This window comes from Amycolatopsis sp. WAC 04197 (assembly GCF_003947475.1).
Classification (GTDB): Bacteria; Actinomycetota; Actinomycetes; order Mycobacteriales; family Pseudonocardiaceae; genus Amycolatopsis; species Amycolatopsis japonica.
This window is the reverse complement of sequence record NZ_QHJK01000007.1, coordinates 55,863-111,871: the sequence shown is the minus strand read 5'-3', so window position 1 is coordinate 111,871 and position 56,009 is coordinate 55,863. Positions and strand designations below refer to the sequence as shown.

At 67.6% G+C, this 56,009-nt stretch carries 53 protein-coding genes and 2 pseudogenes (2 of these 55 cut by a window edge); 33 read left to right on the top strand and 22 right to left on the bottom strand.

Annotated features, from left to right (window positions below; all coding sequences use genetic code 11):
• On the bottom strand, positions 1 to 730 hold the 5' portion of the coding sequence (araD, locus tag DMC64_RS24650; RefSeq protein ID WP_125735459.1) for an L-arabinonate dehydratase. It extends 989 nt beyond the left edge of the window; only the first 730 of its 1,719 coding nucleotides appear in the window; the start codon lies at positions 728 to 730; its stop codon lies off the left edge, out of view.
• A 35-nt stretch (positions 731 to 765) separates the two neighbouring features.
• Here araD and DMC64_RS24645 point away from each other — a divergent pair, with 35 nt between their 5' ends.
• The 3 genes from DMC64_RS24645 to DMC64_RS24635 are packed head-to-tail and all read left to right on the top strand — an operon-like array spanning position 766 to position 2,939.
• Positions 766 to 1,425, top strand: coding sequence for a GntR family transcriptional regulator (locus DMC64_RS24645; protein WP_125735458.1), 660 nt, complete (start codon positions 766 to 768; stop codon positions 1,423 to 1,425).
• Positions 1,425 to 1,928, top strand: coding sequence for a metallophosphoesterase (locus DMC64_RS24640; protein ID WP_125735457.1), 504 nt, complete (start codon positions 1,425 to 1,427; stop codon positions 1,926 to 1,928). The genes DMC64_RS24645 and DMC64_RS24640 overlap by 1 nt, the downstream gene beginning before the upstream one ends.
• An 18-nt stretch (positions 1,929 to 1,946) precedes the next feature.
• Positions 1,947 to 2,939: a PHP domain-containing protein gene (locus DMC64_RS24635; protein WP_037346756.1), complete on the top strand. Its 993-nt coding sequence runs from the start codon at positions 1,947 to 1,949 to the stop codon at positions 2,937 to 2,939.
• An 85-nt stretch (positions 2,940 to 3,024) separates the two neighbouring features.
• On the opposite strand, the gene DMC64_RS24630 is transcribed toward DMC64_RS24635, so the two are convergent.
• Together DMC64_RS24630 and DMC64_RS24625 are read right to left on the bottom strand one after the other, a co-directional pair.
• Entirely contained in the window at positions 3,025 to 3,876 is an 852-nt protein-coding gene (locus DMC64_RS24630) for a chitosanase (RefSeq protein WP_125735456.1), read from the bottom strand.
• Positions 3,877 to 3,996: 120 nt separating this feature from the next.
• On the bottom strand, positions 3,997 to 4,638 hold the full coding sequence (locus DMC64_RS24625; RefSeq protein WP_125735455.1) for a GPP34 family phosphoprotein: 642 nt from the start codon (positions 4,636 to 4,638) through the stop codon (positions 3,997 to 3,999).
• 190 nt (positions 4,639 to 4,828) lie between these two features.
• Here DMC64_RS24625 and DMC64_RS24620 point away from each other — a divergent pair, with 190 nt between their 5' ends.
• The 5 genes from DMC64_RS24620 to hrpA all read left to right on the top strand — a co-directional run bounded on the left by DMC64_RS24620 (position 4,829) and on the right by hrpA (position 13,109).
• Entirely contained in the window at positions 4,829 to 6,295 is a 1,467-nt protein-coding gene (locus tag DMC64_RS24620; RefSeq protein WP_037346764.1) for an APC family permease, read from the top strand.
• 63 nt (positions 6,296 to 6,358) lie between these two features.
• Positions 6,359 to 6,670, top strand: coding sequence for a hypothetical protein (locus DMC64_RS24615; RefSeq protein ID WP_037346766.1), 312 nt, complete (start codon positions 6,359 to 6,361; stop codon positions 6,668 to 6,670).
• 42 nt (positions 6,671 to 6,712) lie between these two features.
• Positions 6,713 to 7,921: a cation:proton antiporter gene (locus tag DMC64_RS24610; protein ID WP_038517693.1), complete on the top strand. Its 1,209-nt coding sequence runs from the start codon at positions 6,713 to 6,715 to the stop codon at positions 7,919 to 7,921.
• Positions 7,922 to 7,934: 13 nt separating this feature from the next.
• On the top strand, positions 7,935 to 9,098 hold the full coding sequence (locus tag DMC64_RS24605; RefSeq protein WP_125735454.1) for a lactate 2-monooxygenase: 1,164 nt from the start codon (positions 7,935 to 7,937) through the stop codon (positions 9,096 to 9,098).
• 126 nt (positions 9,099 to 9,224) lie between these two features.
• Positions 9,225 to 13,109 (top strand): ATP-dependent RNA helicase HrpA, encoded by a 3,885-nt coding sequence (gene hrpA / locus DMC64_RS24600; RefSeq protein WP_125735453.1) that lies wholly within the window; start codon positions 9,225 to 9,227, stop codon positions 13,107 to 13,109.
• A gap of 70 nt (positions 13,110 to 13,179) precedes the next feature.
• On the opposite strand, the gene DMC64_RS24595 is transcribed toward hrpA, so the two are convergent.
• Positions 13,180 to 14,886 carry a bifunctional 3'-5' exonuclease/DNA polymerase gene (locus DMC64_RS24595; protein WP_199755082.1) on the bottom strand — a complete coding sequence of 569 codons (1,707 nt, stop codon included), beginning with the start codon at positions 14,884 to 14,886 and terminating at the stop codon, positions 13,180 to 13,182.
• Between the two features lie 150 nt (positions 14,887 to 15,036).
• Here DMC64_RS24595 and DMC64_RS24590 point away from each other — a divergent pair, with 150 nt between their 5' ends.
• Positions 15,037 to 16,671 (top strand): acyl-CoA synthetase, encoded by a 1,635-nt coding sequence (locus tag DMC64_RS24590; protein WP_125735451.1) that lies wholly within the window; start codon positions 15,037 to 15,039, stop codon positions 16,669 to 16,671.
• Here DMC64_RS24590 and DMC64_RS24585 read toward each other — a convergent pair.
• Complete coding sequence (locus tag DMC64_RS24585; RefSeq protein ID WP_125735450.1) at positions 16,668 to 17,618, bottom strand: hypothetical protein; 951 nt, start codon at positions 17,616 to 17,618, stop codon at positions 16,668 to 16,670. The genes DMC64_RS24590 and DMC64_RS24585 overlap by 4 nt on opposite strands.
• Positions 17,619 to 17,879: 261 nt before the next feature.
• Here DMC64_RS24585 and DMC64_RS24580 point away from each other — a divergent pair, with 261 nt between their 5' ends.
• The 5 genes from DMC64_RS24580 (at position 17,880) to DMC64_RS24560 (ending at position 22,638) form a co-directional block, all read left to right on the top strand.
• Positions 17,880 to 19,130 carry a S8 family peptidase gene (locus DMC64_RS24580; RefSeq protein WP_125735449.1) on the top strand — a complete coding sequence of 417 codons (1,251 nt, stop codon included), beginning with the start codon at positions 17,880 to 17,882 and terminating at the stop codon, positions 19,128 to 19,130.
• A 101-nt stretch (positions 19,131 to 19,231) separates the two neighbouring features.
• Positions 19,232 to 19,984 carry an SDR family oxidoreductase gene (locus tag DMC64_RS24575; RefSeq protein ID WP_037346776.1) on the top strand — a complete coding sequence of 251 codons (753 nt, stop codon included), beginning with the start codon at positions 19,232 to 19,234 and terminating at the stop codon, positions 19,982 to 19,984.
• 7 nt (positions 19,985 to 19,991) lie between these two features.
• Entirely contained in the window at positions 19,992 to 21,053 is a 1,062-nt protein-coding gene (locus tag DMC64_RS24570; protein ID WP_125735448.1) for a phosphotransferase family protein, read from the top strand.
• A complete protein-coding gene (locus DMC64_RS24565; protein WP_125735447.1) occupies positions 21,054 to 21,710 on the top strand; it encodes a histidine phosphatase family protein in 657 nt (218 codons plus the stop codon).
• A 10-nt stretch (positions 21,711 to 21,720) separates the two neighbouring features.
• Positions 21,721 to 22,638 (top strand): SMP-30/gluconolactonase/LRE family protein, encoded by a 918-nt coding sequence (locus DMC64_RS24560; RefSeq protein ID WP_038517668.1) that lies wholly within the window; start codon positions 21,721 to 21,723, stop codon positions 22,636 to 22,638.
• On the opposite strand, the pseudogene DMC64_RS24555 reads toward DMC64_RS24560, so the two are convergent.
• From DMC64_RS24555 to DMC64_RS24545, 3 genes and pseudogenes are all read right to left on the bottom strand, one after another.
• Positions 22,630 to 22,851: pseudogene (locus tag DMC64_RS24555) on the bottom strand (VOC family protein); the annotation flags it as partial. The gene DMC64_RS24560 and the pseudogene DMC64_RS24555 overlap by 9 nt on opposite strands.
• A gap of 30 nt (positions 22,852 to 22,881) precedes the next feature.
• A complete protein-coding gene (locus DMC64_RS24550) occupies positions 22,882 to 23,913 on the bottom strand; it encodes a transcriptional regulator (protein ID WP_125735446.1) in 1,032 nt (343 codons plus the stop codon).
• A 796-nt stretch (positions 23,914 to 24,709) separates the two neighbouring features.
• Complete coding sequence (locus DMC64_RS24545) at positions 24,710 to 25,078, bottom strand: recombinase family protein (protein ID WP_199755081.1); 369 nt, start codon at positions 25,076 to 25,078, stop codon at positions 24,710 to 24,712.
• Between the two features lie 148 nt (positions 25,079 to 25,226).
• On the opposite strand from DMC64_RS24545, the gene DMC64_RS24540 reads away from it, so the two are divergent.
• Together DMC64_RS24540 and DMC64_RS24535 are read left to right on the top strand one after the other, a co-directional pair.
• Positions 25,227 to 26,396: a hypothetical protein gene (locus DMC64_RS24540; RefSeq protein WP_233629795.1), complete on the top strand. Its 1,170-nt coding sequence runs from the start codon at positions 25,227 to 25,229 to the stop codon at positions 26,394 to 26,396.
• Positions 26,397 to 26,405: 9 nt separating this feature from the next.
• A complete protein-coding gene (locus DMC64_RS24535; protein WP_125735445.1) occupies positions 26,406 to 26,996 on the top strand; it encodes an NUDIX hydrolase in 591 nt (196 codons plus the stop codon).
• On the opposite strand, the gene DMC64_RS24530 is transcribed toward DMC64_RS24535, so the two are convergent.
• Both DMC64_RS24530 and DMC64_RS24525 read right to left on the bottom strand, forming a co-directional pair.
• Positions 26,940 to 28,076: a tetratricopeptide repeat protein gene (locus DMC64_RS24530; RefSeq protein ID WP_125735444.1), complete on the bottom strand. Its 1,137-nt coding sequence runs from the start codon at positions 28,074 to 28,076 to the stop codon at positions 26,940 to 26,942. The genes DMC64_RS24535 and DMC64_RS24530 overlap by 57 nt on opposite strands.
• 182 nt (positions 28,077 to 28,258) lie before the next feature.
• Positions 28,259 to 28,639 carry an XRE family transcriptional regulator gene (locus DMC64_RS24525; RefSeq protein WP_125735443.1) on the bottom strand — a complete coding sequence of 127 codons (381 nt, stop codon included), beginning with the start codon at positions 28,637 to 28,639 and terminating at the stop codon, positions 28,259 to 28,261.
• A 166-nt stretch (positions 28,640 to 28,805) separates the two neighbouring features.
• Here DMC64_RS24525 and DMC64_RS24520 point away from each other — a divergent pair, with 166 nt between their 5' ends.
• From DMC64_RS24520 to DMC64_RS24490, 7 genes are all read left to right on the top strand, one after another.
• Positions 28,806 to 28,997 (top strand): helix-turn-helix domain-containing protein, encoded by a 192-nt coding sequence (locus DMC64_RS24520; RefSeq protein WP_125735442.1) that lies wholly within the window; start codon positions 28,806 to 28,808, stop codon positions 28,995 to 28,997.
• Positions 28,994 to 29,314, top strand: coding sequence for a WhiB family transcriptional regulator (locus DMC64_RS24515; RefSeq protein WP_125735441.1), 321 nt, complete (start codon positions 28,994 to 28,996; stop codon positions 29,312 to 29,314). The genes DMC64_RS24520 and DMC64_RS24515 overlap by 4 nt, the downstream gene beginning before the upstream one ends.
• Positions 29,311 to 29,646 (top strand): hypothetical protein, encoded by a 336-nt coding sequence (locus tag DMC64_RS24510; RefSeq protein ID WP_125735440.1) that lies wholly within the window; start codon positions 29,311 to 29,313, stop codon positions 29,644 to 29,646. Before DMC64_RS24515 ends, DMC64_RS24510 begins: the two co-directional genes overlap by 4 nt.
• Positions 29,643 to 30,431 (top strand): hypothetical protein, encoded by a 789-nt coding sequence (locus DMC64_RS24505; RefSeq protein ID WP_125735439.1) that lies wholly within the window; start codon positions 29,643 to 29,645, stop codon positions 30,429 to 30,431. Before DMC64_RS24510 ends, DMC64_RS24505 begins: the two co-directional genes overlap by 4 nt.
• Complete coding sequence (locus DMC64_RS24500; RefSeq protein ID WP_125735438.1) at positions 30,421 to 32,739, top strand: FtsK/SpoIIIE domain-containing protein; 2,319 nt, start codon at positions 30,421 to 30,423, stop codon at positions 32,737 to 32,739. Before DMC64_RS24505 ends, DMC64_RS24500 begins: the two co-directional genes overlap by 11 nt.
• Positions 32,740 to 33,342: 603 nt before the next feature.
• The gene (locus DMC64_RS24495) at positions 33,343 to 34,179 is read left to right on the top strand and encodes a hypothetical protein (protein WP_125735437.1); all 837 of its coding nucleotides are present in this window, start codon (positions 33,343 to 33,345) and stop codon (positions 34,177 to 34,179) included.
• A gap of 255 nt (positions 34,180 to 34,434) precedes the next feature.
• A complete protein-coding gene (locus tag DMC64_RS24490; protein WP_125735436.1) occupies positions 34,435 to 34,902 on the top strand; it encodes a hypothetical protein in 468 nt (155 codons plus the stop codon).
• On the opposite strand, the gene DMC64_RS24485 is transcribed toward DMC64_RS24490, so the two are convergent.
• Together DMC64_RS24485 and DMC64_RS24480 are read right to left on the bottom strand one after the other, a co-directional pair.
• A complete protein-coding gene (locus DMC64_RS24485; protein WP_125735435.1) occupies positions 34,896 to 36,383 on the bottom strand; it encodes a recombinase family protein in 1,488 nt (495 codons plus the stop codon). The two genes, DMC64_RS24490 and DMC64_RS24485, sit on opposite strands and share 7 nt — an antisense overlap.
• Positions 36,384 to 36,411: 28 nt before the next feature.
• Positions 36,412 to 36,684: pseudogene (locus tag DMC64_RS24480) on the bottom strand (VOC family protein); the annotation flags it as partial.
• 62 nt (positions 36,685 to 36,746) lie between these two features.
• Here DMC64_RS24480 and DMC64_RS24475 point away from each other — a divergent pair.
• Positions 36,747 to 37,706: a YafY family protein gene (locus DMC64_RS24475; protein WP_125735434.1), complete on the top strand. Its 960-nt coding sequence runs from the start codon at positions 36,747 to 36,749 to the stop codon at positions 37,704 to 37,706.
• Between the two features lie 309 nt (positions 37,707 to 38,015).
• On the top strand, positions 38,016 to 39,269 hold the full coding sequence (locus tag DMC64_RS24470) for an HNH endonuclease signature motif containing protein (protein ID WP_125735433.1): 1,254 nt from the start codon (positions 38,016 to 38,018) through the stop codon (positions 39,267 to 39,269).
• Between the two features lie 520 nt (positions 39,270 to 39,789).
• Here DMC64_RS24470 and DMC64_RS24465 read toward each other — a convergent pair.
• From DMC64_RS24465 to DMC64_RS24450, 4 genes are read right to left on the bottom strand one after another with little or no spacing between them, the layout of a single operon-like run.
• Positions 39,790 to 40,617: an enoyl-CoA hydratase family protein gene (locus tag DMC64_RS24465; protein WP_037346791.1), complete on the bottom strand. Its 828-nt coding sequence runs from the start codon at positions 40,615 to 40,617 to the stop codon at positions 39,790 to 39,792.
• Positions 40,614 to 41,306 carry an SDR family NAD(P)-dependent oxidoreductase gene (locus DMC64_RS24460; protein WP_125735432.1) on the bottom strand — a complete coding sequence of 231 codons (693 nt, stop codon included), beginning with the start codon at positions 41,304 to 41,306 and terminating at the stop codon, positions 40,614 to 40,616. Before DMC64_RS24460 ends, DMC64_RS24465 begins: the two co-directional genes overlap by 4 nt.
• Complete coding sequence (locus DMC64_RS24455) at positions 41,303 to 42,805, bottom strand: benzoate-CoA ligase family protein (RefSeq protein ID WP_125735431.1); 1,503 nt, start codon at positions 42,803 to 42,805, stop codon at positions 41,303 to 41,305. The genes DMC64_RS24460 and DMC64_RS24455 overlap by 4 nt, the downstream gene beginning before the upstream one ends.
• A complete protein-coding gene (locus tag DMC64_RS24450) occupies positions 42,802 to 43,527 on the bottom strand; it encodes a creatininase family protein (protein WP_037346798.1) in 726 nt (241 codons plus the stop codon). Before DMC64_RS24450 ends, DMC64_RS24455 begins: the two co-directional genes overlap by 4 nt.
• Positions 43,528 to 43,575: 48 nt before the next feature.
• Between DMC64_RS24450 and DMC64_RS24445 the strand changes: the two genes are divergently transcribed.
• The 4 genes from DMC64_RS24445 (at position 43,576) to DMC64_RS24430 (ending at position 47,596) form a co-directional block, all read left to right on the top strand.
• A complete protein-coding gene (locus DMC64_RS24445) occupies positions 43,576 to 44,397 on the top strand; it encodes a PaaX family transcriptional regulator C-terminal domain-containing protein (RefSeq protein WP_125735430.1) in 822 nt (273 codons plus the stop codon).
• Positions 44,394 to 45,176, top strand: coding sequence for a tryptophan 2,3-dioxygenase (locus DMC64_RS24440; protein WP_007033945.1), 783 nt, complete (start codon positions 44,394 to 44,396; stop codon positions 45,174 to 45,176). The genes DMC64_RS24445 and DMC64_RS24440 overlap by 4 nt, the downstream gene beginning before the upstream one ends.
• The gene (locus DMC64_RS24435; protein ID WP_125735429.1) at positions 45,173 to 46,366 is read left to right on the top strand and encodes a kynureninase; all 1,194 of its coding nucleotides are present in this window, start codon (positions 45,173 to 45,175) and stop codon (positions 46,364 to 46,366) included. The genes DMC64_RS24440 and DMC64_RS24435 overlap by 4 nt, the downstream gene beginning before the upstream one ends.
• Before the next feature lie 159 nt (positions 46,367 to 46,525).
• Positions 46,526 to 47,596: a Glu/Leu/Phe/Val dehydrogenase gene (locus DMC64_RS24430; protein WP_037346807.1), complete on the top strand. Its 1,071-nt coding sequence runs from the start codon at positions 46,526 to 46,528 to the stop codon at positions 47,594 to 47,596.
• A gap of 97 nt (positions 47,597 to 47,693) precedes the next feature.
• Here the strand turns inward: DMC64_RS24430 and DMC64_RS24425 are convergent, their stop codons facing one another.
• Positions 47,694 to 47,882 carry a DUF5302 domain-containing protein gene (locus DMC64_RS24425; RefSeq protein ID WP_005162443.1) on the bottom strand — a complete coding sequence of 63 codons (189 nt, stop codon included), beginning with the start codon at positions 47,880 to 47,882 and terminating at the stop codon, positions 47,694 to 47,696.
• A gap of 74 nt (positions 47,883 to 47,956) precedes the next feature.
• Positions 47,957 to 48,922 carry a helix-turn-helix domain-containing protein gene (locus tag DMC64_RS24420; RefSeq protein ID WP_037346810.1) on the bottom strand — a complete coding sequence of 322 codons (966 nt, stop codon included), beginning with the start codon at positions 48,920 to 48,922 and terminating at the stop codon, positions 47,957 to 47,959.
• Positions 48,923 to 49,052: 130 nt separating this feature from the next.
• Here DMC64_RS24420 and DMC64_RS24415 point away from each other — a divergent pair, with 130 nt between their 5' ends.
• Positions 49,053 to 50,528, top strand: coding sequence for a carotenoid oxygenase family protein (locus DMC64_RS24415; protein WP_125735428.1), 1,476 nt, complete (start codon positions 49,053 to 49,055; stop codon positions 50,526 to 50,528).
• Here the strand turns inward: DMC64_RS24415 and DMC64_RS24410 are convergent.
• Positions 50,477 to 50,950, bottom strand: a complete 474-nt coding sequence (locus DMC64_RS24410) for a hypothetical protein (RefSeq protein WP_125735427.1) — start codon at positions 50,948 to 50,950, stop codon at positions 50,477 to 50,479. The genes DMC64_RS24415 and DMC64_RS24410 overlap by 52 nt on opposite strands.
• 93 nt (positions 50,951 to 51,043) lie before the next feature.
• Positions 51,044 to 51,913 (bottom strand): alpha/beta fold hydrolase, encoded by an 870-nt coding sequence (locus DMC64_RS24405; RefSeq protein ID WP_037347031.1) that lies wholly within the window; start codon positions 51,911 to 51,913, stop codon positions 51,044 to 51,046.
• A 61-nt stretch (positions 51,914 to 51,974) separates the two neighbouring features.
• On the opposite strand from DMC64_RS24405, the gene DMC64_RS24400 reads away from it, so the two are divergent.
• Positions 51,975 to 52,712 (top strand): TetR/AcrR family transcriptional regulator, encoded by a 738-nt coding sequence (locus DMC64_RS24400; RefSeq protein ID WP_125735426.1) that lies wholly within the window; start codon positions 51,975 to 51,977, stop codon positions 52,710 to 52,712.
• Positions 52,713 to 52,813: 101 nt separating this feature from the next.
• Here DMC64_RS24400 and DMC64_RS24395 read toward each other — a convergent pair whose 3' ends face one another.
• Entirely contained in the window at positions 52,814 to 53,434 is a 621-nt protein-coding gene (locus DMC64_RS24395; RefSeq protein ID WP_037346818.1) for a TetR/AcrR family transcriptional regulator, read from the bottom strand.
• Between the two features lie 201 nt (positions 53,435 to 53,635).
• Entirely contained in the window at positions 53,636 to 55,000 is a 1,365-nt protein-coding gene (locus DMC64_RS24390) for an ATP-binding protein (protein ID WP_125735425.1), read from the bottom strand.
• Between the two features lie 77 nt (positions 55,001 to 55,077).
• On the opposite strand from DMC64_RS24390, the gene DMC64_RS24385 reads away from it, so the two are divergent.
• Both DMC64_RS24385 and DMC64_RS24380 read left to right on the top strand, forming a co-directional pair.
• Positions 55,078 to 55,584: a lipoprotein ABC transporter ATP-binding protein gene (locus DMC64_RS24385; RefSeq protein WP_233629794.1), complete on the top strand. Its 507-nt coding sequence runs from the start codon at positions 55,078 to 55,080 to the stop codon at positions 55,582 to 55,584.
• Positions 55,581 to 56,009 carry the 5' portion of an ATP-binding cassette domain-containing protein gene (locus DMC64_RS24380; protein WP_038517618.1) on the top strand. Its footprint extends 231 nt past the window's final position, so 429 of the gene's 660 nt are visible here — the first part of the coding sequence; its start codon is at positions 55,581 to 55,583; the stop codon falls past the right edge of the window. The genes DMC64_RS24385 and DMC64_RS24380 overlap by 4 nt, the downstream gene beginning before the upstream one ends.

Genomic DNA, 56,009 nt, shown 5'->3' with positions numbered 1-56,009 from the left:
CCATCTCGACGGCCCGCGCGCCACTCGCCGCGGCCATCCGGTGGTGCGCCGAATCGACGGCGGGGATCGACGCCGCGCCGGGCAAGGTCAGGCCGAGCACTTCGGCGACCGACATCATCGTGGACGCGGTCCCCATCGTCATACAGGTTCCGGGAGAACGGGCCAGTCCACGCTCCAATTCGGACAGTTCCGCGTCGCCGATCAGCCCGGCCCGCTTGTCGTCCCAGTACTTCCACATGTCGGTGCCGCTGCCGAGCACCTCGTTCCGCCAGTGCCCGCGCAGCATCGGCCCGGCCGGCACGAAGATCGCGGGCAGTCCCGCGCTCGTCGCGCCCATCAGCAACGCGGGTGTCGTCTTGTCGCAGCCGCCCATGAGCACCGCGCCGTCGATCGGGTAGGACCGCAGGATCTCTTCGGTCTCCAGGGAAAGCAGGTTGCGGTAGAGCATCGGTGTCGGCTTCTGGAACGTCTCGGACAGCGTCGCGACCGGGAACTCCAGCGGGAATCCGCCCGCCTGCCACACCCCGCGTTTGACCTGTTCGGCCCGCTCGCGCAGATGCATGTGGCAGGGGTTGATGTCGCTCCAGGTGTTGAGGATCGCGATGACGGGCTTCCCGAGGTGCTCCTCCGGGTTGTAGCCGAGTTGCCTGCTCCGGGCCCGATGGCTGAAGCCGCGCAGTCCGTCGCCGCCGAACCAGCGGTGGCTGCGGAGTTCCTCAGGGTTCCTCATGACCGCGAGTATGGCATCTCATATATGATCGGCCCATGTCTTCGACCTTCAGCCTGCCCGCCTCACGGACCGAAGTGGTGCTCGACGAGATCCGCCGCGGCATCCTCACCCGGGAGTTGAAGCCCGGCCAGCCGCTGGTCGAAGCCGAACTCGCGGCCCGGCTCGGCGTCTCGAAGACGCCCGTCCGCGAGGCGCTCAAGGTGCTGTCGAACACGGGACTCGTGACGTTCAGCCCGTACAAGGGCGCTTCGGTATGCGTAGTGGACGCGGAGCTGGCGAAATCCGTGTACGACGTCCGCATGGTGCTGGAGCCCGAGGCCGTGCGCCGGTCGGTCGAACGTCGTTCGCCGGACCTGCTCGAAGACGCCGCGGAAGCGTTGAAAGAGGCGTCGGCGGCGCTCTCGGACAAGGACCACGCCGCGCTCAGCCTGCTCAACCGCCGGTTCCACCGCGCGCTGTACAGCGGCTGCGGCAACCCGCTGATGGTGTCGATACTGGACGACCTCAGGGACCGCGCCGCGTTGATCAGCGTGGTCGGCTGGGAGGCGAATCCCAGCTGGCGCAAGGAATGGAACGAACACAAGGCGGTGCTGGCGGCGGCGAAGAAGGGCGACGCCGAGGGCGCGGCCGGGTTGCTGCGTGCCCACATCGGCGATTTCCTGGAGCGGACCCTCGAAACCATCGGAGACGCTTGATGCGGCTGCTGCTCATCGCCGACACCCATCTGCCGCTGCGCGCGAAGGCGCTGCCGGATCAGGTCTGGCGCGAGGTCGACGCGGCGGACGTCGTCGTCCACGCCGGCGATTGGGTCGAGGTCGCCCTGCTGGACGAACTCGAGGCCCGGAGCGAGCGGCTCATCGGCGTCTACGGCAACAACGACGGCGCGGACCTGCGGGCGCGGCTCCCCGAGATCGCGCGGGCGGACCTCGGCGGCGTCCGGCTGGCGGTCGTCCACGAAACCGGCGCCAAACAGGGCCGTGAACGGCGCTGCGACGAACTCTTCCCGGACACCGACGTCCTCGTGTTCGGGCACAGCCACATTCCTTGGGACACCGTCACCCCGAACGGGATGCGGCTGCTGAACCCCGGCTCGCCGACCGACCGGCGGCGGCAGCCGTTCTGCACCTATCAGACCGCCGAGGTCCTCGACGGCGAATTGCGCGATGTCACGCTGCATGAGCTGCCTCTTCGCCGCTGACGGGGTAGACAGGTAGGCATGGAACCGGCGCAGGCGTTGAGGGAGATCGCGTTCCGGCTGGAACGCGCGGGCGAGCCGACCTACCGGGTGCGGGCGTTCCGGCAGGCGGCCTCGGTGATCGCCAAGGTCGAGCCGGACGACCTGCGCAAACGCGCCGCGGCGGGCACGTTGACCGCGTTGCCGAATATCGGCAAGGCGACCGCGGCCGTCGTCGAGGACGTCCTCGCCGGGCGCCGTCCCGCGTACTTCGAGAAGATCGGCGAGCCGAAGCTGCCCGACGGTGGTGCGATGCGGGCGGCGCTGCGCGGCGACTGCCACACCCATTCGGACTGGTCCGACGGCGGGAGCCCGATCGAGGAGATGGCCGAGGCCGCCCGCGCGCTCGGCCACGAATGGATGGTGCTGACCGACCATTCGCCTCGGCTGACCGTCGCGAACGGGCTCTCGCCCGAGCGGCTGCGCCGCCAGATGGACGTCGTCGCGGAACTGAACGAGACGATGGCGCCGTTCCGGATCCTGCACGGCATCGAGGTCGACATCCACCTGGACGGCACGCTCGACCAGGAGGAAGAACTGCTGGAGCGGCTGGACTTCGTCGTCGCGAGTGTCCACTCGAAACTGCGGATGCCCGCGAAGGAGATGACGCCGCGGATGATCGCCGCGGTACAGCATCCGCGGGTCCGGGTGCTGGGGCACTGCACCGGACGGCTGGTGATGGGTGGCCGCGGGAAGCGCCCCGAGTCGGAGTTCGACGCGGAAGCGGTGTTCACCGCGTGCCGGGACAACGGAGTCGCCGTCGAGATCAACTCGCGCCCCGAGCGCCGGGATCCGCCGACGCGGCTGCTGAACCTGGCCGTCGACCTGGGCTGCGACTTCGCGATCGACAGCGACGCGCACGCCCCCGGCCAGCTGGACTGGCTGGTCTTCGGCTGCGAACGGGCCAACGAACTGGGGATCGAGCCGGACCGGGTGATCAACACGCGGACCGCCGAGGACCTGCTGGCGGGCTAGCTCACCCCCTCGCGTGTGTCATGAAAGGGCCGTTCAGGACGAAAGATGTCCTGAACGGCCCTTTCATGACATGCGTCGCGGCGCGCTAGCCGATCTCGTACGGATCCCCGTAGACCGCCCACTTCAGCGGGGTGTGCAGATCGAGGTTGCCGTCGTTGAGCCACACCAGCTGGGCGGTGTCGATCCGCGAGGTGTCCGCGTGCGCCTCTTCCTGCTTCATGACCACGCGCCGCGCGTCGAGGAACGCCTTGAGGTACGCCGTCTCGTCACCACCCTGCGCGGGCGGCTTGGCCTGCTGGAGCGCGGCCGAGCGGATACCGCCGAAGCTGTCCTGGCTGGTGCCCGGGCCGTGCATAACGATGGCGTCGTAGTAGATGAATTGTCCCAGTGCGCCCAGACCGTCCGATTTCGCCTGATTCACCGCCGGGTCGAAATAGACGCGGTCCCGTTCGCTGTTCTGCGCCGCCTTGAAGTCCTCGCGACCGGCGGCCTCCCGCCACGCGTTTTCGAAACCGCTGCCGAGCCCTTCATGCGAATCGGTGCCGTCGACCTCGCGCAGCGCCGGGAGGTATTCCGCGAGCGGGTTGTCCGGCACCGAGTTCGTGTAGCGCTCGACGAGTTCCAGCATGTCCCCGGTGCCGGAGCAGAACCCGATGATGCCAGCGGTGTACCCGCGCCCGTCGTTGATGTCCTCGATGTAGGAGTACTGCGCTTTCCAGTCCAGGGAGGAGTTTTCCGCGCTGGAGACGATCTGCATCGCGATCTCCTTCTTCTCCGGCGAGGCGAGGTCGCCACCGGAGGCGAAGATCGACGCCGACGCCGGGACGGGCGCGGCGGACGCGAGCGAGGAGATCGCGACGGGGCCGGAAACGGCGAGGGCGAGAACGGAGACCGCGCCGAGAGCACGACGCATCGCGGGCCGCAGGGTGTCACTCATGAAAGGTGTCCCTTTCCACAGAGAATTGTCATTTCTGTCAGGGTGTTGCTGCGGCGTGGGCACACGATAACCACGGGTGACAGTTTCCGGCAAGGGGGAGAGCCGGTCGAAGATTTTCGGTTACCGGCGGTCGCCGGTGTAGACGACGGCGGCGCATACCGCGTCGACCCCCGAGATCAGTTCGGCGAGCGCCTTCGGAAGTTCCCGATGAGTGGACTCTGCCCAGGCGCGCAGGCCCGCGCGGTCGAGTTCCGGTTCGCAGAAGTCGTCGAGCCCGATGGTCCAGGCCAGCAGGGCCAGGCAGACCGAATGCGGATCCGGCTGTTCGGTGCCGAGGACGGCCGCCCGCACCTTGCTGCGCGCCGCCGTCGACATCAGCAGATCCCGTGGCGGGTACCGGTGATTCTTCCGGATGAGCATCCGGTCGGTCTCGCGGTCGATCACCCCGGCGGCGAGCAGATTGTCCGCGACCGTTTCCCCGAGGTCGTGCCGGAGATGGGTGACCCATTCCCGGACGGTGTGCCGTTCGCGCTCGCGGAGGATTTCCGAGAACACCCCGTCGAGCGGGGGATGGGCGAGGCCGCGTCGTGACAGCGGGCGGATTCGCTTGCGTTCCACGGTGATCCGCTCGGCGAGGAGGAGATCGCAGAGCGCGGAACCGGCCATTCCGATGCCGAGTCCCGTGCGGCGCAGCGCGGGTTTTCCGGTGAACTCGTCGTGGGCGAGAAAGAACAGGGAATCGACCAAGGTCAGCCGACGCATGAATGGCACGCCCTCCGGCGTTGTGGTGCGGGACGGCCAAAGTAGCGGTAGTGCGGGTACCACTGCGACCCGAGGTCCGTTTTTAGCCTGAACGGACGTACCTCGCCGTGGTGCCCGGCCCTAGGGTGGGATGGCTTCGCAAGATCAAGAACCTCCACACCGCCAAACCGACGTCCGGGGGGACGGGTCCATGGGTACGCAAAGACCGCGGCGCGGTCTCGGTCATCGGCGGCTCGGAGCCGCCCAGATCGTGTTCTTCGTGGTGGCCGCGGCGGGTCCGCTCTTCGCCATCGCGGGCGGGGTCCCGACGAACTACGCGGTCACCGGCAGTGTCGGGGTGCCGTTGTCGTTCCTTCTGCTCGCCCCGATCCTGGGCCTGTTCGCGGTCGGGTACGCGGCGATGAGCCGCTACATCACCAACGCGGGCGCCTTCTACCCGTACGTCGCCAACGGGGTCGGCAAATCCACCGGCGCCGGGATCGCGTTCGTCACGCTGATCTCCTACAACGCCATCCAGATCAGCATCTACGGCCTGTTCGGCTGGTCGGTGTCGACCTGGCTGGGCACGCTCACCGGATCCCCGCCGCCGTGGTGGTTGTGCGCGCTGGTGATGGTGCTCCTCGTCGGCGCGCTCGGCGTCCTGCGGGTCGATCTCAACGCCAAGGTGCTCGGGGTGGCGCTGTGCCTCGAGGTGGCCGTCGTCGCGATCGTCGACATCGCGTTGTTCGCGAATCCGGCCGGTGGCAGCGTTTCCCTGGTTCCGCTGGAACCGTCGAGCCTGTTCACCACCGGGGTGGGCGCGGTGTTCGCGTTCTCCGCGGCCGCGTTCATCGGCTTCGAGGGCGCGGCGACCTACGGCGAGGAGACCCGGGAACCCAGCCGCACGGTCGGCCGGGCGACGTTCGCCGCGATCGCGCTCACCGCGGTGCTCTACGTCGTCTCGTCGCTCGCGCTGGCCGTGGGCGCCGGGCCGGACGTCATCGTGACGACCGCGGCCGCCCAGGGCCCGGATCTGCTGTTCAACCTGGCGGGCGAACATCTCGGCGGCACGTTCTCCGACGTCGCGTACACGCTGTTCGTCACCGGCCAGTGCGCGGCGCTGCTGAGCTTCCACAACGCCGTCGCGCGGTACTTCTTCGCGCTGGGCAGGGAAGGGCTGTTGCCGCGATCGCTGGCCAAGACCAGCAAACGCACCGGCGCGCCGGTGGCCGGTTCGCTCACGCAGACCGCGCTCGCGCTGGTGGTCGTGTCGCTCTTCGCGATCGCGGGCCGCGACCCGGTGACCGAACTGTTCACCTGGCTCGGTACGACGGCGTCGACCGGGGTCGTGGTGATCATGATCGCCGTCTCGCTTTCGGTGATCGGCTTTTTCAAACGGCGCCGTCACGCCGAAAACGCCTGGCGCCGCTGGATCGCGCCGTCGCTGGCGATCCTCGCGCTGTCGGCCGTCCTGGCGCTGATCCTGCTCAACTTCGATCTGCTGCTCGGCCCGGCCGGGACGTTCGTGTTGCGCTGGGGGCTGCCCGGTCTCGTGCTCGTCGCCGCGCTGGCGGGCTTCCTGCGCGCGGAAGTGTTGCGGACGAGGGATCCCGAGACCTACGCCGCCATCGGCGGTCCGCTCGAAGACGAGGAGCTCGCCGCCGTCAAACTATCCTAAATGGACACATGTGACGGACCCCCCGTCGATATGTCTATAAAGGAATGGTAAAGTGGTGGGCAGATGACGACGACCCGTGCCCCCGCCGCACGGCACCGTTCCGTCTTCTTCCTGCTGATCTTGCTCGTCTTCGCCTTCGTCACGCCGACCGTTCCCCATGGGCACGGCCGGGCCGCGAAGGAAGATCCCGTCGCCGTTTTCGCGACCCATCCGCTGCCCGCGTTCCACGGCGGGCAGGCCGTTCCCCTCGCCGACGCTCCCGCCGAAGCGGAGACCGTCGACCTCCCCGACGCCGGCCACGTCCCTGAGCAGGACGAACCCGTCGTCATCACCCGTGCGGTGCCCCAGGCGCCCGCACGGGCACCTCCGCGCTGACCGGCGTCTTCTGCCCGTATCAGCCATCCATCGGAGGTCTCCATGAGTTCCGGTCATGCCCTGCTGGCCGTCGGCGGGGCGTTCCTCGCCGCCGGCGTCATCGCCAGAGCCGGCGCCCGTATCGGGCTGCCCACGATCCCCCTGTTCATGCTGGCCGGTTTCGTCTTCGGCCCCAACACCCCCGGTCTGTCCCTTGTGGACGATCCGAAAGAGCTCGGTGTGCTCGCCGGGCTCGGCCTCGTCTTCCTCCTGTTCTACCTCGGCCTCGAGTTCTCCCTCGACGATCTGGCCAAGGGCGGGCGCAAACTCGTCTGGTCCGGGCTGATCTACCTGATCCTGAACATCGGCGGCGGGCTCGCCTTCGGCTTCCTGCTCGGCTGGGGGACCAGGGAGGCGCTGGTCATCGCCGGTGCCATCGGGATCTCGTCGTCGGCGATCGTCACCAAACTCCTGCTCGAATCCCGCCGGATGGACAACCCCGAATCCCGGCTGATCATGGGCATCATCGTGATCGAGGACATCTTCCTCGCCCTCTACCTGGCCTTGCTGCAGCCGGTGCTGTCCGGCGCCGGGAGCTTCGGTTCGGCGCTCGCCGATTTCGGCAAGGCCTTCGCGTTCCTGATCGTCATGGCCGCGCTCGCCCGCTGGGGTGGCCGGGTGGTGTCGAAGCTGTTCGGCTCGGCCGACGACGAACTGCTGACCGTCTGCTTCGTCGGGGTCGCGGTCATGGGCGCCGCCGTCGCCGAGGAGGTCGGGGTGTCCGACGCCATCGGCGCGTTCATGGTCGGCATGATGCTCGGCGGCTCGAAGGTCGCGCCGCGTATCCACAAGCTGGTGCTCCCGCTGCGGGACGCGTTCGGCGCGCTGTTCTTCTTCATCTTCGGGCTCAGCATCGATCCGAACGCGGTCGGCTCGGTGGTCGTGCCGGTGCTGATCGCGGTGGCGCTGACGATCGTGCTGAACCTGGGCGCGGGCGCGCTGGCCGCGCGGGTCAACGGGTTCGATCGCCAGGCCGGGGTGAACATCGGGCTGACCGTGCTCACCAGGGGCGAGTTCTCACTCGTGCTCGCGGCGATGGCGACCGCGGCCGGGCTCGACTCGCGGGTCGCCCCGTTCGTCGCGGGCTACGTCCTCCTGCTGGCCGTGATCGGTCCAGTCGCGGTCATCCGCTCCGAGAAGCTCACCTGGTTGCTACCGGCGAGTATTGTCCGAGGCTCGACCCGCCGCGACGAGCCGGCCAGGGCGACGTGACGAGGAGGCCTGGGTGACGGAGCGGTTCGGCGGCTACCAGAACGAGATCTACCTGCAGGGGCTCGGCGGGACCTTCCCGCCGTGCTCCACCGACGCCACGAAACTGGAGGAGTCGGCGCGGGAGATCCTGGAGCCCGGACCGTTCTGGTATGTCGCCGGTTCGGCCGGTTCCGGCGCCACCGCCCGGGCCAACCGCGATGCCTTCGACCGCTGGCGCCTGGTGCCGCGGATGCTCACCGGCGCCACCGAACGCGATCTGTCCACGACCGTGCTGGGCACGCCCGTTCCGGCGCCGGTGCTGCTGGCGCCGGTCGGTGTCCAGTCGATCGTCCACGAGGGCGCCGAACCGGCGGCCGCGCGAGCCGCGGCGTCGGTCGGCCTGCCCTACGTGATGTCGACGGCGTCGTCCACGAGCATCGAGGACGTCGCCGAGGCCAGTGGTGAGGGGCCGCGTTGGTTCCAGCTGTACTGGCCGACCGACAACGACGTCTGCGCGAGCATCCTGGCGCGGGCGAAGGCCGCCGGGTTCACCACGCTCGTCGTCACCCTCGACACCTGGACCCTCGCCTGGCGCCCGAACGACCTCGACCACGCGTACCTGCCGTTCATCAAGGGCGAGGGGCTCGGCGTCCCGCTGAGCGACCCGGTGTTCCGCGGCCTGCTGGAGAAGACGCCGGAGGAGGACGCGCCGACCGCGATCCTGCGGTGGATCTCGATGATCACCGGCACCGACAGCACCTGGGACCGGCTGCCGTTCCTGCGCGAGCACTGGGACGGGCCGATCGTGCTCAAGGGCATCCAGCATCCCGACGACGCGCGCCGCGCCGTGGACGCCGGGATGGACGGGATCGTCGTGTCCAACCACGGCGGCCGCCAGGTCGACGGGGCGATCGCGTCGCTCGACGCGCTCCCGGAGATCGTGGCCGCGGTCGGCGACCGGCTGGAGATCCTGTTCGACTCCGGGATCCGCACCGGTGCCGACATCGCCAAGGCGCTCGCGCTCGGGGCCAAGGCCGTGCTGGTCGGGCGGCCGTGGGTGTACGGCCTGGCGCACGCGGGGGAGGACGGCGTCCGGCACGTGCTGCGGAGCCTGCTCGCCGACCTCGACCTGACCATGGGCCTGTCCGGGCACCGGCGGCTCGCCGACCTCACGCCGGCCTCGCTCACCCGCGTTTAGTCCTCTGGATGCGGTAGTTCGCGCTGCCAACTACCGCATTCAGAGGACGAAACGCGCGGGGTGGGTGGTGACGTGCAGGATATTCGGAGGCCCGGATCGTCACGCACGGCTATCCTGGTGCCGGTCATGGCTGCTCAACCTTCCCCGCTCGGCGCCCTGCGCGCTCGCCTGCCCGAATTGATGTCGCGCGACGAGCACCGCCTCCGGCGCCGGCTCGACGGTGCCCGCAAAGCGCGCAACGCGGAGTCGATCGCCGCCCAGATCGAGGCCGACATCGAGGCCGCCGAACTCCGCATCACGCGCAGGCGCGACAGCGTCCCGAAGATCTCCTTCCCCGAAGAGCTGCCCGTCAGCCAGCGGAAGGACGAGATCGCCGAGGCCATCCGCGACCACCAGGTGGTGATCGTCGCGGGGGAGACCGGGTCGGGCAAGACGACCCAGCTGCCCAAGATCTGCCTCGAACTCGGCCGCGGCATCCGCGGCCAGATCGGGCACACGCAGCCGCGGCGGCTGGCCGCGCGCACGGTCGCCGATCGCATCGCCTCCGAGCTGAACACCGAACTCGGCGAGACCGTCGGCTACAAGGTCCGGTTCACCGACCAGTCCGGCCAGGACACGCTGGTCAAGCTGATGACCGACGGCATCCTGCTCGCCGAGATCCAGACCGACCGGATGCTGCGGCAGTACGACACGCTGATCATCGACGAGGCGCACGAGCGCAGCCTCAACATCGACTTCATCCTCGGCTACGTCAAGCAGCTCCTGCCCCGGCGCCCCGACCTCAAGGTGATCATCACCTCGGCGACGATCGATCCGGAGCGGTTCTCCAAGCACTTCGACGACGCGCCGATCGTGGAGGTCTCCGGCCGGACGTATCCGGTCGAGGTCCGTTACCGGCCGATCATCGACCCGGACGATCCGGACGCCGATCAGGACCGCGACCAGACACAGGCCATCTGCGACGCCGTCGACGAACTCCAGCACGAGGGACCAGGGGACATCCTGGTGTTCCTCTCCGGGGAGCGGGAGATCCGCGACGCGGCGGACGCGCTGTCCAAACAGGACCTGAGGAACACCGAGATCCTGCCGCTGTACGCGCGGCTTTCGTCGTCGGACCAGCATCGGGTGTTCCAGCGCCACACCGGGCGCCGTGTCGTACTCGCGACGAACGTCGCCGAGACGTCGCTGACCGTGCCCGGCATCAAGTACGTCATCGACCCCGGTACCGCGCGGATCTCGCGCTACAGCCATCGCACCAAGGTGCAGCGGCTGCCGATCGAGCCGGTCTCGCAGGCGTCGGCGAACCAGCGCAAGGGACGCTGCGGCCGGACGTCCGACGGTATCTGCATCCGGCTGTACTCCGAGGACGACTTCGACGCGCGGCCCGAGTTCACCGATCCGGAGATCCTGCGGACCAACCTCGCGTCGGTCATCCTGCAGATGACCTCGCTCGGGCTCGGCGACATCGCGGCGTTCCCGTTCGTGGAGCCGCCGGATCGCCGTCAGGTGACCGACGGCGTCCAGCTGCTGCAGGAACTCGGCGCGTTCGAGATGTCGGACGGCAAGAAGCTCACCGAGACCGGCCGCAAGCTCGCGCAGCTCCCGGTCGACCCGCGGATGGCGCGGATGGTGCTGGAGGCCTCGCGCAACGGCTGCGTCCGCGAAGTGATGATCATCGCCTCCGCACTGTCCATTCAGGACCCACGGGAGCGACCGGCGGAGAAGCAGCAGGCGGCGGACGAGCAGCACGCGCGGTTCGCGGACAAGACGTCGGACTTCCTGGCGTACCTCAACCTGTGGGAGTACGTCAGCGAGCAGCAGAAGGCGTTGTCCACCAACCAGTTCCGCCGGATGTGCCGCAACGAGTACCTGAACTACCTGCGCATCCGCGAATGGCAGGACATCTTCAGCCAGCTGCGTCAGCTGGCCAAACCGCTCGGCATCACGCTCAACACCTCCGGCCCGGCCGATCCGCAACGTGTGCACACGTCGCTGATCGCCGGGCTGCTGTCGCACGTCGGCCTCAAGGATCCGGCCAAGGGCGACTACCTCGGCGCACGCGGGGCACGATTCTCGGTGTTCCCGGGGTCGGCGTTGTTCAAGAAGCAGCCGCGGTTCGTCATGTCGGCCGAACTCGTCGAGACCTCGCGCCTGTGGGGCCGGGTCAACGCGCGGATCGAGCCCGAATGGGTCGAGCCGCTCGCCGGGCACGTCGTGAAGCGGAACTACTCCGAGCCGCACTGGGAACGCAAGCAGGGCGCGGTGATGGCGACGGAGAAGGTGACGCTGTACGGCGTCCCGCTCGTCGCCGACCGCCGGGTGAACTACGGGCGCATCGATCCCGAGGTGAGCCGCGAGCTGTTCATCCGGCACGCGCTGGTCGAGGGTGACTGGGAGACCCGACACCACTTCTTCCGCGAGAACCGCGCGCTGCTCGACGAGGTCGAGGACCTGGAGAACCGGGCCCGCCGTCGCGACATCCTGGTCGACGACGAGACGCTGTTCGAGTTCTACGACCAGCGCGTCCCGGCCGACGTCGTCTCCGCGCGGCATTTCGACAGCTGGTGGAAGAAGGCGCGGCACACCGAGCCCGACCTGTTGAGCTTCGAGAAGACGATGCTCATCAACGAGACCGCGGGCGGCGTGCGCGAGGCCGACTACCCCGACTTCTGGACGCAGGGCACGCAGACGTTCAAGCTCACGTACCAGTTCGAGCCGGGTGCCGACGCGGACGGCGTCACCGTGCACATCCCGCTGCCGGTGCTGAACCAGGTGACCCCGGACGGTTTCGACTGGCAGGTGCCCGGCCTGCGCGAAGAACTGGTGACGCAGCTGATCAAGTCACTGCCCAAGGCGATCCGGCGCAACTTCGTGCCGGCCCCCGACCACGCGAAACTGGTGTTGTCGCGGGTCGGCCCGGCCGACGGGCCGCTGTTGCACGTCGTCGCCGACGAGCTGGAAGCGTTGCGCGGGGTGGTGATCCCGGATGACGCCTGGCAGCTGTCGACGGTTCCCGAGCATCTGAAGATGACGTTCCGCGTCGTCGACGTGCGTGGCAAGAAGGTGTCCGAAGGCAAGGACATCGAGGCGCTCAAACGAGACCTGAGCGGCCAGGTGCGCGCGACGATCTCCAAGGCCGCCGACAGCATCGAGCGCGAGGGGCTGACGACGCCCGCGTTCGGCGAACTGCCGAAGGTGTTCGCGAGCAAGCAGCGCGGGCACGACGTCAAGGCGTATCCGGCGCTGGTCGACGAAGGCGGTTCCGTGGCGGTGCGGCTGCTGGACACGCCTGGCCAGCAGGAACAGTCGATGTGGGCGGGCACGCGGCGGATGCTGCGGCTGAACATCCCGTCGCCGATGAAGTTCATCACCCGCAGCCTCGGCAACTCGTCGAAACTCGTGCTGAACCGGAATCCGCACGGCTCGGTGGCGGCGTTGCTCGAAGACTGTGTGGATTGCGCGGTCGACAAGCTCGTGGCCGACAACGGCGGACCGCGCTGGGACGAGGCCGGATTCGCCGTCCTGCTGGAAAAGGTGCGCGCGGGTTTGAACGCGGGGGTGCTCGACGTGCTGACCAACGTCGAGAAGATCCTGCGCGCGGCCAACGACGTCGAAACCCGGCTGGCCGACACACGCGGCCCGAAGGACTCGCTCGCCGACATCCGCGCACAGCTGGACGGTTTGGTGCACAAGGGTTTCGTCACCGAAACGGGGCAGGACAGGCTCAAGCACGTCGTCCGGTACCTGCGGGGGATCGAACGGCGGCTGGAGAAGCTTCCGACCGAGCCGACCCGGGACATCCAGCGCACCGGCGACATCGCCTGGCTGCGCAACGAGTACCAGGCCGCCCTCGACGCGCTCCCGCCGGGCACCTCGTCGCCCGCACTGCGGGAGATCCGGTGGATGATCGAGGAACTGCGGGTGAGCTTCTTCGCCCAGACCCTGGGTACCGCCCACCCCGTCTCGCTGAAGCGCGTCATCAAGGCCCTGGACGACGCCGCCCGCATTTAGTCCTCTGAATGCGAGGGCACCCAGCCGAGCGCGTGACGGACGTCGCCCGCATTTAGAGGACTAAATGCGGTCACTTGGCGTCGGCGTAGGTGTCCACGGCGGCGATGTGCAGCGGGAACCGGACCGGGCAGGCGGCACCGAAGAGCAGCCGCGCCGCCTCGGCCATGCTGTCCACAATGGACTGCGAGACCTCGTCGGCGAACTCGGCCGGGGTGTGTACCAAGACCTCGTCGTGCTGGAAGAACACCAGGTGCGCGGGGGCGGGCAGCCTGCCGCGCAGGGTCGCCAGCAGGACCGCGGTCATGTCCGCCGCACTCGCCTGCACGACGAAGTTGCGGGTGAACCGGCCCCAGTTGCGCGCCGCCTGACGCGCCTTCAGCTCGCCGGCCTCGTCCGCCGCGACCCCGCCGGTCAGCGCGCGCCACGCCTCCGACGGCGCGGGCGACGTCCGGCCCAGCCGCGAGCGGACGCGCTCCCCGCGTTCCCCGGCCTGCGCGGCACGCTCCACATAGGACACCGCGTCCGGGAATCTGGTGCGCAGCAACGCCAGCAGCGGCCCGGCCTCACCGGACGTGCCGCCGTACATCGCCGACAGCATCGCGATCTTCGCGCGGTCCCTGTCGTCCCTGTCGTCCCACGCGGGCACGGGCACCCGGCGCACGCCGGAGAACATCGCCTCGGCGAGGCTCGCGTACAGATCCGTGGCCGCGGCGACGTCGGCGAGCTTGCGGTCCCCGGACAACGCCGTCAGCACCCGCGGCTCCAGCTGCGCGGCGTCGGCGACCACCAGCTTCCAGCCCGGATCGGCCCGGACACAGGTCCGCAGGACCTTCGGGATCTGCAGCGCGCCCCCGCCCCGGCTCGCCCAGCGGCCGGAAACGACCCCGCCGACGACGTAATGCGGGCGGAACCGTCCGTCGCGCACCCACTCGTCGAGCCAGGTCCAGCCGTTGGCCGAATGCAGCCGCGCGAGCTCCTTGTACTCCAGCAGCGGCGGGACGGCGGGATGGTCGATGTCGCGAAGCAGATACTTCCTCGCCGACGAGACCTCGATGCCCTCCCGCCCGAGCGCGCGGACGACGCTGGCCGGGGCGTCCGGGTTGACCGGGCGCCCGCCGAACGCGTCGCTGATCTTCGCCGCCAGCTCGACCAGCCGTTTCGGCCGCTGCCCGGCCGGGACGCGGGGCCCGAGCTGGTCGGCCAGCAACGCCAAATGCAGGTCCGCCCGCCAGGGCAAGCCGTCGGCCGACATCTCCGCGGCCGCCAGCGCGCTCGCCGACTCCGCCGCGAAGAGCAGCCGGAGCCGCTCCGGATGGTCGGTCAACGCGACCCGTTTCTCCTGCTCGGCCAGCACCCGGCGCGCCGCGTCGATCACCGTGACCCCGGCGGGCAGCCGAGGGCCGCGTGTCTCGAACAGCGTCGGCTGGTCGTCCTCGGCCCAGAGCGGCGGCTCGTCGGCGGGCGCCTCCTGTCCGTTCGCCCTGGCCAGCGCCGCGCGCAGGCTTCGTGACTCCTGCGGCCGCCCCTCGTGGGCCAGGAGCAATCCCTCGATCAGCGTCAGGTCGTGGCAGCGCCGCACCCGGACGCCCGCCTTGATCAACGCGGGATACGTCCCTTCGACCGACGGGAACACCCAACGGGGTGAGTGCTCCGCCTCCAGCTCGCGTACTTCGGCGACGAACTCCGCGAGCTTCAGTCCGCGCCGCGGCGACTGCCCGGAAAGTGCGATCGCGAAGTCGCCATCCTCCTCTTGACCTGCGATCGCCTGCACACTCACATTGTGGTGGTTCCCTCCGACATTTCTGTCACCAGACGGCTAGTGCGCCTGCGCTATCGGTCGGCTACTGTCGAGTAGCAACCCCATACCGCCGGTACGCGAACCATCGGTGGCATGGTGTCTCGCCGCAGCAGCAACGGAGGTGCCCGGATGAGAAACCCCACCGGCCTCGCCACCCTGGTGGCGGGCAAGGTGACCGAGACCGTGCGCAGCATCGACGTGATGCGGCAAGCGGGCCTGCTCCCGATCCCGCGGGTGGACGAGGGCCTGCGTTCGCTGGTCATGGTGCGGAAGTGGGGCCCGTTCGCCGGGGCGAACATGATCGCCGCCCGCCGCGACGCGACCGCGACCGGCATCATCGACGAGCTGGGGCCGCTGACCTTCAAACAACTCGACACCCAGTCGAACGCGCTGGCCAGGGCGTGGTCCGAACGCGGCCTCGGCCCGGCTTCGGTGATCGCCGCGCTGTGCCGCGACCACCGCGGTCTCGTGCTGACGATGCTCGCCTCGGGCAAACTCGGCGCCAAGCTGCTGCTGATGAACACCGGGTTCGCCAAACCCCAGCTCGCGGACGTCGCGAAACGTGAAGGCGTCACGGCGCTCGTGTACGACCAGGAGTTCACCGAGCTGCTGGACGCCGTCGAGGGCGACGTCGAGCACTACCTCGCCTGGGTCGATTCGGACACCGCGCGCCCGGCCGGCATCCCGGTCGTCGCCGAACTGGTCGCCAGCACCGACGACCGTCCGTGGCCCGCGCCGGCCAAACCCGGCGGATTCATCCTGCTGACCAGTGGCACCACGGGAACGCCGAAGGGCGCGCCGCGGCCGCACACCTCCGCGCTCGCCTCCGCGCAGTTCCTCGACCGCATCCCGCTGCGCACCGGCGAGGCGACCTACATGGGCGCGCCGCTGTTCCACGGCACCGGGTTGTCGCAGTTCATCCTGTCGTTCGCGCTGGGTTCGAAGGTCGTCATGCGGCGCAAGTTCGTGCCGGAGGAGACGTTGCGCGGCGTCGCGGAGAACCGCTGCACCACGCTGGTCCTCGTGCCGACGATGCTGCAGCGCATCGTCGACCTGCCCGAGGAGATCCGCGCCAAGTACGACACGTCGAGCCTGCGGATCATCTTCGTCGCCGGCTCCGCGTTGTCCCCGGATCTCGGGAACCGCGCGACCGCCGCGTTCGGCGACGTCGTGCACAACCTCTACGGCTCCACCGAGGTCGCGGTCGCGACGGTCGCGACGCCCGAGGACTGGCGCAAGGCGCCGGGCACCGTCGGCCGCGCGCCGGTGGGCTGCAAAGTGGCGCTGTACGACGAAAAGGGCGGCAAGATCACCGAGCCGCATGTCACCGGCCGGGTGTTCGTCGGCAGCGGGCTGAGCTTCCAGGGCTACACCGACGGGCGCAACAAGGAGATCATCGACGGGCTGCTGTCCAGCGGCGACGTCGGCCACTTCGACGAGGACGGCCTGCTGTTCATCGACGGCCGCGACGACGAGATGATCGTCTCCGGCGGCGAGAACGTCTTCCCGATCGAGGTGGAGAACCTCCTGGTCGAACGCGAAGACGTGATCGAAGCCGCGGTCGTCGGGGTCGAGGATCCCGAGTTCGGGCAGCGGCTGAAGGCGTTCGTGGTGCGGGCCGAGAAGTCGGAGCTGGACGTCGACGGCGTGCGCGAGTACGTCAAGGCGAACCTCGCCCGGTACAAGGTGCCGCGTGACGTGGAGTTCCTCGACGAGTTACCGCGCAACGCGACCGGGAAGGTGCTGCGCAACAAGCTCCACTAGTACTCCCAGTCGATGCCGAAGACGCCGGGGCCGAAGTCGAGCGCGACGGCGTGGACACCGTTGCCCTGGTCCGGTTTGAGTTCCTTCCGGTCCATCGGCGAGGTGCCTTGGCGCGAATACTGCCAGCACTTCGCCGGGCTGGACTCCGGATCGAACCGCACCTCCAGCAGGTACTCGCGTACGGGACGCCGGAACTCGCGGTAATGCGTGTTCCGGCATTCCGGGTACGGCGGCCCGGGGTTGGTCAGCGAGTACTCGATCAGGTGAGTCTCGCCGCGATCGATGGGCCGGTCGAAGAGCAGTTCGGCCACGGTGAGCCCGTGCTCGTCGTCGACCTCGGCGCGCCCGACGTGGCAGTTGCGCAGCGTGTTCAGCACCGGCGGCCCCGCTTCCGGGTCGCCCTGGGCGTACACCAGCAGCCAGCGGTCCTGCCCGTCCGCGCCCGCCTGGAACACCGCCCGCGCGGTCACCGCGCGTTGCCCGCCGTCCTCGGCGATCTCGCACAGGTCGTGCAGGCCGACGAGTTTCAGCTGATGATGTTGTTCGAGCGCGTTGGGCGCGCCGACCTTCTCCAGCAACGCCTGGAGCGCTTCGAGCGGGAAGGTCAGCGGCTGCTCGGTGGTGGCCCGGCTGCGGCGTGACGACGCCCCGCGCGGCCGCGGCGGCGGGAGCAGACTGAGCAGCGATCCGGCGGGGATCGCCAGTACCTCTTCGAGCACCCGGACGGCGGACAGCGAACTCTGCCGTTCCGGCTGACGTTTGCCCGATTGCCAGTAACTCAGCGCGGTCACGCTCACCGACGCGCCGCGCGCGAGCAGCCGGGCTTGGATACGGTCGAGACTCAGGCCGCTCGTGGCGATGGCCGATCGCAACGCGGTGGCGAACGCGGTACGCGGTTGATCATCATCGTCCGTGGTCACTCGGTCCGCCGCGCTCCCCGCCACCATATGCTGCCCGACCGCCCCCGTCTGCCGTTCCCTGACACCGCCCGGTTGATAACAACACGAATAACTTTAACAGTCTGAGGTAACGCTTCAGGGGCGCCTTCTGCCAGGCGAAAACGACTTTCCGGACGAGCGCCGTTACTCCGGATGGCCTAGTACTGGTAACTGTGAATCATTGCCCGGCCACCTGCGCACCGGCTTGCATGGCTTTCAACAACGATCATCCTCCCGGGTGATCCGCACGGCGCGGCAGGAAGGGAACCAGTGAGCAAGTCCCGGAAGAACCTGAAGTCCCGAAAGACCCGTAGCGGCCTCGTGGCGGGAGTCGCCCTCGCCGGTGTGACCGCGGCGGTCGCCACGTTCGGCGCGGGTGCGGCCAACGCCGACCAGCAGGGCGAGATCCGCGGCGCGGGTGCGGCCAACGCGGTCGGCGGCAGCTACATCGTCGTCCTCAAGCCCACCGCGGTCGGCCAGGGCGTCGCCGCGGCGAGCGAGATCACCGCGAACGTGGCCGCCAAGGCGCAGGGCCTCACCGGTCAGTACGGCACCACGCTGTCCCGCACCTTCGGCTCGGCGCTGAACGGCTTCTCGATCAAGGCCGACGAGGCCGCCGCGAAGCGTCTCGCCGCCGACCCGCAGGTCGCGTACGTCGTCCAGAACAAGACGTTCAAGATCAGCGAGACCCAGGACAACCCGCCGTCGTGGGGCCTCGACCGGGTCGACCAGGCGGACCTTCCGCTCGACAACAAGTACACCTACCCGGTGAAGGCCGACAACGTCACCGCCTACGTCATCGACACCGGTGTCCGCGGCTCGCACAAGGACTTCGGTGACCGCGCCACCGGCGGCAAGGACTTCGTCGACAACGACGACACCCCCAACGACGAGCACGGCCACGGCACGCACGTCGCCGGCACCATCGGCGGCACGGACCACGGCTTGGCCAAGGGCGTGAAGATCGTCGGCGTCCGCGTGCTGGACGCCAACGGCAGCGGCACCACCGAGGGTGTCGTCGCCGGTGTCGACTGGGTCGCGGCGAACGCCAAGGGCCCGTCGGTCGCCAACATGAGCCTGGGCGGCGGCGCGGACGACGCCCTGGACGCGGCGGTCAAGGGTGCCATCGACAAGGGCGTGACCTTCGCGCTCGCGGCTGGCAACGAGTCCTCCGACGCCGGCACCACCTCCCCGGCCCGGGTGAAGGAGGCCATCACCGTGGCCGCCAGCGACAAGACTGACAAGCAGGCCAGCTTCTCGAACTACGGTTCGGTCGTCGACCTGTACGCGCCGGGTGTCGACATCACCTCGACGTGGGGCACTGGTGACGACGCCACCAACACCATCAGCGGTACCTCGATGGCCGCGCCGCACGTCGCCGGTGCCGCCGCGCTGTACCTCTCGACGCACCCCGACGCCACCCCGGCCCAGGTCGCCGAAGGTCTCGTCGCCGCCGCCGCGGACGGCAAGATCAGCAACCCGACCGGTGGAACGGCGAACAAGCTGCTCCAGGTCAAGTAAGACCCTTGCGGACAGGCTGCCCCCGGCGAACTCCAGGCGCCGGGGGCAGCCCCCTGTCCAAGGGGCTCCCAGACTTGTTACCAACGGGTAAGCTCCTGCCCATGGTCCTGCGGAAGAACATCCTGATCACCGGGGCGAGCTCCGGACTCGGCGAAGGAATGGCCAGGCAGTACGCCGCGAGAGGTCGTAACCTGGCGCTGGCCGCCCGCCGTGTCGACCGGCTCGAAACCCTCGCCGCGGAGCTCAAGAAGGCGTACCCCGGCATCACCGTGGTCACCCGGAAGCTCGACGTGAACGACCACGACCAGGTCTTCGCCGTCTTCGAGGAGTTCCGCGAGGAGCTCGGCTCGCTCGATCGCGTGATCGTGAACGCGGGGCTCGGCAAGGGACAGCGGATCGGCACCGGCCGCTTCGACGCGAACCGCGAGACCCTTCAGACGAACTTCCTCGCCGCGGCCGCCCAGATCGAAGCCGCCGTCGGCATTTTCCGCAAGCAGAAGGAAGGCCACCTCGTGGTCGTCTCCTCCTTCCTCGCGCTTCGCGGTGTGCCGGGCAACGCCACCGCGTACGCCGCCTCGAAGGCGGGTATCTCGGCGTTCGCCGAGGGAACCCGGATCGAGCTGCTGAAGACTCCGATCAAGGTCACCACGCTGCACCCCGGGTTCATCGAATCGGAGATGAACGAAGACATCTCGAAGCTTCCGGGCGCCGTCAGGGCGGAGCCGGGCGCGCAGGCGCTCGTGAAGGCGATCGAATCCGAGACGGCGAAGGCGTTCGTGCCGACGTGGCCGTGGAGCGTGCTCTCGAAGCTCTTCCCGTTCGTCCCGGCTCCCTTGTTGAAGAAGTTCGGATGACCGTCCGATGAACGCTGTGGACAAGACCGTCGAGGTACGCGGAGAGGACTCGTTCGACCCGGCCGCCGTGCACGCCTGGCTGGCCGCACGGGTTCCCGGGCTTGGCGACGCGCCGCCCGGGGTCCGCCAGTTCCCAGGCGGCGCCTCGAACCTCACATATCTGCTGACCTATCCGGATCGCGAGCTGATCCTGCGGCGTCCGCCGCTGGGGCACAAGGCCGCGTCCGCGCACGACATGCGCCGCGAGTTCCGGGTCCAGCAGGCGTTGCGCCCGGTCTTCCCTTACGTGCCCGAGGTTCTCGCCTTCTGCGACGACGAAAGCGTGCTCGGCGGCGACTTCTACGTGATGGAGCGGCTCGAAGGCCTGATCCTGCGCGGAGATCTGCCCGCCGGTTTCGACCTGCCGCCCGGCAGTGCGCGCGAACTGTGCGGCAAGGTCGTCGATCGACTGGTCGAGTTGCACGCCGTCGACGTCGAGGCCGCCGGGCTGGCCGACCTCGGCAAGGGCGCCGGCTACGTCGAGCGCCAGGTACGCGGCTGGTCGGAGCGGTTCCTCAAGGCCCGCACGGAGAACGTCCCGGACTGCGCCGAGGTGATGGCGTGGCTGAAGGAGAACCAGCCGTCCGAGGTCAAGATCTGCCTGATCCACAACGACTACCGGCTCGACAACCTGGTGCTCGACGACGATCTCGGCATCGTCGGCGTGCTCGACTGGGAGATGGCCACCCTCGGCGATCCGCTGATGGAACTGGGCAGCACCCTGGCGTACTGGGTGCAGGACGACGATGACGACGTCATGAAGCTCAGCCGTCGTCAGCCGACGCACCTGCCGGGGATGTACACGCGCGACGAATTCGTGCGACGGTACGCGGAACGGTCCGGTCTCGACATCGGCGACTGGACGTTTTACGAGGTGTACGGCCTGTTCCGGCTCGCGGTGGTGATCCAGCAGATCTACTACCGCTACCACGCGGGACAGACGACCAATCCGGCGTTGAAGGACCTCTGGCAGTTCGTCGGCTACCTCGACGGGCGCTGCCGCCGGATCATCGGAGGAGGAACCGCGTAGATGGGCGCGATCTATCTGGTCCGGCACGGGCAGGCGTCGTTCGGCGCGGAGAACTACGACCAGCTCTCGCCGCGCGGTTTCGAACAGTCCACTGTGGTCGGTGAGGAACTGCTCCGTCGAGGTGTCGAGTTCACCCAGGCGCGGGCGGGTTCCCTTGCCCGCCAACGGGACACGGCCGCGACGGCGTTGAAGGTGCTCGGCTCCGGCATCGCCGTCGTCGAGGACGAGCGCTGGAACGAGTACGACCACGTCGACATCGCGAAGTATCACGCCGCCGGTGTCCAGCAGACCGACTCGCGGGCGTATCAGGCCGCTTTGGACGGTGCCCTGAACGCGTGGGTGTCGGCAGGGGATTCGAGTCCGTGCGCCGAGACCTGGCCCCGGTTCCTGGAGCGGGTCAAGGGCGCGCTGTCCGATGTCGTGGCGTCGCTGGGCAAGGGCGAGCACGCCGTCGTCTTCAGCTCCGGTGGCGTGATCGCGACGGTCTGCGGCGCGCTCATGGGCACGCCGGAGGCGGGGCTGCTGAAACTGAACCGGGTCACCGTGAACGCGGGCATCACCAAACTGGTGTCCGGCCGCGGCGGGGTGACCCTGTTGTCGTTCAACGAACATCCGCATTTCGAGGCGGAAGCCGCACAACTGCTCACTTATCGCTAGGAGACACGCGATGGCGTTCGGCGAGGTCACGGTCATCCCGGTCAACGGGCACGGTCCCGAGGACGTCGTGGTCGACGACCAGGGACGGATCTACACCGGCGTCGACGACGGGCGGATCCTGCGCGTCACGCCGGACGGCAAGCGGATCGACGTCCTCGGCGACACCGGAGGCCGTCCGCTGGGCCTGGAGTTCTACGGCGAAGACCTCCTGATCTGCGACGCCAAGGCCGGTCTGCTCACCATGCCGCTCGCGGGCGGCCCGGTCACCACGCTGGCGACTTCGGCGGTGGGGCTCGACTTCGTGTTCTGCAACAACGCCGCCGTCGCCTCCGACGGCACGGTGTACTTCACCGACTCGTCGCGCCGCTTCGGCATCGAGAAATGGCGCGACGACCTGATCGAGCAGACCGGCGGCGGACGGCTCCTGCGGCGCACGCCGGACGGGAAGATCGAGCAGCTCGCGGACGGTTTCCAGTTCGCCAACGGCGTCGCGCTGCCGCCCGACGAGTCCTATGTGGCCGTCGCCGAGACCGGCGCCTACCGGGTCGCGCGCGTATGGCTGACAGGCGACAAGGCGGGCACACGGGACTACCTCGTCGACGATCTGTGGGGTTATCCCGACAACATCTCGACCGGCAGCGACGGGCTGATCTGGATCACCGTGGCGAGCCCGAAGGTGCCCGCGCTTTCCTTGGTGCAGAAGCTCCCCGCGCCGCTGCGGGCCGGTGTCCGGGCGCTGCCGACGGCCCTGCAGCCCGCACCCGCGCGGGAATGCGGGGTGCGGGGCGTGACCCCGGACGGGAAGCTCGTCCACGAACTGCGCGGGGAGATCGACGGGTTCCACGTGCTCGTCGGCGTCCGCGAGCGGGCCGGGACCCTCTACTTCGGATCCCTGGAGGACAACGCGATCGCGGTGACGTCAGTCTAGGCAGAACTCGTTGCCCTCGGGGTCGTTCATCACGATGAAGCCGAGGCTCAACGGCTGCTCGGGCTCGAAACGCTTCACTCGCGTCGCGCCCAGGGCGACGAGACGGTCGCATTCGGCTTCGAGCGCCGCCATGCGCTCGTCACCCTGCAAGCCGGGAGCGGCGCGGATGTCGAGGTGGACGCGGTTCTTCGCGATCTTGTCCTCCGGCAGTTGTAATAGAGACGTAACCGGGCTGCAAGTGCCCTACCAGGCGGAACCCGGCCGTCCGACCCCACGGAGTACGACGCCCTCGGCTAGCAGCACGCGGCGGGTCCGGCTGTAGGTCATGTCGTGCTTTATGGCTAGCTGCCGAATCGACCAGCCGTGGTTATAGGCGTTTACCATGCCTGGTGGCGTTGGCGGTAGTTGTATCTTCGGGGGTCGCATGGTCACCCCTGCTTCCAGTAGTAGGGTGCGAACTGCTCGGTAGCTGCGGGAATACTCTTCGGCCAATCCTTCGAGGGTTTGTCCGTCGTTGTATTTGCGCACCATTTCGGCAGTTGTACTATCTGGGTCGACTTGGCTGTCGGCGTTAATGGGCTTCGCGGCGATAGGCGGTGTTCGTGCTGCCTCACCCTTGGCTGGATTGCTTTTCGGGCGCAGTTTCACTCCAGCCGCTATAAGCATGCGCCGGGCGGCGTCATAGCTAACGCTGTGCTCTTTTGCTACATCGTGAATGCTCGAACCGTTTGAGTAACTATTGACCATTTCTGGAGATGCTGGGGGCGGCGTTGGTCCATTGCGTCGCAGTAATACGCCCTCGGCTAGGAGAGTTTCCCGCGCAGAGTAAAAAGTCAGGCCGTAAGAGTCGGCGAGTTCCCTTATTGTTGCCCCTGCCCTGTAATCTTGCGCTAATTTCTTCCCGGTATTGCCCGCGGAGCGGTCATTCTGCTGAAAGGATTGGAGGCATTCTTCGGCTACTGCGAATAGGCGACGTGATGCATCGATGTGGCTGGACAGCTTCTCTTTGCCTAGTTCCGTGAGTCGCCAGTACGAGTGTTGGCCTGCTCGCTTTGTCTCGGCATAGCGACGACCGTTCAGCTTTTGTAGGTGGCCGGATAGGTCGCTCGATGTCATGCGCGTGGCTTCGGCAATAAGAGCGTACTCATGCCACTGTAGATCTACTAGCATCGTTGCGATGATTAGCCGCACTGGGAGCATGAACGTCCTATCTAGGCCAATGGCGTATTTGGAAGGCTTCAATAGGCGCGACGCTTCAAGTGTATTCGGTTTCATGATTCCTAGAGGGGTTGTGGCCGGGGATTGCCCGGCTCAAGTGAAATCGGCTTATTTAAGGAGGAGCCGTCCGCATTCTCGCTGCTAAGACGCGGACGGCTCAACTCCGGGTGTCCCTCTGGCCGCAGGTGGATCACTGCGGGGAGTAAGGAGTTAAGACCCGCTCACCACCTTGGATTCCGCATTATCCCGGGGAGGTGACGCCGGGGCGGTGACTTTAACGGCACGTTGGGAAGGTTTAACGGGAACGGTTAAAATGTTCTCTTTGATCTCCTCGGGTACATGTGGGCGCGTAGTGTCGTGGCCGTTTTGAGGGCGGACGGTCCGGCCCTGGCGCTCCACATCGAATCTTGGGTATCACTTGAGTGTCGTCGTTAGCCAATTCGAGCTCGACGCGTTTACGTATGCCTGACACTGAACGGTGCTCGTATTTCAGAAGGAACTTTCGTTGCCTGCGGTTGCTTGCGTACTCGTTAAGTGCCCACACAAGTGCGGCGATCATGGGAACCGCGACGACTGCGATCGAGAATAGTCCCCATCCGACCATTAGTCTGATCCTTCCCCTTTGAGTGAGGCGTACTCGTGGATCAGTTCGGATAGCTCCTTTAGCATGTCGGCGTACTTTCGCAGCCTTTCGGGTGGCATCTTTCCTAGCGTTAAAGCTTCGGCAATTGGTCCTGCATATTCGGATACTGCTCGAAGAGATTCAATGAGTGCCTCAGTGTTTTCGTTCATTGCAGAGTTACTATTGCCCTTCGTAGGCTCTCGGTCGGTTCCCATGGTCCGTCAAAACTCCCTATTCGATTGCCGTCCTAAGTCGCATCGCCAGAACTTTGGCGCGAGCTTTGAAGCTCAAGTGCTCTAACATTTGGTCTTGCAGCAGTCCATTTTGAGCAAGATGGCGAAGGCTTGGCACCACTACGTGATGCGCGTCGGCGCGAACCAATTCGGCGACCAATTCGTCGAAAGCCTCGCGTGATCCACAATGGAACTCGAAAAAGAAGCAGACGAATCGGAGTCCGTTGTTTTCGGCGAATGCGACTACTTGGTTTTCGAGCTCCCGAACCTTTTCGTCAGAAACATCGCAAGGAACTCGCATGTAGCCGTAAGCGGGCGGTGTCGTCGCAGGGCGATCGAGAACCGCCGTTGACCTCGTTTCGCTCATGATCATTCCACTCGGCTTGTCGTCCTGACCAGCCACAACGGCCGGATACGCTGAGATCAGCCTTCCAGATACACTGATTTCAGTGGATGCTCTCGCGGGGCCATCTGCGGGCCACGTGAGGGCCATACGGAGCGGAAGGGGTGCAGGCATGAGTGACGAGAGGCAGCCACGTCGTCCGCATACGCTGCTAGAGCAACTGATTTGGGAGCGGCGGGAAACGTTCGCCGACTTCGCCGAGTTTGCAACGAAGTTTGCCCGCGACTGCGGCGAGCCTGGCACCCTCAGCGTGCGACACGTTAAGCGGCTGTCATCCGGCAAGGGGGACGGCGGGAAGCCTGTTGGGCGCCCTCAGCAAGCTACCGCCCGGCTTTTGGAGCGGATCTTCGGCGTCGGGATAGATGACTTGCTTGCGCCCCCTCGGGCTCTCCCTGCGCAGTCCGACGAAGATGCAGAGTTTCGCGCCCTGCTGCGGGCATCCGGTCGGATCGATGGTTCCGTGCTGCAACTCTTGCGCGATCAGTTGACCATGACGCGGAGGCTTGATCGGCAATTGGGCGCTGTACTCGCTCATGATGAGGTCGTCACCAAAATCGGGCAGGTCGGCAGGCTTATGGGACACAGCGTCATGCCGTCGACACGCGAAGAACTGGCGGCCCTGCTCTCCGAGTTGAGAACGCTCGCCGGTTGGCAAGCGCTGGACCTCGGGCACGTGGCGCAATCCTGGCGGTACTACGAAGACGGGAAGATGGTCGCGAGGGAGTCAACTAACCCTGCGTTCGAGGCGCACACCAGCGCGGGGCAGGCTTTCGTGTTGGTGGACTTCGGGGAGACGGCCTCCGCTGCCGAGTTGATGGCGAGCATTCGTCGGCGGGTCGACCGGAAGACCGATCGGCCGGTTCGGGCGTGGCTTGCTGCTGCGCACGGCGAGACGCTCGCCGCCGATGGGCAACGTTCTGCGAGCCTCCGCGCGTTCGATCATGCCGCAGCGTTGCTGCCGGACGACGTTGGGCAGGATGACGGGCCGTATCTCGCCTTAGATTCGGTCCACCTTGGTCGCTGGCGTGGCCACGCACTCGCGAGAGTCGGTGAACCGGAAGCGATCGACGTGCTTACCGACGCTCTTGTCCGACTCGATCCCACGTTCGTCCGCGCGGAGACAGCGCTGCGGGTTGACCTGGCAACGGCGTTTGCGGCGATCCGTGAGCGTGATCAAGCTCATGTGCACATTGGACGTGCGCGGACGCTTGCCGCTGATATCGGCTCTGCGCGCCAGAATCGCCGCCTAGAGGCGCTTATGACACGAGTAGGTTCGCGCTAGGCTCCCTGCGTGACTGGAGATGTTGGGTCCTGGAAGACCTTTGGTGAGCGGACTGTCTATGACAACAAGTGGGTACGCCTTGGGCTGACCGACGTTCAGGCGCCGAACGGGGAGCGGTGGGAGTACCACGTTGTGCACCTGGCACCCATCGCAATCGGGCTGATCGTGGATGATCAAGATCGGGTCTTGATGTTGTGGCGCTACCGATTCGCGACGGACCAGTGGGGATACGAACTCCTTGGTGGCCTAGTCGAGGATGGTGAAGAACCCGCAGCGACGGCCGCCCGCGAGATTCGGGAAGAGAGCGGTTACCAGCCGATCGGTGAAGCTGAGCACCTGATCGGCTTCGAGCCGCTTCCCGGGCAGGTCACAGCGCCGACGGACGTCTACTTGTGGCGCGCTGCTGAGAAGGTCGGCGAACCGACGGATACCGAGGAAGTTGGTCGGCTTGAGTGGGTTCCCCTCAGTCGAATCCCGGAATTGGCTCAGCGTAAGGAAATTCTCGGCGCTGGAGCGTTGGTCCCGCTGCTGTACTACATCGCCTCACGCAATGTCGCTGATGCTGCTTCCGGGCAAGATCAGCCCACCGAGACGGCGTAGTTGCCGGTCTGACTTGATCTGCGCGGCGAGTCGCCGCGCCTGCCGGGCATAGTCGAGTGAAGCATCTCGGTCGCCTGCTGCCGCGAAGGCGAAAGCTAGGTCCACCAACATGCCAGTCTTGGCGCGGATGAAATCCGATGGCAGGCGCGGTAACGCGTCGGTGAGCCGTTGGATTGCGTCAGGTTCACCGAGCTTGCTCAGCGCGTTGCCGCGCCATCGGTCGAGGTGCGCACCCCCTAGGAATAGGAAGGGTAGAGCGGGGTCCACGGGGTCCGTGGGCAAGTGGCTGTCTGCCGAGTCGAACGCGCGTAGCGCGTCGTCCCTCTGACCCGCCGCCGCGAGTCCCTCCCCGTGTGCCGCCGCCACCCAAGCTCGCAGGACTGGCGGAGCCGTGCGGTCGGCAAGCGCGCGTGCTTCGGCAAGTTGCCCGACGGCCGAATCTACTTCGCCGAGGTCAATCAAGATGAACGCCTGTTGCGCGGTCGAGTGCGCAAGCAGGAGCGGTGACCCCGCTTCGCGGGCGGCCGCCTTCGCTGTCTCGTGGTGCTCCCATGCTTGCCTGATCGCGTTGCGGTCGAGAGCTTCCCAACCGGCGAGCGCCGATGCCTCGGTAAGGACTCCGGCGAGCGCTTGGCGTTGACCGTGCATCGTGCTGAATCCAAGCAGGCTCTGTATCTGCTCGATGTTGCTGCGTAGCTGATCCAGTAGTGCCACGCCGCCGAACCGACGGTCCACGTGTCGAGCTTGGTCAACCTGCCGCTTGAAAATCTCGACTGTCTCAGCGTCAACCGAGCGCGCTAGCGCGAGTCGCGAGATCAGTTCGTCTGCCTCGTCGTTCACTTCCTCTTCGGGGAAGCCAAGTTCTTCGTTGGTGCGGCCGTAGACGTCGCGGAACAGGCGACGGTACGGCTGGCTGACAGCCTCGCGGCCGTTCTCCCATCGGGACAGTTTGGTCTTGAGGCTCGTTGCCGACATGACGGGAACGGCCAGACTGTCGGCGCGGCGCAAGAGCATCTTTATGACGTCCTCGGCCTTGTAACCGAGCTGCCTGCGTACGGCTTGGAGCCTAGTCTCAGCCATCGGCCGCCGCCCCCCGATAACCGCGTTGAGCTGCGTAGTTAATCGTAGTTAATGGTTCCGCGGTTAACCTCAGCCACCTGCGCAGGGGCGCCTTGCTGCCGTTTCCTTGAGTCATGAACGACACCGGAAACCAGCTGACGCGATCCACGCGAAGGCAATCGAAACCGCTCGCCATTGGACTCCTAAGGTCCGCCCGGCCGGCTCAGCACCTCGGCAATTTCTGCCCGAAGTGCGGAGAGCTGTTCAGTAACGTCCGTAAGGCGTCGCTCAATGACGGCCAGTCGTGCCGACACTGCGTCTTCCATGTCCTCACGCGGTTGACCCGGCGCGGGTGGAATCCGACCGTGCAGCACTGCAAGCAGGTGCTGCGGGTGCAAGCCGAGTGCCAACGCCAGAGCTTCCAACGTCCGGTCACTTCGCTTGCGCTCCACGGTGTGGTTCTGGATCTCGCGAACGATCGCCTGGGAAACCTGCGAGCGTTCCGCCAGTTCGCGTTGTTTCCATCCGAGCTCGTGAACGCGCTCGTTGATGGCCTTCGCGACCGCCGCCCAATCTTCCGACACCCATTCCTCCGTGGTCCGCCTCAGCGCCGAGATTAGCGCTTCCAGCTTTGCGCGGCGGCGAGATCGACATCGCGTCGCGCATTCGGACCACTCGCACCCATCAATTCGACTAAATCAGCTCAAAATATGCGATGAAATCATCGCAACGACTTAAGGGCACAAACTAATGACGAACAACTTTCCCGCCGCCGGTGACCCGGCGTTCTACTCCTTGGCCGACGCCGCGTGGATTCTCGGCGTCGACCGCAATGAAGTTCACCGCGCTATCCGTGTCGGCACGCTGCGGGCCGTGCGGCGACGTTCCAAGCTCGTGATTCCCGCCGCCGAACTGCGGCGTGTGCTTGGCGGTGCGCGATGACTGAAGACGAATACACGGAGTTGGCTGCTCAGCTTGACCGGTTGTCCGCTGTGCCGGATGACGTGTTGTCCGAAGTGGTGGCAAGGGACGGCCTGTGTTTGTGGGCGTTCGACCGGAGTGACTTCCCTGCGGGGGAGACGGACAGGGCGACTGCAGCACGGATGTGTGCCGGGTGCCCGGTGATAGATCAGTGCTTGGAACTCGACTTGCGCACGGCCGGTGAGAACACGGTCGGGGTGTGGGGCGCGTTGCCGGATACCGATCGGCAGGCACTGTTCCCGGTGTGGCTGCGTCGTCGGGGTGGTGAGGCACGATGACTGTCTCGCTGACGACGACACAGATTCTGGCCGGGGCCGGTGTCCTGGTGCTGCTGTTCACGGTCTGGCGGGCTAGTGCCCGCAAGGCTCGTGCGGCGGCCGACGCGGCACGGGCTAGTGCCCGGGTGGTGTCGCTGGCCGGACGGGTGCTGTTCATGGGTGCCGCGTTCGTGGGTGTTCAGTGGCTGGTGATCACGCACCCGGGTAGCCCGCTGCTGCTGCTCGTGGTGCTGGCGGTGCCGGACTTGATCGCGGCGCATGTCCTGACGCGGGCGCTGACGGTGACCACGGTGGACAACGCGCCGAGGCGTCGGGGTGGTGGTCGCCGATGATCACGAGCGAGAGTACGAGGGCTGATCGGCTGGCCCGTGAGGCGGCCGACGCTGCCGAGGTTCGGCGCTGGCAGTCCCACCCGGATGTGATCGCGTGGCGGGTGGAGCGGGTCCGCCGTCAGGTTGACCGGTTGTGCTGGTCCGGGATCGTGCTCGGGTTGGCGTTCACGACGGCGAACGTTCAGTGGTTCGCCGCCGCTGGCGCCGAGGTGGGTTCGTTGCCGTGGCTGACGGCGTGGCTGCTGGACCCGACGGTGTGTCTGGTCCTGCTGGCCATCCTGCGGGCCGAACAGATCACCGCGCGGTACCAGGTCCATACGGGACGGTGGGTTCGTGCGGCGAAGTGGCTCACGCTGGCCGCGACGTATGTCATGAACACGTGGTCATCGTGGGCGGTCGGTTCGCCTGCGGGGGTGGTGCTTCACTCGGTGCCTCCGGTGGTGGTGTTCGTGGCCGCCGAGGCGGTCACCGACCTGCGGGACAAACTCACGGACGCGGTTCACGTCGCGGTCTCCACGTCCATGAACCGCACAGAGGTTCATGAACCGGCCGTGGCCGCACCGGCCGCGACCGAACCGGTCGTGACCGTGGCCGAGGTGGCGCGACCGGAGCGGCGGAAGCTGTTCGCCGACTATCTGGCGGATGCGCGGGCCGCGTGGTCGGCGGAGGTGGAGATCACTCCGGCATGGGTGCGGGAAGCCACCGGGTGTTCGCGCGGTCTGTCGTCCCGGCTGGCCGCCGCGCTGGCGGCCGAGGTGGCCGAGGGGGTGCGCCATGACCAGTGATCTGGAGCGTGCCGGGTCGCGCGACGTCGAACACGTCGGGCCGATCCTTGACGGCGAGTTGGTGGATGACACGTTGCCGCAGCCACGTCGGCGGACGGTGCGGCGCCGTGTCGGCCGGTGGCTGCGTCGGGTGTGGCAGTCCGCGCCGGTGGTGCGGGCGCGGTCGCTGGCCGCCTACCGCGTTCGGCAGGCTCCGCGCGATGTGGTGCGGCTGGTCTGGTTCGTGGCGCGCGGCATGTGGCGGTGGCTGCTGAAATTCTGGCAGTGGGCCACGTATGCCGACCTGCGGGCGGACGCGCGGCGGGCACGGCTGGCAGGCGACGCCGAAGCACGCCGCGCCGCGCAGGAGTTGATCCGCTCCGACGCGACGGCACGATGGGCAAAGGTCGGTATCGCCGTTCGACGGTTCGTGATCGCCGTGCGGGTGGCCGCGCCGGTGGTGGCGGTGTTGTGGGCGGTGGCCGCGTTCATGGAACGGACGGACATGTGGACGTGGCTCGCCGAGGTCTACAACGGACTCGACGCGGCATGGTCCGTGCTGGTGTTCCTCGGACCGGTGGTGTTGTGGGCGCTGCCGTTGGCTCTCGTGGTCGCGGCCGCGTTCGAGGGACGCGACCGGACCCCGGGTGCGGGGTGGCTCGTGCAACCGGACCGGGACGACGCCGATTCGTGGATCGACGAACGGATGATCTCCCGCGCACTCGCTCACCTCGGTATCGCTCCGCTGGACAAGTTCTACCGCGACGGCGGGGAACTCGTGTACACGGTGGCCGCCCGCAAGGACGGCGACGGCACCGCCGCTCAGATCAGGTTGCCGATGGGTGTCACGGCCGACATGGTGGCCGCGCGCCGATCCAGGTTGGCGGCGAACCTCGGACGTGCCGCGCTGGAAACGTGGCCCACCAAGGGATCCGAGGACGGAATCCTAGATCTGTGGGTCGCGGACAAGGGCGTTCTAGGCGGCCGCGGCGCCGGCGACTGGCCCTTGGTCCACGATGGACTCCTCGACCTTTTCGAGGGTGTCCCGTTCGGACTCTCGCAACGCGGGCTGGTCATCAACGCGCCGTTGCTCGGGGTCAACTGGCTGATCGGAGGCCGCCCCGGGCAAGGGAAATCGTCAGCGCTGCGCACGCTCATGCTCGGCGCGGCACTCGACCCGACGGCCGAGTTGTGGGTGTTCGTGATGGGCGAGTCTCCGGACTTCGCTCCGTTCGAACCCCGGTTGTCCCGCTACCGCATGGGAATGGATGACAGCGTCGCCGAGGCGGCGACGCAAGCACTGGCGGACTTGCTGACTGAAATGGAGCGACGCGGTAAGACGCTCGGCGAACAACCCGGGCGGCCGCCGAAGGTGTCGCGCAAGCTCGCCGACAAACGCGCGTTGGGCTTGCACCCGCTGGTGTGTGCGATCGATGAGTGTCACGAACTGTTTCAGCACCCGAAGTTCGGGAAGCGGGCGGCGGAGCTGGCGGTGCGGCTGATCAAACGCGGCCGCAAGTACGGCGTCGTTCTCTTGCTGGCCACGCAGTCGCCCACAAAGGACAGCATTCCCCGGGAGATCACGCGCAACATCTCCTGCGGCGTGGCGTTCTCGGTGGCCGATCAGGTAGCCAATGACGGGTTGTTGGGTTCTGGCCGGTACGCGGCCGGTGTCCGCGCGACCGAACTGCGGATCAACACCGACCGGGGAACCTGTGTCGCGGTCGGCATCACCGATGAGGTTTTCGAGTTGGTGCGGACGTTCTATGTGCCGTTCGAGGACGGGGCCGACGACGTGACACCGGTCATCGCCCGCGCCATGGCAGCCATTGAGGAAGCAGGCCACGCCATCGAGACCAGCGCGCCGCCGGAACTCGACGCGGCACCCGCCGCCGTCGACCACCTGGCCGATGTAGACACGGTGATGAACGGCGAACGTCGCGTTCGGACACAGGTCGTCCTAACGCGGCTGGCGCGGCACAACCCGGACGAGTACGAGGGATGGACATTCCGGGACCTGACAGCCGCACTCACCGACTCCGGAATCACTCCGGTCAAGTCGGACGGAGTGAAGGTCATCCGCGCCGAGGACGTGGCCGCCGCGCTCGCCGACCGTGCCCGCGACCGCAGGGATTCGAGTGGGCACCCGGCAGGGACGCAGGGAGATCTCCCTGCCGGGTCCCTCAACGAAAGTCCCGGCGTTGACCAGGGCGAACGCGGTTCAGGGACCCCAGGGACCCGCCGACCGAACACCCCGGAAACCGGCCGAAACCCGGGTGTTTCCGGGACCCGCGAAGGTCCCTCCCTCACCACGGACGACGGGAGGTGACCGCCCTTGCCTGACCCTTCCCGTTCGACACGACCAGCGACCGCAGACACCCGCTCGAAAGGCAGCGACCATGACCACGACGCCGACGAATCCGAGGACGGACACGGCACCGCAGACGGCCGACCGAACACACAGGACGGTGACCACGCCGACGGCCCGCAGGACGCGGACCAGCCGGACGCCGATTCACTCCGGGACGGCGGACAGGGCACCGCCACCCGGGGCGCTGAGAGCGTCGTGGGGCCGGTTTTGGCCCTAGACGACCCGCTCACCCTCACCAGGGCCGCGCGGATCGTCCGGGCCGCTCTCGCTCGGCGTTACGACGCAGTTTGAGAGCTGCCCATGTGGAGCGCCCCTCCGGCCGGATGGCCGGAGGGGCGCTCTGTTCTCACGGTGGCGATGAGAGGAACCGTGTTCATGTCCGCGACCACAGTGCGGGACCAGCGCCGATAGGTGGCGTTCCGGCTGATCCGGGCGCATCCTGAAGTGATGGGTGGAGGACCGAGGTTCTTTGATCGGATGGCAGAGGCTGGCGAACGTGCCGCCGCTCGTGAGCGGCGGCACGCTGCCATTGAGCGGGGTCTCAGATACCCCGCACTCGGTGTGGCGCTGCTGCTGGCCCTGGTGTCGTGGGGGCTCTCGGGCTGGCAGATGTGGCCCTGGTTGTTCGGCGGCGTCGGCGGCATGGTCGTCATGCTGCTGCTCGGGCGCGGCGTGCCGCTGGCGTGGCGGCTGACGGTGCCGCTGCTCGTGGTCGCAGTGTGGCTGCTGACCTATGTGGACCCGTGGTGGTGGGCCGTGATCGCGGGAGTGATCATGGTCTACGCCGCGACCGTCGCCGCCGTCCACCTGCGACTCCGCACCCGCCGTTGGCAGACGCTCGGCGCGCTGGCTTTCGGACTGGCCATGGTGACGGCCGGTTCGGTCATGCTGGCCGTGAACGCGGCCGAAGAGACCCGCCAGACACAGGACGAACTGAACGCGGCGCACGCGGAAGCGGTCGCGCGGATTCTGCCGCGCACCCCGAACGCACTCGTATGGAACTTGGTCGTCCGGCTGTCCGATCAGGCCACAGGCGGCCGACAAGCGGCGGCATCCGGAACCACTGCCGCCGCCGACTTTTGCTTTCATTTCAGCCCGGAAGCGGCGGACGCGTTCGCCACTGCGCGGGGCGCGGCGGACTGCCCGGGCGCGTTCCTGGCACTGGCCGCCGAAGTCACCAACCCCCGCGACTACGTCACGCGCCTGTCGGTCCCCGGTAGCGCTGTGCGGTTCGAGCCGGATCACATCACCAGCGTCGTGAACGCGTGCCGTCTGGAATTCGGGTCCGTCTTGGACGACACTCCGACCACCGCGCCCGGCCCGCAACTCGGCGAACTGACACTCAGACAGCAACTCGGGCAAGGGCATCTTGTGATCGGATATCAACCATGCACGTGATCTGTGAGTTTTGGGTCATGCCTGACGACCACCGGCGATGGCCTGTGCAGCTCTACAGCAAGACTGTCGACGTTGAGCCTCCGTCAGGAGCAACACGGGACTACTGGGACGGCATCGCCGCGTCGTGGCTTGATGAGCAGCTAGCTCGCCTCACTTCGGACGGCCCGAAACGCGCGCAGGTCCGGAAGGCTCCGCAAAGCCCTATCCTTGGGGCTGCGGAGCGAGTCCACAAGAACGCAGGGGAGGGAGAAGGGCATGACGCGGAAGGTCTCGCGTGATGAGGCGGCCGAATTGTTCGGTGAGGTGGTGCACCGCTGGCCTGATCACCTTGAGGTGGTCGTCTGGAGTGATCAGTTGGTGGTTCAGGACGCCGCAGGTCGAGAGTACGGCTACACGCCCCGCGAAGGCCGTGAGCGTGGCCAGTACTTCGCCCTCGTTCCTGCGGGGCCGAACGTCAGCTCCCGGTACATGCAATCGAAACACCTGCCGTCGGCCCCAGACGACCCTATTGAAGCTGTGCGACTGGCGAGCGCGGACATTGAAAATCCGCTAGCCGATGTGCTCGCCGATATTGGGGGCGTGTGGAGCGAGAACCCAACACGTGTCTCTCAGACGCCACCTTATGGCCACGATTCCCGGAATGCTCAGCATGCGGCAAGCGACCACGACGAAGCATTGGATGGGCTGGGTAGTCTTCATGCTCGGCGAACCGACGGTTATTGATCAGCGGGATCGGCTGGTGTGCGCCGTAGCGATCGCCACGTTATTTTCACTCGCTCCGGGTCATACGTCCGGAACGTGCCCGGCGTTGCAGGGTGCACGGTGACTCTCTCGATGAACAGGCGCACAAACGCGCGTTGTTCATCCAGGGTCATATCCGGCCATGCTTCGCGCGCACCCTGAATGTCAACATCGATCACCGGGGGTGGCAGTTGCGCGTACTCGCTGCGCAGGCGCTGTTCGTTCTTCGTGAACGTGCTCCGCGCTTCCTTCCACTCTGTCATGGTCAACTCGCCTGGGGTTGCCCACAACTTCGCCAATTCCGCGCGCTGGCGGTCAAGTGCTGCGAGTTGCTTAGTGATCTCTTCCCGGCGCGAACCGTGCTCATCGGCTGCAATCGCGTTCAGGAAGTCGTCTTTGTCGAGTTCGTCAAAGAGACGGTCCACGACAATCTCCTCGGTCCTTTCCAGGATGATTCCGACACATCCACGGCCGCCGAGGTTCGGGTGGCAGCTTAGATACGGAACCCGACGCTTCCCGATCTTCTTTGGCGCGCCCGTCAGCCGATGCTTACAGACGCCGCACACCGCTAGCCCACCTGTCAGCAGATACTTGCGGCCGGTCGAATTGCCCTGGTGACGCTCGCTGATCTCATAAGTGCCCTTGCCGTCGGAGCGTTTCACCCGGCGCGGCTGAGACAGCTTGAGGCGGCACGCCTGCCACGTCTCCTCATCCAGGATCGGTTCCCAATTGCCTTTAGCGACAATCTGACCTCGGTACACTCGATGGCCCGCCACTGTTGGAACGGTCACCATGTTCTTAACGCCATTGGGGCCGATCTTGCCTCCGTGTGCTCCCCGCAACCCGCGCTCTTGCAATTGCTTCGCGATGTTCGCCAACGACCACCCCGAAAGCACCCATTCAGCAACCTGCCGGATGGCCGCCGCTTGCTCGGGTATCTGCTCGTAAGTCTTGGTGCCGTCTTCGGTCTTCGAATGCCGATAGCCGAACGTGTGACTCCCCGGAGGCTGCCCCAACGCGGCCTTGTCCGCCAAAATGTCGTTGATCCGCCCTTTGAGGCGGCGTACTTCGCCCGCGCCCAAAACGGCCTTGATTCCGGCTACGTCGTCTCGCACCCGGACAATGCCGTCCCGGTTGGTGTGTAGCTCGCCGATACCGGCCGCGTCCATTATCGCGGCGAACTCGAACCACTGAATTTCGCGACGCTCTACCCGGTACTGTTCCACCGTCCACACATGGACGATCTCGCCGCGTTCGATCGCAGCACGCAATGCGTCATAGCCGGGCCGGACTACGTCGTCGGCCGCTGCTGACAGGTCGTTGTCTGGGAATACGCGAACAGGAACACCCGGCCATGTCTTCTCGGCGTACGCCCGCCCCCATCGCTCTTGAGCCTGGACACCCTCTTTGCGGCCAGAGCGGTCAACCGAAATCCGGCAGTACAGTGCAACGTACCTGGTCATGGGTCCATGTTGAGCCGCTTACGTCTCCGATGCAACTGCCATCCGGGACCTGCTGGAAGAAGATCCTGGGTCCTTCGCCTGCCGGGTCTTCGAGGGCCGAGCGGCTGTTGCGCTGCTCCACGGGCATGCCGACGCGCTCGAGGAACTCGTCCCACGCGTCCAGCGGGTCGGTGCCCTCCGGCACCTCGACCCCGGGCGGGCCGGGGTGGACGTAGCCCAGGGCGTCGCGCCAGAAGGTGGACAGGGCTTTCGGGTCGCGGGCGTCGAAGCTGACCTGGAATTCGCGGCTCTTGCGGTTCATGGGAGAAGTCTGACATGCCTAGCGGACAGGATCGGTCCGCTATCTCTGGCAGAGTGGGTGACATGGAGGACGAGCGCGGGACGACCGAACGGGTGCTCACCCTGCTCGGGCTGTTGCAGCAGCGTGCCGTGTGGACCGGCCCGGAGCTGGGGGAGCGGCTGGGTGTCACGCCGCGCACGATCCGGCGGGACGTCGAGCGGCTGCGCGCGCTCGGTTACCCGGTGCAGGCGAGCAACGGTGTCGGCGGGGGTTACCAGCTCGGGCCCGGCCATGACATGCCACCGTTGCTGCTGGACGACGAGGAGGCGATCGCCACCGCGGTCTCGCTGCTCGCCGGCGCGGGCAGCGGGGAAGCCGCTTTGCGGGCGCTGACGAAACTCGACCGGGTGCTGCCGACCAGGCTGCGGCGCGAGGTGAGCGCGTTGTCCGGCTCCGTGGTCGCCTTCGACGGAAGCCGCGCGCCGATCGACCCCGAGGTGCTGATGACCCTGGCCCGCGCTTGCCGCGACGAGGTCGAGTTGGGCTTCGAGTATCCGTCTTCGGGTTCTACGGTGCGGCGGGTCGAGCCGTATCGGCTGGTGGCCTCGGGGCGGCGCTGGTATCTGTTGGCCTACGACCTCGACCGCGACGACTGGCGCACCTTCCGTGTCGACCGGATGACCGAGGTTTCCGCGCGGTCGTGGCGATTCCGCCCGCGCTCGGCGCCCGACGCGGCGGCGTACGTGCAGGAGAACATCGCCAGCCGGGTCTATCGGCACCAGGCACGGTTTTTGGTGCACGCGCCCGCTCCGGTCGTGCGTTCGCAGATCCCGGCGTCGGCCGCTGTCGTGCGGGAACGGGGGCGTTCGCGGTGCGAGGTGCTGAGCGGGGCCGGGGATCTCGATTTCCTGCTGATGCATGTGGTGGTGCTGGGGCACGCTTTCGAGGTGATCGAACCGGTGGAGTTGGGGGAGCGGTGCCGGGTCCTTGCCGATCGGTTGCTTTCTGCTGCCGGTTCTCTTTCTCCGCATTCAGTCGACTAATTGCTTGGGGTTCTTCGCATTCAGTCGGCTAATGGCTAGAGGGCCTCGCGTTTAGCCGACTAAGTGCGTGGGGTGCTTGGAGGTAGTCGCATGGTGGCCGGCCTGGCCTTCGGTTCTATTCAATCTGTCTCGACGGCGTGTTTGAGGGTGCGCCCGCCGTTGCTCGCATTTAGTCGACTAAGTGCGCGGGGTGCCTTCGTAGGGTGATTCGGGGTTGGCGGCGGTTTCACTCTTCGGTGTTGTTCGCGCATTTTATTTGTCACTTTAAAATTACGAACACGTGTTCGATTTATGGTGTATTATGGAGTCGTGTCCGAGACCTTCCTCCCCGAGTTGCCGCAAGAACTGTGGCGCGCCGGCAAGCTGGAGCTTGCCCATGGCGTGCAGCAGACGTTGCAGGTGATCCGGATCGCGACCGCCTGTCTGGGGCAGTTCCTGGCGGAGATCGAGTCTCGGGGCGCCAAAGACTTGTACGGGCATGGGAGTACGGCGAGCTGGCTCGCCGAGATCGCGGGGCTGTCGCGGGGTGAGGCAGGACCGATCGTGAAGCGCGCCATCGCCTTGAACCCGACCCGGGCCCTGGATGGCACGGAGGTTCCGCCTCTCGCTCCCGCGACCGCCGCGGTCGCCGCCCAGGGGTTGGTCGGGGACGAGCGGATCGATCAGATCCTGGAGATCCTGAAGAACCTCCCCGCCGACATTTCGGCTGAGGACCGGGCCGGTGCGGAGCAGATCCTCGCCAACCTTGCCCCGACTGCCGGCCCGCGGCAGCTCGCCAAGGCCGAGGCGAACCTGCTGGGCTTGCTGAACCCTGACGGCAACGAACCCAAAGACCCCGAGCCCAAAGAACCACGCCGCGAAATCACCTTGGAACGCCGCAAAGACGGCTTCTGGAAACTCACCGGCCTCCTCGATGACGAGACCGGCGCACGCACCGCCGCAGCCCTGGAAGCACACGCCCAGCCACGACCAGTCGACGAGTTCGGGCAGGCGGATCTGCGGATGAAGTGCGAGCGCATGGGAGACGCCTGGGCCGAACTTCTCGACCTGGCGATCGCGTGCCCGGACCAACCGGGCACTAGCGGCTATCGGACCTTGGTGCATGTCACCATCGGACTTGAGGAACTGAAGTCCGGTCTCGGGACCGCGTGTCTCGACTTCGTGGGGACCATGACCGCGCGGGAAGCACGGCTCGCCGCCTGCGACTGCCTCATGCTGCCGGTCGTGATGAGCGCCTCGGGTGAACCCTTGGACATGGGACGCCTGAGACGCTTCGTCACACCAGGCCAACGACGCGCGTTGAACATCCGCGACGGGGGCTGCGCCTTCCCGGGCTGTCATCGGAAACCGAAGAATTGCCACGCTCATCATATTGAGCACTGGGCAGACGGAGGACCCACCGATCTCCGGAATCTCGTGTTGCTCTGTGGTTTCCATCATCGGTTGATTCACCACGGTGACTGGGAAGTCCGCATGGCCGCCGACGGGTTACCGGAGTTCATCCCACCCCAGTACAGGGACCCGCTCCGAAAACCTAGGCGCAACACCCTGCACCACGTCTGACCACCGAGGAGCCCGCCAGCCATCCAGGCGACGGGCCCTTCGGCATACCTGTGCGGGTGACGTCCCAAGATCCACACAGTCCATCGCTCGCCCGACCGAGAATCCTCAGAACCCGCCACTCCGCGACGAAGCCCTCCGTATTCGCGGCTGAGGGTTTGCGCCTTCCCCAGATTCATCGACGACGGGAGCGTTCCCTAACGGACGACCACCACGACCGGCCCGATCACGCACGACTGTGTGGATTCCAGGTCATCCAACGCACCAAAATCCACACAGTCCATCGTCACCAGACCGGTCACGACCGAAACACCGGTACCCGAAATCCCTGAGGACCCGATCCGCCGCCCAGTCCTTAACGGACGATTCAAGAGCGCGTCACAAGCTGATGATCATGACTGGACCGGTCACGCATGACTGTGTGGATTTTGGGACATCCAACGTCCCAAAATCCACACAGTCCATCACCAAAGGACCAGTCACGACCGAAAGGCCGGAGCCCCCGACGGTCACCGAAAAGACCTCACCGACCAGTCCACTGAGGCGAACGCCCAGCCGTCCAGGCCGCATAGAACTCCCCGTGATCCTTCGCCGTCATCAGCAAAGCCTGCGTGATCGCCTCCAGCTCGATGGAACTCCCCAGGTCCATATCCAGCTCACGCGTCAACAGCACCTTCGTCGTGCTGTAAGCCAAAGCCGGCCCATCGGCAAGACGCCGTGCCAACGCGGAAGCCTCCGAAGCCAAGTCTGAGTCGGGAACCACCTTCGAAGCCAGCCCGATGGTCTCGGCCCGGGTGGCATCGATCTTGTCGCCCAGCATCAGCAGTTCGGTCGCCCGGCCGAGCCCGACCAGCCGCGGCAGCAGGTACGCCGAGCCCATGTCCGCACCGGCCAGTCCGACCTTCGTGAACAGGAAGGCGAACTTCGCCGAAGACGCCAGCAGCCGGAAGTCGCTCGCCAGAGCGATCACCGACCCCGCGCCCGCGGCGACACCGTTCACCGCGGCGATCACCGGGATGGGGCACTCGCGCAGCGCCTTCACCACCGCGCCGGTCATCCGCGTGAACTCCAGCAGTTCCGCGGACTCCATCTTCTGCAGTTCGCCGATGATCTCTTCGACGTCGCCGCCGGAGCAGAAACCGCGCCCCTGCCCGGTGATGACCAGCACCCGGACGTCGCCGCGATGCGGCAGTTCGGCCAGCAGGTCGCGCAGGTCGGCGTAGCTGTCGAAGGTGAGCGCGTTCAGTTTGTCGGGGCGGTTCAAGGTGACCGTGGCGACGCCATCGTCCACGGTGAACTCGAAGTGCTCCCAGTCCGTCGTGATCGGCGGCGTGGCGCGGAACGGGCTCATGACTGGATCCCACCTCCATCGAGGACGAGTGTCTGTCCGTTGATCGCGGCCGCTTCGGGCGCCGCGAAGAAGGTCACCGCGTGGGCGACCTCGTCGGGTTCGAGCAGGCGGCCGAGTGGTGACGCGGCGGCGAGGGCGGCTTCCGCGTCGGCTTCGTCGCGGCCGGTCCGTTCCTGGATCCGGGCGACGGAGGCGGCCGTCATGTCCGTGCGCACGAAGGCCGGGCAGACGGCGTTCGCGGTGACGCCGGTGCCCGCCAGTTCCGCGGCGGTCGCCCGCATCAGGCCGACGGCGGCGTGCTTCGACGCGGTGTACCCGGCCGTGTAGCGGTAGCCGATATGCGACGCAGTCGAGGCGACGGTGACGATCCGGCCGGTGTCGCGTGACCGCATGCCGGGCAGGACCGCCCGTGTACAAAGGAAAGCGCCGGTCGCGTTGACTTCGAGCTGGGTCCGCCACTGCTCCAGCGAGGTCTTCGCCAGCGGGGCGCTCGCCGAGATCCCGGCGTTGTTCACCAGTACGTCCACCGGCCCGAGACCGTCGAAGTACCGCGCGACGGCGTCTTCGTCGGTGACGTCGCAGTCGGCCCGGCCGGGGGCGTGCACCTTGTCGCCGGCGGCCCGGAACCGGGCGGCGATGGCCGCGCCGATCCCGCGGGTCCCGCCGGTGACGACGACGATCCTGCTCACTCTGCCTCCACCCGGCGCAACGCGCGCCGATCGAGTTTTCCGTTGGCGGTGCGGGGGAGTTCGGTCACGAACACCACCTCGCGCGGGTACTTGTGCTTCGCCAGCTGGGCCCGCGCGTGATCCTTGAGTTCCTCGGCCGTGGCCGAAGCGCCCTCCGCCAGGACGACGCACGCCCGCGGGACGACGAGGCCGTCGACGGTCACGCCCAGCACCGCGCAGTCGACGACGGCGGGATGACCGATGAGACAGTCTTCGATCTCGCTCGGCGCGACGAACACGCCGGACACCTTCAGCAGATCGTCGGCGCGGCCGTGGTGGTGGAAGTATCCATCGGTGTCGCGGCTGAACAGATCGCCGGTGCGCAGGGTGTCGCCGTGGAACGTCCGCGCGGTCTTCTCGGCGTCTCCGTGGTACTCGCGCGCGATGGTCGGACCGGTCACCTCCAGGGTGCCGATCTCGCCGTCCGGCAACGGATCGCCGCTCTCGTCCAGCACGCGGGCGGTGTAGCCGGGGACCTCGCGGCCGAGGCTGCCGACCCGCTGCGCGCCGGGCACATTGGACAGATAGATGTGGTACGCCTCCGACGAGCCGATCCCGTCGATCACCGGGACACCGAACAGGTTGTCCCACTTGCGATGCAGTTCCGACGGCAAAGCCTCACCCGCCGACGTCGCGAGCCGTAGCGAGCTCATGTCCACAGAGGACGCCGATGGGTGGGCGATCATCGCGCTCATCATCGTCGGCACGTTGACCAGGATCGTCGGCCGGTAGCGCTCGATCAGCGAGAACAGCAGGTCGGCGGTGCTGCGTTGCGGGAACACGATCCCGGACGCGCCCACGCCGAACGGGAACAACGCGGTCAGATCGCGCGCGTAGCCGAAGAACAGCTTCGGCACGGCCAGTACGCGGTCGTCCTCGCGGAGTCCGAGCACGCCGAGCGCGTACCGGTCGAAGCTTTCCAGCGCGCTGCGCGCCGGATGCACACACGCCTTGGGCGCGCCGGTGCTGCCGGTGGTGAACTTCCAGATCGCGACGTCGTCCAGCGTGGTCGGCGCGGCTTCGAGTTCGTCCGATGCCGATGCGATCAGCGTGGAGAACGAGTGCTCGCCGGGCAGCAATTCCACATCGCCGACGACCAGCAGGTTCCGTGCCCCGGCTTCGCGCAGCGCGGGCAGCGTCGAGGCGTCCGCGATGACGACGACGGCCTCCGTGTAGCCGAGGTAGTACGCGTAATCCTTGGGCTGCAGGAAGGAATAGACCTCGGCGGTGACCGCGCCGATCTTCTGCGCCGCGTACCAGACGGCCACGAACTCGACGCTGTCGTTCAGTGCCAGCAAAACCCGTTGTCCACTTCGGACACCGAGTTCGCGCAGCACGTTCCCGGCCCGGTTCACCAGGGCGCCGAGCTGCGCATACGTGACTTCCTCGTCGCCGCACAGCAACGCCGTCCGCTGTCCGGGGAGGCGGTCGACGAAATGGGTCGCCAGATTGAAGGTCATACGAGCTCCCGGATCGCTTCGACCAGGATGTCGGTGAGCACCGAGAAGGTCTTTTCGCCTTCCTCGGCGGTCGCCTGGGCGGGGGTGCCGCAGTAGGCCTCGGTCATCCCGGCCGAGGCGAAGTCCGTGACCCCGCCGCGTGCCAGGTCGACGTGGACCGCGGGCAGTCCGCGCTGGACGGCGGCGTCGACGAGATCCGGCCGGTCGGCGAGCACCAGCGACGTCTCGTATTGCCCGGCATGGCATTCGCCCGAGCGGAACTCGTCGGTGAGCCGCGCGGCGTACCGGCGGCGGACGAGGTCGACGAAGCCGACGCCCGCCGCCTCCGCCACCCGTCGCAGTACGGCCAGGTGCGCCGGTTCGAAATGGTTGTTGACCAGCAGGATCCGGGTGAGCCCCTGTTCGGTGAGCGCGCCGCAGATCTCGGTCAGCAGCGCGTACAGGGTCTCCTCGCCGATCGAGACGCCGCCCGCGAACCCGGCGGCGAACCGCGTCACCCCGTACGGCACCTCGGGCAGGATCAGCACGCGCAGACCGGGATCGCCTGCCAGCCGCGCGGCGGCGCGTTCGCACATCCCGCGCGAGATCAGGGGATCGGTGCCCAGCGGCGCGTGCGGTCCGTGCGGCTCGACGGCGCCCACCGGGAGCAACAGCACGGGAACACGCGCGTCGGACGCGAGCGCGGCCACCTGACGCGAGCTCAACTCCGCGAAGTACGTCACTCGAATCAAGCTACACCGCAGCGGCCTGAGGTGTATAGAGTTGCGCTCATGCCCGAATCGGCCCCGCCCCACGGCGACCCAGGTCCCCAGGAGCTGGTGATGACGCTGCTCGGTACCTACGTGTCGCCGCGCGAGAGCCGTCGTGTCTGGTCCGGCGGCCTGGTCGGCGTGCTCGCCGGGCTCGGCTTCTCCGACGGCGCCGCGCGGATCGCGCTGGCCAGGCTCGCTCGCCGCGACCTGCTCGCGAGGCACAAGGCCGGCAGGCTCGTCCACTACTCGCTGACCCGTCGCACGATCGCGTTGCTGGAGGACGGCGACCGCCGCATCTTCTCCCTCGGCAGGCGCGACCGCGAGGTCGGGCAGTGGACCGTGCTGTGGCAGAGCATCCCGGAAAGCCGCCGCCAGGCGAGGGAGCGGCTGGTGCGACGGCTGCGTTTCCTCGGATTCGGCCCGGTCCAGGACGGCACCTGGATCGCGCCGCACGACCGCGAGGCCGAGGTGCTCGCCCTGCTGGCCGAACTGGACGTCGCCGAACACGCCGGGCTGATGCTCGGGAAACCGTCGGCCGGGCTCGACGTCCGGCGGTTCGCCGCGCGGGCGTGGAACCTCGACGGCCTCGCCGCGCGTTACGACGCGTTCGTCCGAGATTTCGGCGGATATTCAGGCGACCTGCCTGACGCCGAGGCGTTCCAGGTCCGAACCTGGCTGACGCATACGTTCCGCGCCTTCCCGTCGCTCGATCCGGAGCTTCCGGTCGGGCTGGTGCCCGCTCCGCCGAGCCGGGCGGCCGCGGTCGAGTTGTTCCACGATCTCTATCAGGCGCTGGCCCCGGCGGCGCAACGCCATTTCGACGAGGTGACAGAAAAATGAACGACACTCAAGCCGCATTGAGTTACACGTCCTACCTTTCGCTGGACGAATTGCTGGACGCACAGCATCCGCGGTCCGACGAGCACGACGAATTGCTCTTCATCGTGATCCACCAAGTGTATGAACTTTGGTTCAAACAAGTTCTCCACGAGGCGCTTTACCTGCAGGAGCAACTCGAAGCGGGTAACACCGCTCACGCCGTCCGCACTTTGCGGCGAATCCTGACTATCTTCAAGGTGGTGGTCGCGCAGATCGATGTGCTCGAGACGATGACTCCGAGCCAGTTCACCAGTTTCCGTGCGCGACTCGACGCGTCGAGCGGGTTCCAGTCGGCTCAGTTCCGTGTCCTGGAGGCCGTCCTCGGCCGCCGGGACGAGCGGGTGTTCGCGCATTACCCCGAAGGCGGTGAACAGCGCGCCCAGATCGCGGACGCGATGTCACGGCCGTCGCTCTTCGACTCCTTCGTCACCTACCTCGCGGTGAAGGGGTACGACGTCCCGACCGGGCGCGATGTCACCAAGCCACTCGAACCCTCTCCGGCGCTCCAAGAGGTTCTGTTGCGGGTCTACCGCGACGACACCGGGCCGTCCGTCGTGGCGGAGCACCTGGTCGATCTGGACGAAGGGATGCAGGAGTGGCGGTATCGGCACGTGAAGATGGTCGAGCGCACCATCGGAGACAAGACCGGGACGGGGGGTTCGTCGGGCGCGCACTATCTGCGTACGACGCTTTTCTCCCCGATGTTCCCGGATCTCTGGGCGGTGCGGAGCAGGCTTTGACGAACCTCGACGAACTCCGCCGCGATCCCAACGCGCTCGCGGAGCACTACCAGGCCTTCGGCGTGGCGGACAGGATTCTGCTGACCGGGCATTCGCATCAGGCGTGGCCGGACGTCGCGCGGGAAGGTCTTCTGGAGGCCTTCGCCGACGCGGCCGAAGAGGTCGACACGAAGTGGGAGCGTGCCTTCGCGAAGGCCGACGAGATGCGTGCCGGGTTCCGGGCGCTGCTCGGTGACCCGCACGGCGCCATCGCGCTCGGCGCCAGTACCCACGATCTGGTGATCCGGTTCCTCTCGGCGATGGACCTGCCCCGCCGTCCGCGCCTGGTCACCACCGACGGCGAGTTCCACACCCTGCGCCGTCAGCTGGGCAGGCTGGCGGAGGAGGGCGTCGAGGTGGTCCGCGTCCCCGCGGCGCCGGTCGCCACGCTGGCCGAACGCGTCGCGGCCGAGGTCACCGAAGACACCGCCGCCGTGCTCGTCTCGGCCGTGCTGTTCGAGACCTCCCGGCTCGTGCCGGGTCTCGCGCATCTCGCCGACGTCTGCCTTTCGAAGTCGGTGAACCTCGTCGTCGACGCCTACCACGCGCTCGGCGTCGTCCCGTTCTCGCTGCACGACCTCGGGCTCACCAACGCCTGGGTGCTCGGCGGCGGTTACAAGTACCTCCAGCTCGGCGAGGGCAACTGCTTCCTGCGGATGCCCGCGCACGCGCAGGAACTGCGGCCGGTCGTCACCGGCTGGTACGCCGAGTTCGGCGCGCTCGCGGACGAGCGCCGGCCCGGCCAGATCGCCTACGCCGCCGGATCGGACAGGTTCGCCGGAGCGACCTACGACCCGACGAGCCACTACCGGGGCGCTCGCGTGTTCCGGTTCTTCGCCGAGCACGGGCTCACGCCCGAGTTCCTGCGGGAGGTTTCGCGGCACCAGGTGGGCTTCCTCGCCGAGGGCTTCGACAAGCTCGGGCTGCCCGAGGACGTCATCACCCGTGACCGGGAGACGCCGCTCGACCGCGTCGGCGGCTTCCTGTCGCTGAAATGCGCCGACGCCGGTGCGCTGCAGGCCGCTCTCGCCGAGCGCGGCGTCCGGACCGACAGCCGCGGCGCGTATCTGCGGTTCGGACCGGCGCCGTATCTGTCCGACCGGCAGCTCGATTCCGCGCTCCGTGTCCTTCAAGAGGTCGTCAACGGCTGAGAGACCTCGGCCCCGGCTTGGCGAACGGACCGGGGCGATCTAGGTTTGCGATGTGGCACCGTCGCCGCCGGACGACCTTCGTCGGGGACTGTGCCTTGTTGCAGGAACTTCGCACGTGAGCCACAAGCAGCGTGCACTCCAGGACAAGGAGTCACCACAGTGACCGAAGTGTTCGGCCAAGGTACCGGCCATGAACAGGTCGTCTTCTGTCAAGACCAGGCCACCGGCCTGAAGGCCATCATCGGGATCTACTCGACGGCGCTCGGGCCGTCGCTCGGCGGGACCCGGTTCTACCCCTACGAGTCCGAAGACGCCGCGCTCGCGGACGTCCTCGCGCTGTCGAAGGGGATGGCGTACAAGAACGCGCTCGCCGGGCTCGACCTCGGCGGCGGCAAGGCCGTCATCATCGGCGACCCCCAGAAGCACAAGACCGAAGCGCTGCTTCGCGCCTTCGGCCGGTTCGTCCAGACGTTGGGCGGCCGCTACATCACCGCCTGCGACGTGGGCACCTACGTGCAGGACATGGACGTCGTCGCCCGCGAATCGGAGTTCGTCACGGGCCGCTCGCCGGAGAACGGCGGCGCCGGCGACTCCTCGGTGCTCACCGCTTTCGGCACCTACCAGGGCATGCGCGCCTCCGCGGACACCGTCTGGGGCGTCCCGGACCTCGCGGGCCGCAAGGTCGGCGTCGCCGGTGTCGGCAAGGTCGGGCACATCCTGGTCGGGCATCTGATCGAGGCGGGCGCGCAGGTGGTCATCACCGACGTGTCGCCCGCGGCGATCGAACGCACCCGCGCGGCGTACCCCGGGGTCGAGGTCGTCGAAGACCTCGACGCGCTGATCCGCACCGAACTCGACGTCTTCGCGCCGTGCGCGCTGGGCGGGGTGCTCACCGACGAGACCGTCGGCCTGCTCCGCTCCAAGATCGTCTGCGGCGCGGCCAACAACCAGCTCGCGCATCCGGGCGTCGGCAAGCAGCTCGACGACCGCGGCATCCTCTTCGCGCCGGACTACCTGGTCAACGCCGGTGGCGTGATCCAGGTCGACGACGAGCGGCACGGCTTCGACTTCGCGCGCGCCAAGCGCAAGACGACGGCCATCTTCGACACCACCAAGGCGGTCTTCGCGCTGGCGAAGGCCGACGGTGTGCCGCCGGCGACGGCGGCGGACCGGCTGGCCGAACGCCGGATGGCCGAGGTCGGCGGGCTGCGGTCGATCCTGACGGTGTAGCTCCCCCGAAAGCGGCCCTCAGAACGCAATGAAAGGTCCTTTCCTTGCAAAATTTGCAAGGAAAGGACCTTTCATGGCACTTGGATGTGCCGGGGACTCAGCCGCTCTTGCGACGGAAGGTGCGCTTGTTCGCCGCCGGACCGTGCGCGTGCAGGTTCTTCCCGCCGCCGTTCTCGTGCGCCGAGCCTGAGCGGGCCTGAGCCTGCTTGCGCTCCAGGGCCTCGCGGAACTTGCGCTTCGTGTCGTCCTCTTCGCCATCCGCCGGGGACGGTGCGGGTTCAGTCATTCTTACCTCCGAGGTGACGACGTGTGACCACGCCAGCCTGTCAGGAACCGACCGGCTTGGCGAGTCGATTTACGTCACCTGGACGGCGCGGGCAGCTGGACCGGACCGCCGAACCGGACCCGGTCCCGCAGCAGCGGGTGCCAGCAGTGATCGCACAGCAGGATCGGCTTCAGCCGGTTGCCGCAGTCCACGTGCTCCAGCGTGATGTCGGGCTCCTGGCCCGGGACCTCGAAACCCCGCGACCATTCGGCGATGAAGGCCAGCGCGGGGAAGAACGCGAGCCCTTTCGCCGTCAGCCGGTAGTCGTGCGCGTCGGTGCGGGTCTTCGCGATCCCGGTCCGCAGCACGCCGACGTCCACGAGTCGCGACAGCCGCCCCGAGAGCACGCTCGGCCCGATGCCCAGTTCGCGTTCGAACTCCGAGAAATGCCGTGCCCCGAGCAGCGCGCTCACCACGACCCCGGTCGACCACCGGTCGCCGAGGAGTTCCATCGTGTCCGGGAAGAACATCAGCGGATCGCCCGCGAGCGACTCGGCGTCCTTGCGGCGGAAGCGTTTCGACGCCGTCGCTTCGACGACGCCGGTCTCGTCGAGCCGCCGCGCGCGGACGTCGCGGGCGTCGACCCGGCGTTCGCACGAGGCGCAGCCGAGCGGCGCCGACGTGGCCAGTTCGCAGTCGAGATGGATCAGCGTCGGCAGTACCGCGCGCCGTCCCTCGACCCATTCCCGTTCCCACGCCCAGATCGAGATCAGCAGCGGCCACAGATCGAGACCGCGTTCGGTGAGCCGGTACTCGTGCCGGGTGCGGCGCGCGTCCCGGTACGGCGTGCGGACGAGCACGCCCGCGTCGACCATGTCGCGCAGCCGCCCGGACAACGCGGTGGGGGAGATGCCGAGCCGCAGCCGGAGCTCCTCGTAACGGCGGAAACGCAGGAAAAGGCTCTGCAGGATCAGCAAGGTCCACTGATCGCCGAGCAGTTCGAGCGCCCGGCGCAGCGGATCGCCCGCCGGCCGGACGCGGGGCGCCGTCGCCTCTGTCACGTGGTTCCTTCCGAGGGTGGTGTCGCTGTCAGCGTACTACTGACTACAGCAACAGAAGCCTCTTGACACCTGACTACAGAAATCATAGTGTCTCAGCCATCGGTCAACACGAACCAGCCGGGGAGTACCGATGACGAGCACCTCCGAGCAGCCGGTCCTGGTGGCAGTCGCCACCGGGGAACCCGAGGTCAACCCGTACCTGATGGGCGTCTACGCCCCGGTCGGCGACGAGATCGACGCGAGCGATCTCGAGGTCGTCGGCGAGATCCCCGCGGACCTCAACGGCGTGTACCTGCGCAACGGGCCGAATCCCCGGTTCGAGCCGGAGGGGCGCTACCACTGGTTCGACGGCGACGGCATGATCCACGCGGTCCATCTGGAGAACGGCAAGGCCCGCTACCGCAACCGCTGGGTCCGCACCAAGGCGTTCGAGGCCGAATCCGAAGCGGGCAAGGCGCTGTGGAAGGGCGTCATGGAGTCGCCCAAGGGCAACCCGTTCGGCAACACGCACGGCCTGAACGTCAAGGACAGCGCCAATACCGACCTGATCTTCCATCGCGGCAAGGTGCTTTCGACCTGGTACATGTGCGGCACGCCGTACGCGGTGGATCCGCTTTCGCTGGAGACATTGGGCGCCGAGGACTTCCTCGGCACGCTGGTGGGCGACATGATGGCCCATCCGAAGGTCGACGAGCGCACCGGCGAGATGTTCTGGTTCGACTACGGGCCGCGCCCGCCGTACCTGCGCTACGGCGTGATCAGCGCGGACGGCAAGGTCGCGACCACGACCGACATCGAACTCCCCGGCCCGCGCCTGCCGCACGACATGGCGATCACCGAGAACTACGCCGTCCTGATGGATCTACCGCTGGTCCAGGACAGGGAGGCGGCGCGCAACGGCCGTCACCGGCTGGTGTTCGACCGGTCGTTGCCGAGCCGGTTCGGGGTGCTCCCTCGCTACGGTAACGGTAGCCAGATCCGGTGGTTCGAAGCCAGCCCCTGCTACATCTACCACGTCGTCAATTCCTGGGAGCAGGGCGAAGAAATCGTCCTCGACGTCTGCCGCGTCCAGCGCCCGCAACCGCGCGCGGACGCGCACACCCCGCTCGCCAAGATGCTGTCGTACCTGCGGCTGGACGCCTCGCTGCACCGCTACCGGTTCAACCTCCGGACCGGGCAGTGCCTGGAGAACCAGCTCGACGACGACAACACCGAATTTCCGTCCGTCGACTCGAGGGTGGTCGGCGGCCGGAATCGCTTCTCCTACGCGGTGCACATCTCGCCGGAGTCGACGCTCAAATTCGACGGCCTGGTGTGCTACGACAATCTTGCCGGCGCCAAGACCGAACACCGGTTCGGTCCGGGCCGGTGGGGCAGTGAGGCGCCGTTCGCACCCCGCGACGGCGCGGCCGCCGATTCCGCCGACGGCTATCTGGTGACCTTCGTCCAGGACGAGCGTGAGGGGCGCTCGGAGCTGGACGTCTTCGACGCCGCCGATCTCGCTGCCGGACCCGTGGCCAGGGTCCTGTTGCCCCAGCGGGTCCCGCTCGGTTTTCACGCGACCTGGGTACGAGCGGACCAGCTGGAACCTTCCCGTGATCGATGATCCCCGTCGCACTCGCCCGCCGGAGGGGGATGGGCAGGTGTGTCAGGGCCGGAAAGCCGCGTCCGAGTCGCCCCTTCCAGGGGGTGGGGCGACTCGGACCCGGCATCGTGGACGAAATGCCGTGCGAGCGCGCCGACCGCGGTCGCGGCGGTGAACACGAGGGCGGCGACGCCCGTCTCGGTCGTGAACTGGAGCGCGCCCAGTGTCCCGACGGTGAATCCCGAATGGACACCCCAGGCGATCACGGCCGTCCCCGCGGTCGCGGTCAAACGCGTCGCGACACCGCTGACGAGGACGACGAAACCCAAGGCCAGCAAGGAAAAGACGTGATGTCGCGCCGAACCGAGGAGTCCGGCCACCGACGCCGCGGCGACGACGGCGGCACAACCGAACGGGAAGCCGAAACACTCGGTTTTCCTCATCCGCCCAGTCAACTCCGGCTCACCGGCCGTGCCGCGGGCGTGAACGCCTTCCCTACGGCTCCACCGGGAACCTTGACGGAATCCTGACCCCGGTCAGGCTTCGCGCGCGTGCGCGATGATCGCGTCGGCGATCGCGGGCCACAGCTGCCGCGGCAGTTCGTGGCCCATTCCGGGGAACAGCAGCAGTTCCGCGTCCGGGATCGCTTCCGCGGTCGCCTTCCCGCCGCTGACGTTGATCAGCGGGTCGCTCTCGCCGTGGATGACGAGCGTGGGGACGTGGACGTCGCGCAGCTTCGCCGTGCGGTCACCCGAAGCGACGACGGCGGCGGCCTGCCGCAGCGCGCCCTCGGGGTGGTTCGCGCGGTCGTAGTTGCGGGTGGCCTTCATGCGCAGGAACTCTTCGTCGGACGGGTGACCGGGCGAACCCACGAGCTTGAACCACGCGATGCCGTCTTCGATCGCCTGTTCCCGGGTGGCGGCGGGCGGCCGCGTCAGCCCGGCGAGCGCGGCGGGTTCCGGATGCCCGACCGAGGGATCCCCGGTGGTCGACATGATCGACGTGAGGCTGAGCAGCCGCTCCGGCGAGTCGATCGCGAGCTGCTGCACGATCATCCCGCCCATCGACGCCCCGACGACGTGCGCGCGGGCGAAACCGAGCGCGTCGAACAGCCCGGTGATGTCGGCGGCGAGATCGGACAGCAGGTACGGCGCGGAGGTCAGGTCCCCCGCGGCGAGCGCGGCCAGATCCGGCGCGGGGAGATCGTCCAGATAGGACGAAAGGCCGATGTCGCGGTTGTCGAAGCGGACGACGTGGAACCCGCCCTCGGCGAGCAGTGCGCAGAAGCCCTCCTCCCACGTCACCATCTGGGCGCCGAGTCCCATCACCAGGACCAGCGGCGGATCCGTGGGGGAGCCGAAGGTGTCGTACTCGAGTTCGAGACCGTTCACACGCGCGCGGGGCATGGCCTGATCCTGCCGGAAGCCCCCGCCGTCCGACCAGCCGAATGCGGATACGGTAGCCCGCATGCCGACTTTCTCCGAAGACGCGGGTTCCCGGCCGAGGTCCCGCGCGGCTTCCGGACGGCCGGCCGTCACCAGGGACCGGATCGTCGACGCCGCGCTGGAGCTGTCGGCCGAATCGGGCCTGGAGAACTGGACGTTGCGGCAGCTCGCGGCCGCCGTCGACGCCTACCCCGCGGTGGTCTACCACCACGTCGGCGACCGGGACACCGTCGTCGTCGCGGTGCTGGACCGGGTGGTCGGCGAACTGACGCTGCCCGACGAGACCTTGTCGTGGCGGGACTGGTTCGACGAATTCCTGCCGACCGTGCGGACCGTGCTGCGCCGCTATCCCGGTTCGGCGCGCCGCCTCGCCCTGTTCGGGCCGTCGGTCGCCGCCGCCGTGCCGACCATGAACACCGGCATCGGCCGTCTGCTCGCGGCCGGCTTCGGCGGCGAAGCGCCGTTCGCCTACAACCTGCTGCTCGCCACCGCCTGCCAGTTCGTCGCGATGGAGGACGACCGGGAGAGCGCGATGGCGCTCCAGCTCGACCGATGCGAGGGCTACGCGGCGTACCGCACGCGCGAGGATCTGCCCGGAATGGCGGCGCTGGGCGAGTCGATCGCCGAGCTGGTCGCGGATCCCGACCTCGCGGCCGGTTACTACGAGCGGCTTTACCATTACGCCGTGCAGCGTTGTCTCGACGGTCTCGAACTCCGGCTCACCCAGCTGAACGCAATCGGACGTTTGACAGAGCCGTGACAGGGAATCGGCGTAGTGTGGAGGAATACCGGTGCTCGTCACCGGTCCCGAAGCCCCTGGCACCAACCTCCCCCTCGAGGTGCCGGGGGCTTCTCCCTTTCTCAGCCTCGCTGGATCTCGGGGAAGACCTCACCGACCAGCGTGACCAGCGACTTGCTCAGCAAGGTGTGCACCTGCGCGCGATCGAGTGAACCGCGCACGAGCCATTCGCGGCCCGCCGCCTTGACCATCCCGCCGAACGCGCGGACGAGCGCGTTCAACTCCGGCCCGTGTTCGCTTTCGCGGGAGAGGCCGACGGCTTCGAGCACCCGGTCGGCCGATTCGCGATCGGCTTCTTCGAGGATCCGTTCGACCTCGAGGTCCCGGCCGATGCCCTCCGGCGCGATCGCGGCCAGCCACATCTTCTCCTGGCTGGTGACCATGTCCAGGAACCAGTCGATGGCGACGTCGGCGCGCAGTTCGAGCGGGCCCTCCGGCAGGATCTCGACGGCGAGCCGCGGCACGGTCAGCGCCCGCCGGATGATCTCCAGGTAGAGCTCGCGTTTCGTGCCGAAGTAGTGGTTGATCAGACCCCTGGCGACCCCGGCCTCGGCGGCGATGTCCGAAGTGGACACTTCCGAGTACGGGCGGTCGGAGAAAAGGCGGGCCGCGCAGGCGAAGATCTGCTCCTTGCGCTCGTCCGGTTCCAGTCTCCGCCATCTCGGCGCCGGCTCGGTGGTCATGCGGTCAATCTTCCCACGATCGATTCAGCCCGGCCGGGCAACTGCTCGATTCCTGTGACATTCAAAAGCAAAGTGTCAGTTAATCCGGCGTGTACCGTCTGTTGGCCCGCTGGTCTTTACCGTCTTCAGTCAGGTGGCATGCCGTGCGCGCTGTCGGGGCGCGTTTGCCTCCTACCGGCCCGGCCTGGCGAGTAACCCCCCCTAGCTCGCCAGGCCCGGGCCTTCTTCTTTCGGCGAGGGGCGCTCGGCGGGCAGCAGCAGCGTGAACGTCGTCGGCGCCGGGCTGGTCAGCCGCAGCCGCCCGCCTTCCGCCTCGGCCAGGCTCCGCGCCAGCCGCAGGCCGATCCCGTTGCCTTCGTGGTCCTCGGTCCGGTCGACGGTCGCGAACGGATCGTGCCCGTCCTCGATGGCGCCCTCGTCGCTCACGTCGATGGCCAGCGCGTCCCCGGCGTCGCGCGCGAGGACGGACACCGTGCCGCGTCCGTGGGTCGCCGCGTTGTCCAGCAGTACGGCGAGCACCTGCCGCACGGCCGCGTCCGCCGCCCGCGCCGGCAGGGCGTCCCGGCCGCTGATCCGCAGCGCGCGGCCGCGTCCGGCGAGCAGGCCGTGCCAGGTCTGGCGGACCTCTTCGAAGAGTTTGCCCAGGTCGAGCAGCGCGCGTGGGGCCCTCGTCTGTTTGGCCAGCGCCAGCAGGTCGTCGATGGTGCGTTCGAGCCGGTCGGCCGAGGCGATGCCGTCGCGGATCGTCGCGTAGGGGTCGCGGTCGGGGCTTTCCAGCGCGGCCTCCAACTGGAGCCGAAGCCCGGTCAACGGGGTTCGCAGCTGGTGGGAGGCGTCGGAGGAGAAGGTCCGTTCGCGGTCCAGCGTCTCGCCGATCCGCTCGGACGTGACGTCGAGCGCCTCGGCGACCTGATCGATCTCGTGGACCCCGGTCCGGCGGGCGCGGACGGTGAAGTCGCCCTCGCCGAGCCGTTCGGCGGTGGCGGCCAGATCCTCCAGCGGCCGCGCCAGCCGGGTGGCGATCCGGCGCCCGATCAGCCAGCTCGCGCCGATCGCGATCCCGGCGAGCGCGATCATCTTCAGCCAGGTCAGGCGGATCTTGGCGTCCAGCTCCGAGCGGGGATGGGCGGCGCGGACCACCCCGACCAGCGACGGTCCGCTGAGCACCGGGACCGCCAGGACGATCTCGTCGTCGCGGGTGCCGGTCGCCATGTCGGTGTAGTGCGCTTCGCGGACGAAGCGGTCTTCGCTGTTCGGGCCGTTGCCTGCCAGGAGCCTGCCGGTCGGGGTGTAGACCGCGACCCTGATCCCGCGGATCCGCCCCTCCTCCTCTTTGACCGGCCTCAATTCCGGGATCCGGCCGTTGGCCAGGTCGCCGGCCACGCCGAGGACGACGGTGTCGGCGACCCGTTCGAGGTCGTGGGTCGAGTTGCCCTCGTGGAACTTGGCGACCGCGATGGCCAGCGGCGCCCCGAACAGGGTGATCGCCAGCACCGCGGCCAGCACGGTGAGGGTGACGATCCGGCGGCGCACGCTCAGAGTGTGGCCGAAGTGCGAGAGGATCACCCACCCGACGCGATATTTTGCCGTCCGTTGACCTGAGATCAAGGCGATGTTGACCCCCTTCGCCTTACCTTGGGGCCATGCGCCGACGTGCCGCCGTCATGGCAGGCCCGGGGCCCGGATCCGTCCCCCTCGTCCGGTTCGCCGTCCCGGGCGAGTGTGTGGCCGTGCTGCCCGCCGGAAGTGGCGAGCCCCTCCTCGGCGCCCCCGGTGTCGGCGTGCTGCTCCGGCGCGGGAACCTCTTCGACCACCTCACCGTCGAGCGGAACGTCGTGCTGGCGGGGCGGCTCGCCGGGCGGCGCACCGCGGGCGACCTGCTCGAACTCGTCGGGCTGGCCGGACGGGGCGACGACTACCCGGACACGCTTTCGGCGCTGGAAGGCGCGAGGGCCGGGGTCGCCGTCGCGCTCGCCGGAGCGCCTGACGTGGTCCTCGCCGACGAACCCGCCGGAGAACTCGACGGGCTCGCCGCACTCGAACTCATGGATCTGCTGTGCGCCGTCGCGGCTCGCGGGACGGCCGTCGTCGTGGCGACCCGTGACCCCGAGATCGCGGCGGCCGCGCAGCGGATCGTGAGAGTGGCGTGACGGCGCCACTGGTCCGCGCCGACGAACTGGCGCACACCTACGGTTCCGGGCTGACCGCCGTGGTCGCCGTGCACGGCGTCACCTGCGTGATCGGCGCGGAGACCCGCGCGGTGGTGACCGGCAGGGCGGGTGCGGGGAAGACCACGCTGCTGCATCTGCTCGCCGGGATGAAGAAACCGACCGCGGGCACCATCGACTGGCCCGCCTTCGAGCCGTCGCCGCCGGGACCCGACCTGATCGGGCTGGTGCTGCAGGACGGCGGGCTGCTGCGCGACCTCGACGTCCGGCTCAACGTCGCCCTGCCGCTGGTGCTCGCCGGGCGGACCGGCACGGCGGTCCGTGACGCCGTCGACGGGGCGCTGGAGCTCGTGGGCCTCGACGGCTTCGCCAAGAAGGCGCCCCGCGAGCTGACCGGCGAGCAGATC

Bases quoted from the DNA above. Each gene is read 5' to 3' on its own strand.
- DMC64_RS24645 (WP_125735458.1), top strand. From the start codon at position 766: ATGTCTTCGACCTTCAGCCTGCCCGCCTCACGGACCGAAGTGGTGCTC.
- DMC64_RS24640 (WP_125735457.1), top strand. From the start codon at position 1,425: ATGCGGCTGCTGCTCATCGCCGACACCCATCTGCCGCTGCGCGCGAAG.
- DMC64_RS24635 (WP_037346756.1), top strand. From the start codon at position 1,947: ATGGAACCGGCGCAGGCGTTGAGGGAGATCGCGTTCCGGCTGGAACGC.
- DMC64_RS24630 (WP_125735456.1), bottom strand. From the start codon at position 3,876: ATGAGTGACACCCTGCGGCCCGCGATGCGTCGTGCTCTCGGCGCGGTC.
- DMC64_RS24625 (WP_125735455.1), bottom strand. From the start codon at position 4,638: ATGCGTCGGCTGACCTTGGTCGATTCCCTGTTCTTTCTCGCCCACGAC.
- DMC64_RS24620 (WP_037346764.1), top strand. From the start codon at position 4,829: ATGGGTACGCAAAGACCGCGGCGCGGTCTCGGTCATCGGCGGCTCGGA.
- DMC64_RS24615 (WP_037346766.1), top strand. From the start codon at position 6,359: ATGACGACGACCCGTGCCCCCGCCGCACGGCACCGTTCCGTCTTCTTC.
- DMC64_RS24610 (WP_038517693.1), top strand. From the start codon at position 6,713: ATGAGTTCCGGTCATGCCCTGCTGGCCGTCGGCGGGGCGTTCCTCGCC.
- hrpA (WP_125735453.1), top strand. From the start codon at position 9,225: ATGGCTGCTCAACCTTCCCCGCTCGGCGCCCTGCGCGCTCGCCTGCCC.
- DMC64_RS24590 (WP_125735451.1), top strand. From the start codon at position 15,037: ATGAGAAACCCCACCGGCCTCGCCACCCTGGTGGCGGGCAAGGTGACC.
- DMC64_RS24585 (WP_125735450.1), bottom strand. From the start codon at position 17,618: ATGGTGGCGGGGAGCGCGGCGGACCGAGTGACCACGGACGATGATGAT.
- DMC64_RS24575 (WP_037346776.1), top strand. From the start codon at position 19,232: ATGGTCCTGCGGAAGAACATCCTGATCACCGGGGCGAGCTCCGGACTC.
- DMC64_RS24570 (WP_125735448.1), top strand. From the start codon at position 19,992: ATGAACGCTGTGGACAAGACCGTCGAGGTACGCGGAGAGGACTCGTTC.
- DMC64_RS24565 (WP_125735447.1), top strand. From the start codon at position 21,054: ATGGGCGCGATCTATCTGGTCCGGCACGGGCAGGCGTCGTTCGGCGCG.
- DMC64_RS24560 (WP_038517668.1), top strand. From the start codon at position 21,721: ATGGCGTTCGGCGAGGTCACGGTCATCCCGGTCAACGGGCACGGTCCC.
- DMC64_RS24550 (WP_125735446.1), bottom strand. From the start codon at position 23,913: ATGAAACCGAATACACTTGAAGCGTCGCGCCTATTGAAGCCTTCCAAA.
- DMC64_RS24545 (WP_199755081.1), bottom strand. From the start codon at position 25,078: ATGAGCGAAACGAGGTCAACGGCGGTTCTCGATCGCCCTGCGACGACA.
- DMC64_RS24540 (WP_233629795.1), top strand. From the start codon at position 25,227: ATGAGTGACGAGAGGCAGCCACGTCGTCCGCATACGCTGCTAGAGCAA.
- DMC64_RS24530 (WP_125735444.1), bottom strand. From the start codon at position 28,076: ATGGCTGAGACTAGGCTCCAAGCCGTACGCAGGCAGCTCGGTTACAAG.
- DMC64_RS24520 (WP_125735442.1), top strand. From the start codon at position 28,806: ATGACGAACAACTTTCCCGCCGCCGGTGACCCGGCGTTCTACTCCTTG.
- DMC64_RS24515 (WP_125735441.1), top strand. From the start codon at position 28,994: ATGACTGAAGACGAATACACGGAGTTGGCTGCTCAGCTTGACCGGTTG.
- DMC64_RS24510 (WP_125735440.1), top strand. From the start codon at position 29,311: ATGACTGTCTCGCTGACGACGACACAGATTCTGGCCGGGGCCGGTGTC.
- DMC64_RS24505 (WP_125735439.1), top strand. From the start codon at position 29,643: ATGATCACGAGCGAGAGTACGAGGGCTGATCGGCTGGCCCGTGAGGCG.
- DMC64_RS24500 (WP_125735438.1), top strand. From the start codon at position 30,421: ATGACCAGTGATCTGGAGCGTGCCGGGTCGCGCGACGTCGAACACGTC.
- DMC64_RS24490 (WP_125735436.1), top strand. From the start codon at position 34,435: ATGACGCGGAAGGTCTCGCGTGATGAGGCGGCCGAATTGTTCGGTGAG.
- DMC64_RS24485 (WP_125735435.1), bottom strand. From the start codon at position 36,383: ATGACCAGGTACGTTGCACTGTACTGCCGGATTTCGGTTGACCGCTCT.
- DMC64_RS24475 (WP_125735434.1), top strand. From the start codon at position 36,747: ATGGAGGACGAGCGCGGGACGACCGAACGGGTGCTCACCCTGCTCGGG.
- DMC64_RS24465 (WP_037346791.1), bottom strand. From the start codon at position 40,617: ATGAGCCCGTTCCGCGCCACGCCGCCGATCACGACGGACTGGGAGCAC.
- DMC64_RS24455 (WP_125735431.1), bottom strand. From the start codon at position 42,805: ATGACCTTCAATCTGGCGACCCATTTCGTCGACCGCCTCCCCGGACAG.
- DMC64_RS24445 (WP_125735430.1), top strand. From the start codon at position 43,576: ATGCCCGAATCGGCCCCGCCCCACGGCGACCCAGGTCCCCAGGAGCTG.
- DMC64_RS24440 (WP_007033945.1), top strand. From the start codon at position 44,394: ATGAACGACACTCAAGCCGCATTGAGTTACACGTCCTACCTTTCGCTG.
- DMC64_RS24425 (WP_005162443.1), bottom strand. From the start codon at position 47,882: ATGACTGAACCCGCACCGTCCCCGGCGGATGGCGAAGAGGACGACACG.
- DMC64_RS24415 (WP_125735428.1), top strand. From the start codon at position 49,053: ATGACGAGCACCTCCGAGCAGCCGGTCCTGGTGGCAGTCGCCACCGGG.
- DMC64_RS24410 (WP_125735427.1), bottom strand. From the start codon at position 50,950: ATGAGGAAAACCGAGTGTTTCGGCTTCCCGTTCGGTTGTGCCGCCGTC.
- DMC64_RS24405 (WP_037347031.1), bottom strand. From the start codon at position 51,913: ATGCCCCGCGCGCGTGTGAACGGTCTCGAACTCGAGTACGACACCTTC.
- DMC64_RS24400 (WP_125735426.1), top strand. From the start codon at position 51,975: ATGCCGACTTTCTCCGAAGACGCGGGTTCCCGGCCGAGGTCCCGCGCG.
- DMC64_RS24395 (WP_037346818.1), bottom strand. From the start codon at position 53,434: ATGACCACCGAGCCGGCGCCGAGATGGCGGAGACTGGAACCGGACGAG.
- DMC64_RS24385 (WP_233629794.1), top strand. From the start codon at position 55,078: ATGCGCCGACGTGCCGCCGTCATGGCAGGCCCGGGGCCCGGATCCGTC.